Raw genomic sequence first — 55,228 nt, forward strand, 5'->3', positions numbered from 1 at the left:
TGTGATTATTTCATTGCGGTAAGAGTATCCAGATTGGCATGATCGGCCCCCTCTCCTCTTTGGGGAGAGAGTTGGGGTGAGGGGGAATCCCCCACCCGGTGCCTGACAAGAAAATTGCCATGCCGTGGCCTGTTTTCTGCAGCCAGGGAATTTATATCCTGTTCCCTGCGTTAAATACTCAAAGGGAAACTTAATATCACCGTCATGACAAACCAAAGGAAAATAGTAAACAAAAATATCCAAAAATGGTTAGAGAATGTCTCTTTAACTGACTTATTAGAATATTTTCTCACTAAATTACCTGTTACTAAGCCATCTGTAACAATAAGCAATATTAAGAAAGCCATCAACAAATGGTAAGCATAATCGTGTATTGGAAGAAGCGCCGCCAGATCGCTCAGCGCAGTTGTGAAGGGTATAACGGCTAAGGCGAAGGGGATAAAAAGCGCATTAGCTCTTTTTTTAAATGCAGCGTCTTCAATGTTATTAGAAATCGCCTCTTTGAAAACCTCCCATCGGTCCCAGTAGGTAAAGAAAATCACGATGGTCACCATACCGACGTTTAGCCAGGCTCTGAATAATCCAACCGCGTTAACAACTTTGTCAGGGTTCTCTGGATAGCCAAGGTATTCATTTATATGCGGCTTACATCCCAGGTATAAAAATAGCCAGACAAGTAAAATAACTAATAACGCGTAGTTTAATAACTTCCTGCTAAAAGGCGTCGTCTGTTCACTTTCTTTTTTCTGATTATTTTCCAGACATTGCGCGCAAACACCCGTCTGTTGTGCATGTGCTGCTTTTGCGGAAGGAGACTTGTTTTTTGTACCACGTTTTCTTTCCCATCCTTTTACCTTGACCGACACTTAACCTCTCCTTCAAATGATGAAAAAACGCCTTTATATGTAATGGAACACTGGCAGGAAACTGCAATAAACTTTACTATCCCGTCTATTTTCATTCGCACTTGTTACCGGGGAAATAACACCCTTGAATATTCAAAATATAACTGCAACCTGCAAAGAGGCCCTGTTTATCCTTTCATAATATTTATTATTATTCACCTGCCATTTATGGCAGCAGAAGTCGGGCTTGTGTCTGAGGCGCGGGTATAGGAGATAAGCCAGAGAAGGGGCGAATTGCATCCTGACGACATAAAGCCGCTGCAAAGCGGCTTTATTATTTCAGCGGAACATTAACGGCAATGACTCGTTAACCTTCTGCGCGAAAGCGGTCTCTTGCGCTGCACGAGGCGCAATAAAATCAGGGTGACTTATAACATGACTCGTGGCCAGATTGAGGGCGCAGGTCATTTCATACAGCACTCTTTCCTGTTCAGCGCCGTTGCTGTTTTGCAGACTCTGGGCGCAACCCTTTACCCGCAACAAATTTTCCGTCATGCGCAGATTCGCCAGTTTGAACTCATCGGCCTGCTGACCGAGGGATTTCAGCTGTCCCCTGCTTTCTTGTAACGCGGTTTCAAGCTTATCAACCTCATTAGAGAGCCGGGACACCATAATGAAAAGTATGGCGATCCCTATGACGACAGGAACGATTAACCACCATGACAGAAACATGAGCGTAACCCTGAAAGAGACTGAACGTAGTTACAGTTTTATTAGCAAGGTAATGAAAATCCATAGTAGCAATTCATGAGTTTAGTCGTTGCGCGATCGACTCCCTCTCCCTTGAGGGAGAGGGTTGGGGTGAGGGGGAGCATGCGGCTGTGATGGTGGTTCCGTTCACCTTACATTAAGCACTTCTCTGATAATCGCGTAACCCGTGAACGTGCGAAGAGAGTTCGCCGCCGCACGGCGATTCAGTGCGGCCTGATGCCCTCACCCCGGACCGTACACGCACCAGGAGCGCGCGCAACACGCCTTAAACGCCCGTAGCCTTCGGGTAAATCGTCAGATGCTTCTCTGAGCCATAAAACGGGATCACCAGAAACGCCATGCCCGCCGTTCCGCTGGCGAACTGCACCGCCATATCGCCGTTACGGGTAATGAACAGCATCCGGTCATGCCAGCGGCAACCGACGCTCATATCCGGGGTGCAATTTTTATACTTCGTTAACAGCACTCCCTCTTTGGTCAGGAAGAAGTAGCGGCTATCACTCCCGGACGGTTTTGCCGCCGATTCATCCAGCAGCACGTAAGTCACCTCCCGCAGCGTACTGTTTTGCGCATCCAGCGTTTTCACCTGCAACCGTCTGGCAGGATAGTTAAAGTGCAGCTCCACCATCGCCGCATTGTCGGCTCTGGCACGCAAGGTTTCGGCCAGATCGTTTGCGCCATAGTCCTTACCCCCGCCCGGCTTGAGCGGTTTCGTCATAAAGCGGTACACCGTGTGATGCCGAATATCCTGGCGGTTCGGATATTCGGCGTTAAATTGCGCTTTTTGCGGGGCGTTGACGACGCAACCGGTGAGTAACAGCAGACATAAAAGAAGAGAAAGTTGACGCATTGAGGTGCTCCACACAGGGTTTCAAAGAAGGTTGACGGTGCTCGCTAACCAGCCAGGAAGGTGTTCCCGATACCAGCTGAGATAACGTGGATAATCGCTTTTCTGCCGTGCATGCAGGAGTAAAACCACCTCCGTCACGATCCAGGCTTTCGCAATGGCAATCTCTTTGGTCAGGTCACGCCCGTCGGAATAACCGGCAATAAGGCGATAACGTTCGGCCATCGCCTTGAATGCCTGAGGGGTGCCCAGCCCTTTAATCAGGGGGGCCAGATCGATAGCCGGGCTTCCCGTACCAAACCGTTCCCAGTCAAAAAGCACCCACTCACCGTTGTCTCTTCTTCCCCAGTTACCTGCATTACTGTCGCCGGATATCAGACCCGGATGACGAAACAACGCCTCGCTGTGCTGATGAAAACAGCGCATCTGCTGCGCTGCATGATCCGGCAGGGCCAACAGCGCGAGGGATGCCTCAAGCGCGGCGGCTGACCAGCCGTGGGGATGACAGGTCCATGACGGATCCGGCGGATAATCATGCAGGCGGGCCAACATCGACAGCACCTCGTCGCTCGCCACGGCATCCTGATCTACCGGGTGCGGAATGTATTCCAGCCTTAACCTGCGCAGGGGGGCGTCGGCGGACAGCAGTGCGGGAGAAGCAACGCCCGCCAGACCAAGCCGCGGCGCAGCGGCGTGATAAAACGCAAACTCCACCTCGCTGACGGGGGATTTTTCAATAACCTGATGCCCCTGTTCATCGCGGATGAGCGTGACTTTTGCGGTCCCCATTCTGGATAAATTGTTATCGGACATGCATGATTCCTTTTGCACTCGCTGGCTGGTTATTTCTTTGCGCGTTTGAGTGTAGCGCGGGTGAGGCAAGGTGATGAAATATCAGCAGGCATTGCAGAGGGTATTGGCAGAAGATCCGGTGAGAATGGCGGCGCTGTCCGCGGTTCAGGCGCTGGACCTCCCCGATGGCTGGATTGGGGCCGGCTTTGTCCGGGATGCCGTATGGGATCATTTGCATGGCTACGGCCACCAGCCGATCGCCGGGGATGTGGATGTTGTCTGGTTCGACAGGGAACAGTGCGATCCGGCTTACGATCGCGCACTGGAAGATCAGCTCAGGCATCGTGCCCCCACGTTTAACTGGTCGGTAAAGAACCAGGCCAGAATGCATCAACATAACGGCAATCCCCCTTACGACTCTACCGGGAATGCTCTCCGCTACTGGCCTGAGACCGCCACGGCTGTTGCCGTCAGACTGCGAGATAGAGCCTTTATTGACACGCTTGCCCCCTGGGGGCTTGAGGATCTGTTTGAACTTCGCCTAAGACCAACACCGCAATTTGAACATGAGAAACTGGCTGTTTTCAGCCACCGTGTCGCCAGCAAAAAATGGCTGACGCGTTACCCGCTGTTGCAGCTTATCCTGCCCACACCCTCCTTATCGCGCTTCTGATTGCCAGTAAAGCGGCGACCCAAACGTCTCAACATAGTAATCAATCACCGCCCGCACGTTCAGCGGCGGGTGGCGCGTATGGGGGTAGATCGCCGCTATGTTGAGTGGCTCGGTATTGATGGAGGTCTCCCATTCCGGCAGCAGTTTCACCAGCTCACCGCTGTGGAACCTGTCGCCAATCAGCCAGTCCGGGAACAGCACTATCCCCATCCCGCCCAGCGCGGCGATAAGCAGGGTTTCGGCATTATTGGAGGACATCAGCGGAGAGACGGGATAGTGAGTCCACACCTCGCCGGGCCGACGCAGCAGCCAGCGGTTGGGGCCGGACGAGCCGCGATAGATCAGGCATTTGTGCTGCACAATGTCGTCCGGCGTTTCCGGCGCGCCGTATTTACGCAGATAAGCCGGGGAGGCGGCCAGATGATAAAACTGCTGGCCCAATACCCGGGCGTGAAACGTGGAGTCGGTCAGCGCGCCGATGCGAAAGATCACGTCGGCGGCATCCCGATGGGGATCGATGTAATCATCGGTCAGCGTCAGCTCAATGCTGAGGCGGGGATAACGCTCCGTCAGGCCGGGGAGACCGGGGGCGATATGCCGCTGGCCAAAAAAGACCGGGGCGTTAATGCGCACCACGCCGGACGGCTCCCGCTTGCGCTCATCCAGCTCCCGGCGCGCATCGTCAAGATTGCCAAGCATCTGTCGTGCAAAACGGATAAAGAGATGCCCGCTCTCGGTCGGGATAATGGCCCGCGTATTGCGGTAGAAAAGCTGCTGGCCGAGCGCATCCTCAAGCTGGTGAATGATGCGGGAAACCTGCGAAGCTGAAATCCCCTCCCGACGTGCCACCACCGAAAAATTCTGGGTCTCATAGACCGCCGTAAAGATCAGCAGCCAGCGAATCGTGATGTTTGTCGCGTCGTACATTAATGCATTTCCTGCACAGGTGTTTATTGCATTATGGCATTTTTCTCACGGATGTTCAGGCGTACGCTTCCCGGCCTGAACAATGGAGAGATGGCGTGGTATGCAACTGATATTGATTTTATTCGTTATTGCGGGCGGCATGGGGCTGTCCGTGGAGGCGGGATTGCTGGGGCCACTCGGCGGTGAAGTGGGCGATCTGTGGGCAACGTTCAGCGTGTTCGGCGTCGGTGCCGCCCTGACGTTTTTGCTGATGCTGTTTTTCAGCCCGCGCAACAGCCCGTCGTTTTTTGCCCAGCCCTCATGGCAGCTGCTGGGTGGGGTGCTCGGCCCGGTCTACGTGATTATCCTGACCATCGCCACACCCGCAATTGGTATCGCCATGACCATGATTGGCATCCTGGCGGGTCAGGTCTTTAAGAGCCTGATCATCGACCACTATGGTCTGCTGGGAACGCCACACCGCAAAATTGACAGTAAACGTATCATCGCGCTGGGCTTCATCATCGCCGCGCTGGTACTGGTTGCACAGGGGTAAAAGAACAATGACATTAATTATGATTATTCTGGCGGTGATCGGGGGAGCCACCCTGAGCATTCAGGCCGCCATTAACGGCCAGCTGGGCAGCAGCGTTGGGGTCTTTAAAAGTGCCTTTCTGACCTTTTCCGTCGGCGCGCTGATCACCGCCCTGCTGATCTTCTTCTTTGAGCCGAAACAGGCGGTCACCCTGCTGGATGTGCCCAAATGGCAGCTGCTGGGTGCGATGTTCGGGGTGCCCTATATCGTGATCATGGTATTTGCCGTGCAGCGTATCGGTACGGCGGTCGCCACGGTGGCGGTGATTTTCGGGCAACTGACCATGAGCATGCTGATCGACAACTTTGGCTGGCTGGGCAATACGGCGATTCCCTTCTCGATGAGCCGTCTCGGCGCCATCCTCTGCCTGGGGATCGCCCTGTTCTTTATCTACTCCAGCAGCAGAACGCCTGAAACGACAGGTGAACCTGCAAAGGAAACCGTCCGCGACTAACCTTATGCCCGGCCTGCCTCCCTCGCAGGTCGGGTAAGCACTGCGCCATCCGGCAAGCCCATTCGCCAGCGTGCGGCAAATTGGGTATCATCCCCTCCTCTTTTTTCCTCCGGTCTGCCTGATGTCTGCCATTATCGATACCTTTATTGCCCCGCCGTGCCACACCCCGATAGAGACGCTCTGGCAGGACGATTATCTGGTGCTGATCAATAAGCCCAGCGGGCTGCTCAGCCTGTCGGGCAAGAATCCGCAAAACCTCGATTCCGTGCATCACCGGCTGGTACAGACATTTCCCGGCTGCACCCTGGTGCATCGCCTGGATTTCGGCACCTCCGGGCTGATGGTGATTGCCCGTAACAAGGCGATCAATGCCGCCCTCTGCCAGCAGTTCAGCCAGCGCAGCGTCAGCAAGATCTACACCGCCCTGCTCTGCGGCCATCTGGCCGATGACGACGGGGTGATAGACGCTCCCATTGCCAAAGATCCGGCCCTGTTCCCGCTGATGTCGATTTGCGCCACCAGCGGCAAGCCCGCCCGCTCCCGCTATCGGGTCATCGAGCGCTTTTATCATCAGGAAAACGTGCCGGTGACGCGGGTCGTCTTCATCCCGGAGACCGGGCGCACCCACCAGCTGCGTATTCACTGCCAGCAGTTGGGCCACCCCATTCTGGGCTGCGACCTGTACGGCGGGCTTCTGCCCCCCGGCACCGAAAAGACGCCGCGACTGATGCTGCACGCCAGCGAGCTGCATTTTGTCCATCCCATTAGCGGGGAACCGATGGTTGTTCGCAGTGCCAGCCCGTTCTGAAAATCTACCCGGTCGCCAGCGTAAGATAGGCTTTTACCGTTTCACTGGTTGGCTGGCGTCGGCTGATTAACACCAGATTGGCGGTTAAGTCAGGCTCATTCAGCGGGCGATACACCAGGCCCGGAATAGCCACCTGCTGAAGGGGGGCCGGAACCAGGGCCAGCGCCAGCCCGGTTGCTGCTATCGCCAGCGTGCTCAGGGTGCTGCCCGAGCGGTACGCGATATCACACTTCTCCCCCAGCTTTTGCGTGAGAATGATAAACAGATGCTCATGCACGTCGTGTGCTTCATAGAGCACCAGGGGTTGTCCGGCCAGCATATCGACCGTCAGGGCCGCCTGCTGCGCAAGGGGGTGATCGTCAGAAAGCGCGACATGGATCTCCCAGTCACCTATACGCTTGACCACCATGTCCGGTGCCGTAATGTTGCTGTGCGCGGGGGTATAACCGATGTCCAGATGTCCGGCCAGAATGGCCTCGACCTGCTCCTGCGGGCCGGCCTCGTGGATCAGCAGTTCAGCATCAGGATAACGTTGATGGAACAGGCGCAGGTCGGCGATCAGCTTGCCGCTAAAAATGGCGTTCCCGGCAAAGCCCACCCGGACCCGGCCCGTCTCCCCGCGCAGGGCGCGCTCCACGCTTAGCCGGGTATGCTCGGCCTGCTCCAGCGTCCGCCGGGCTTCAGCCTGCAGTAATAGCCCGGCTTCGGTCAGCTCTACCCGGCGACTGGTACGGATAAACAGCGCCCCGCCCAGCTCATCCTCCAGCGCCTTGATCTGCATGCTCAGGGCGGGCTGCACGATGTTAAGCCGCGCCGCAGCCCGGCCAAAGTGGCCCTCTTCGGCGACGGCTAAAAAATACCGCAGATGACGTAACTCCATGCCCAGCCTCATCGATAATTAAAACTGATTGATCGGTCATATTTCTCTATTTCATTTTATCGCTTTCTGGCACCACACTACATCAGGTCAACTCACAGGAGAAAAAGCGATGCACGATAAACTTACCGACCGCCAGCAACTCAACGATCTGATGAATGGCTGGATGCACCGGGATTTAAGCGAATGGGCACAGCTGCGCGATCTGTTCCACCCGGACGGCACCATTGAGATCACCTGGTTTGAAGGGCTGGGAAGCGACTTTGTCGAGGGTTCCATGCGCATGGGCGCATCGGATTTACGCACCAAGCACCTTATCGCTACGCCCGCAGTCACCTTCAATGCCGCCGGGAATAAAGCGATCCTTGAAACCAACGCCATCATCATGGCGGAGAATGTGAAGCTGAATATTGGCTGCGAATGCCACAACCGCTTCTACGATCTGGCCGAAAAACGAGACGGCGTATGGCGGCTGTTCCGTCGTCAGAGCGTTTACGACATGGGGACCTTTACCTTCCCGATGGGCCCGGTAGAGGTTGACCAGCGCATCGTGGCGAAGTATCCACGGGAATATGCTGCGCTGGCGTATCTGCTGGAACAGAGCGGCTTCCCACTGGGACGCGTATTTGCTACCCGCGGTAGCGAGCTGGAGGCCACCATGAAAGCCGCGGCTCAAAGCTGGCTGGCCGCCTGACAGTTCCCTGACCGCATTGTGCTATACCCTCCATCATTCGGGTTGCATGAAGGCGGCGATGCAGTGAATCCCAGGCGCTTACTTCAGTGCGTGACAGGAGTGAGCGAGTCAAGCCAACGCGCAGGCGGCGTGTACCAGGAAGGGTATAAACCTCGATTACCTGTTAGGGTGCTATTTCCTGTCTGAATAACAGAGGTGAAAAATGCCGGAAGAGTTGAAAGATAACGATATCAATGCCCTGTATCAAAAACTGAATGCCATTGCTCAGACCGGGTTAACCTTTTCAAAAGATGTGTTTGATACCGAACGTTATGAAACGCTTCGTCAAATCGCCACGGATCTTATGGCTTCGCGCTTCGATATTGACCGTGAGACGCTTCATCATGTGTCCGAATCCGGGTACGCCACACCTAAAACGGATGTGCGGGCCTTTATTCTTCGTGACGGCAAACTGCTGATGGTTCGGGAAGTCGCAGACGGCTTATGGAGCTTACCCGGTGGCTGGGCAGACGTAGGCGACACCCCTTCCAGCGCCGTCTGCCGCGAGGTTGCCGAAGAGACGGGGTTGCAGGTCAAAGCGACCAAACTGCTTGGCGTCTGGGATCGCAACCTTCATGGTCATCCGCCCCTGCCATGGCATGTTTATAAGCTCATTTTTCTGTGCGAAGAGATCGGCGGCAGCCTGACCGTCAACCACGAAACCACCAGCCTTGGATTTTTCGACATCAACGAACTGCCGGAATTGTCGCTGACGAGGATTGTTGCCGAAGAGCTGGAGGTCAGCATGGCGATCGCCACGTCAGATCGCCCGACCTGGTTTGACTAAGTAAGGCTGATTCTATGGAAAGACGCTATGTCGCGGCGGATGTTTTTACGGATAACCCCTTTATGGGCAACCCTGTCGCCGTCGTTTTAGATGCAGAAGATCTGAGTCCTGAGCAAATACAGTAGATTGCCGTTGAGTTTGGCTACAGTGAAACGACCTCTATCCTTCCGCCAGAGATTGCTGCCCATACTGCGCGAGTGCGCATTTTTACCCCTCGCGTGAGATCCCGTTCGCGGGCCATGCTTAGATACAGTCTCTTCAGGTGGGTCAGGACGTTGATAGGGGGCGGGTAAGTTTCCTTTATTCGGGGTATGACGCCTCGTCAGGCAAATCCGTTGTTCCCGTGGGCGGCAACTGTGTCATTAGGATGGAAGGCGCAATCAGCCTGTAACGTTGCACAGACGGCTCCCCTCTCCTCTTAAGGAAAAGGGGAGCCACCCTCACCCCACCTGCTGCACCTCGGGTGCCAGATACACCCGCACATAGCGCACAAACTTGCCGACAAACACCCCGGCGAACAGCCCGCCGGTGATAATGACGAACGCACTGACCCCAGGGCGCTGCAGCACCTCGGGTGCGATGGCGCTAATCACCCCCAGCACGTACTTCACCGCGAAGGCGAGCATCATAAAAGGCAGGGCGGAGTAGTCTGCTGCACGATAGAGGCTGCGCGGCGCGGCGGCGCGCGCAATCGCCGTGCGTTTGATCAGGATATAGCCCATCGCCGCGCCGCTGAGTAGCCCCACCAGCCACAGGGAGCCGGTCGCCAGCGTCAGCGTGCGGAAAACCAGCAGATCGTAGATATCCCAGATAAGAAAAATAGCCGGGATGATGGCCAGCTTCTCCAGCGTCACCGTGGCGGGCTTACGCGCCTTGATGCCCCGGCTGAGGAGAAACAGCAGGATGAGATAGACCCAGAAAGGCGTATGGATCAGGATACCCGAAATGAAATCAATCATATGGTTCACCGTTGCAGCACCTGGATGACACCGTGTCACCGCTCCGGCTCAGTATTGCCTATGGCACCCGCTTCACCATCATACTTTATCAGGGTATTTAATCTCGCCCTTCGCTTACTCTTTTAGAAGTACCCTTTCCAATGAATCATTGTAATCTATGCATAATATACTCACCCGCTTCGCTAGATTATTTTTTAGTCGCCTTTATATACTGCGAATAATATAAAAACCAATTAAGACTAATCCCACGTATTTTAATTTTTTATGCACTATGCATCCGTTAACACCTTTGTAAACATACGTAAAGAACCCCGCCACGTCTGGACTCGCACGCTTCAGCGAGACACAGAAAAACAGGCAAAGCCGCCCTGCCGGAAGGTCGTTTGATAACATAACCTTGTAGAGAAATAGTATAAAAACAAGCGAGCCGATATTTTCTCCAACTCATCATGCGTACTGGAAATTATTGTAAAAATTCCGGTTTGACGATTTAAAAATAGTGGCTAAATTTAATTCTGAACGACACCGGATACGAATGAAAACGTATCTTACTGACATAAACGATGTAAATGAGGAAACATAATATGGCAGAGCAACGTGGTGGTTCAGGTAATTTCTCACAGGACCGTGAAAAGGCCTCTGAAGCAGGTAAAAAAGGTGGACAGCAAAGCGGCGGTAATTTCAAAAATGACCCGCAGCGCGCATCTGAAGCAGGTAAAAAGGGTGGTCAGCATAGCCATGGTGGCGGACGCAAATCCGACAACTCTTAATTCATCTCATTATTAAAGCCTGTTATTCACTTTAATCGGTAATCTGCGGGTCCGCGGGCTCGCAGAATTTTTATGTCACTGGAGAAAAGCATATGAACATGAAAAGTATAGAAGATGTGTTTATTCACTTGCTATCGGACACTTACAGTGCAGAAAAACAGCTTACCCGTGCTCTGGCGAAATTATCCCGCGAAGCTGCCAGCCCGGATCTGAGCGCTGCGTTTAAAGCGCACCTGGAAGAGACCCACGGCCAGATTGAGCGTATCGATCAGCTCGTGGAGAAAACGCCCAATATTAAACTGAAAAGAATGAAGTGCGTTGCAATGGAAGGCTTGATTGAAGAAGCCAATGAAGTCCTTGAAAGCACAGAAAAAAATGAAGTACGTGATGCGGCGTTAATCGCGGCAGCGCAGAAAGTCGAACACTATGAGATTGCCAGCTATGGCACCCTCGCCACCCTGGCAGAGCAATTAGGCTATACCCAGGCGGTAAAATTATTAGCCGAGACGCTGGAAGAAGAGAAATCCACCGATCTTAAACTGACCGATCTGGCCGTCGGTAATATTAATCAGAAAGCAGAAAAGTAAGCCTGAATTAACCGAACCCGAGGAAGAAAATATGAATCACGTAGAACACTACCATGACTGGCTACGCGATGCTCACGCCATGGAAAAGCAAGCTGAATCTATGCTCGAATCAATGGCGAGCCGCATCGATAATTACCCTGATGTTCGCGCCCGCATAGAACAGCATATTACTGAAACCAAACAGCAGATTACTGTGCTGGAAGAGATCCTTGATCGTAACGATATTTCTCGTTCGATGTTGAAAGACTCCATGAGCAAAATGATGGCGTTCGGCCAGTCTGTCGGCGGCATGGTCACGTCGGACGAAATTGTAAAAGGCTCTATTAGCGGCTACGTTTTCGAGCAGTTTGAAATTGCCTGTTATACCTCCCTGCTGGCCGCGGCGAAAAAAGCCGGGGACATGGCGTCAGTGCCTGCTATCGAGTCTATCCTTGCGCAAGAACAGCGTATGGCCGACTGGCTAATCCAGCATATCCCGGATACCACCGAGCAATTCCTCCTGCGTTCAGATGCTGATGGCGTGGAAGCAAAAAAATAACCCAGGAGTGAGCCTATGTTCCGACACGTAAAACAGTTGCAATACACCGTTCGCGTCGCCGAGCCGAATCCCGGCCTCGCGAACCTGCTGCTCGAACAGTTTGGCGGCCCTCAGGGTGAGCTGGCCGCCGCCTGCCGTTACTTCACGCAGGGGCTGGGGGACGACGATCCCGCGCGCAGAGAGATGTTGATGGATATCGCTACCGAAGAGCTGAGCCACCTTGAAATCATCGGTACGCTGGTCGGTATGCTGAATAAAGGTGCCAAAGGCGAACTGGCCGAGGGCACCGAAAGTGAAGCGGAACTGTATCGCTCCCTGACGGCCAACGGTAACGATAGCCATATCACCTCCCTGCTGTACGGGGGTGGGCCACCGCTGACCAACTCTGCGGGCGTACCCTGGACTGCGTCCTATATTGACACCATCGGTGAGGCCACAGCCGACCTGCGCTCCAATATCGCGGCCGAAGCGCGCGCTAAGATCATCTATGAACGCCTGATCAACGTCACCGACGATGTGGGTGTAAAAGATGCCCTGGCGTTCCTGATGACCCGTGAAGCCGCACACCAGCTGTCATTTGAGAAAGCATTGCAGTCGATTCGCAATAATTTCCCACCGGGGAAACTGCCGCCAATCGAACAATATGCAACCACCTACTACAATATGTCTGCAGGTGATGATCTTCGCGGCAGCTGGAACAGCGACGAAAACTTCGAGTACGTTGCCGATCCGCAACCCGCCGTTGACGGTGGCGATGGTACGGCTCAGGTCAAGCTCACTAAAGAGCAGGCTGCTATGCTGAAAGCAATGGCGGCTCGTACTGAGTCAGATCCGGATGCCAATCCATTAACGGGTGCTGAGCTGGGGGCCGGTAAAGAAAAACCGTAACCCTGCACCGAAGAAAAAATGCTGTACCACAATGCCCCGTTCCTTACGGGGCATTTCGCTGACAGGGGTAGAGTACGATGTTCGAACTCGATGCGTTCCATCTCGCCAGGCTTCAGTTCGCCTTCACAGTGTCGTTTCACATTATCTTCCCGGCCTTAACCATCGGTCTGGCCAGCTATCTGGTAGTGCTCGAGGGCATGTGGCTGAAGACGAAAAATGACGTCTGGCGCTCGCTGTATCACTTCTGGTTAAAAATCTTCGCCGTTAACTTCGGCATGGGCGTGGTCTCGGGCCTGGTAATGGCCTATCAGTTCGGCACCAACTGGAGCGGATTCTCCCAGTTCGCCGGGAGTATCACCGGCCCGCTGCTCACCTATGAAGTTTTAACCGCTTTCTTCCTCGAAGCGGGTTTCCTCGGCGTGATGCTGTTTGGCTGGAACAAAGTCGGGCCAGGCCTGCACTTTTTTGCCACCTGCATGGTGGCGCTGGGCACCCTGATGTCCACCTTCTGGATCCTCGCCTCCAATAGCTGGATGCACACCCCGCAGGGGTTCAGCATCGAGAACGGCCAGGTGATCCCCGAAGACTGGTTCGCCATCATCTTTAACCCCTCCTTCCCCTACCGCCTGATCCATATGTCCATTGCCGCTTTCCTCAGCAGCGCCCTGTTTGTGGGTGCCTCGGGAGCCTGGCACTTGCTGCGCGGTAACGATAGCCCGGCGGTGCGCAAAATGTTCTCGATGGCGCTGTGGATGGCGCTGCTGGTTGCGCCGATTCAGGCCTTCGTCGGGGATATGCACGGTCTGAACACCCTCGAACACCAGCCAGCGAAAATCGCCGCCATAGAGGGCCACTGGGAGAACCCACCGGGTGAAGCCACACCGCTGCTGCTGTTTGGCGTGCCGGATATGGAGGAGGAGCGCACCAAATATGGGCTGGAGATCCCGGCGCTCGGCAGCCTGATCCTGACCCATAGCCTGGATAAGCAGGTCCCGGCGCTGAAAGATTTCCCGAAAGATGAGCGACCCAATTCGCTGATCGTCTTCTGGTCCTTCCGCGTGATGGTCGGCCTCGGGCTGCTGATGATCCTGATGGGCGTTGTCAGTCTGTGGCTGCGCCATCGCCACCGGCTGTATCACTCCCGTCCGTTCCACTGGTTTGCCCTGAGCATGGGGCCAGCCGGGCTGGTGGCCATCCTTGCGGGCTGGATCACCACCGAAGTGGGCCGTCAGCCGTGGGTGGTCTATGGCTATCTACGCACCATTGATGCGGTGTCGCTGCACAGTACCTTGCAGATGAGCATCAGTCTGCTGGCGTTTTTCGTCGTCTACTGCTCGGTGTTCGGCGTGGGGTATGTCTACCTGGTGCGGTTAATTAAGAAAGGACCGCAGCCTACCGACAATCTCTCCCTGAATACCGACGGCAGACCCGCGCGTCCGCTCTCGGCGGCAGAACCGGTACCGGAAGAGGAGAAACCATAATGGGCGTCGATATCTCAGTGATCTGGTTTGCCATCATCGTCTTCGCCACCCTGATGTACATCATCATGGATGGTTTCGATTTGGGTATCGGCATGCTCTTCTACTTTGAGCGTGATCCGCAGGCGCGTGACGTGATGGTCAATAGCGTCGCGCCGGTGTGGGACGGGAATGAAACCTGGCTGGTGTTGGGGGGCGCGGGGCTGTTTGGTGCCTTCCCGCTGGCCTATGCGGTGATTATCGACGCCCTGACGATCCCCCTGACTGCCATGCTGATTGGTCTCATCTTCCGCGGCGTGGCCTTTGAGTTTCGTTTTAAAGCCACGCCGTCGCACCGCGGCTTCTGGGACATCTCCTTCGCCGCCGGTTCGCTGCTGGCGACCTTCAGCCAGGGCATTGTGGTGGGGGCGATGATTAACGGTTTCGACGTGGAGGGCCGTCGTTTTGCCGGTTCCGCGCTGGACTGGCTGACGCCGTTCAACCTGTTCTGCGGGCTGGGGCTGATGGTGGCTTATACCCTGCTGGGCACCACCTGGCTTATCATGAAAAGCGAAGGGGCGTTACAGCGCCATATGCGCGACCTGACCCGCCACGTGCTGCTGGCGCTGCTGGCGGTCGTGGCGGTGGTCAGCATCTGGACGCCGCTGGGCTGGCAGTTTGTGGCCGACCGCTGGTTCTCACTGCCTAACTTCTTCTACTTCCTGCCGGTACCGATACTGGTGGCCGTATGCGGGGTATTGATCTGGCGACTCACCCGAAACCCACACAGTCACGCTCGCCCCTTCCTGCTGACGCTCGGGCTGATTTTCCTCGGCTTCAGCGGGCTGGGCATTAGCCTGTGGCCCAACATTATCCCGCCGGGCATCACCATCTGGGACGCGGCCGCCCCGCCGTCCAGCCAGCTGTTTATGCTGGTGGGTACGCTGCTGATTATTCCGCTGATTCTGGTCTACACCGCCTGGAGCTACTACGTGTTCCGAGGCAAGGTCACGGATACCGAGGGTTATCACTAAAGGGCATGAAAGTGCCCCGCTCACTTGGGGCTGGCAGAGAAGTACAGAACGTAAGGTGAAGGGAACCGCAACCTGAGTCGCATGTTCCCCTCACCCCAACCCTCTCCCCAAAGGGGAGAGGGGGCCGACCGTGCCGCTCTTTTTTGTGCGGATCCCTCTGCTCTTGAGGAAGAGAGAACCCCTCACCCCAACCCTCTCCCCAAAGGGGAGAGGGGGCTGACCGTGCCACTATTGTTGTGCGGATCCCTCTGTCCTTGAGGAAGAGGGAACCCCTCACCCTAACCCTCTCCCCAAAGAGGAGAGGGGCTGACCGAGCCACTATTTTTGTGCAGCTCCCTCTGCCCTTGAGGGAGAGGTAACCCCTCACCCTAACCCTCTCCCCAAAGAGGAGAGGGGCTGACCGAGCCACTATTTTTGTGCAGCTCCCTCTGCCCTTGAGGGAGAGGGAACCCCTCACCCCAACCCTCTCCCCAAAGAGGAAAGGGGGCTGACCGTGCCGCTCTTTTTTGTGAGGATCCTTCTGCCCTTGAGGGGTACTTCGCCGGGATCGCCGGGTGGCGCTCAGGCTTACCCGGCCTGTAACACTACTTCCGCCGTCCTATCAACTTACCGATCAGCACCAGCCCGGTCACCACCGCGGTACCCACCAGCACTTTACCCGGCACGCCGGAGGTGATGGCTGCGGCCCGGGATTTGGCCTCCGGTGAAAAATGACCGTGTATCCGATGCTCGCCGCCGACCGGGTTGGCGAGATTATCCTGTCTGTCTGGCGGGTTGAGCGCCTCCTCCATCTGCCCTTCCCAGGCATTTTTCACCATCATCCGGTCGAGAAGACCGGGGAACAGAAACTGCCCGACAATCGCCCCGATGGTGCTGCGCCCCACCCACAGCTCGCGCACCGGCTTTTGCGCCACGCCGTAAATCGCCTCGGCGGCGACCTCCGGCTGAAAGACCGGCGCAACCGGGCGCATACTGTAAGCAAACTTGTTCCGCGCCCAGTCAAACTGCGGGGTGTTCAGCCCCGGCATCTGCACCATCGCCAGGTGTACGCCGCTGCGCTCGTGCATCAGCTCGGTACGCAGCGCATCGGTGAAGCCGCGGATCGCCGCCTTGGCGCCGCAGTAGGCCGACTGGAGTGGAATGGAGCGGTAGGCCAGCGCGGAGCCGACCTGGATAATCACCCCGCTGTCACGGGGGATCATCTGCTCCATTGCGGCCCGCGTGCCGTTAACGCAGCCCAGATAGGTCACCTCCGTTACCCGGCGAAACTCATCGTCGGTGATGCTGTAAAACGGCGCCAGGGTGGTACACATGGCGTTGTTTATCCACACGTCGATAGCGCCCAGCTGGTCGGCCAGGGTTTGAGCCGCCTGGCTCAGCGCCGTGGCGTCCACCACATCCACACTCACCGCATGGCAGTTGACGCCATAGTTCGCCACCTCCGCCCGCGTGGCCTCAAGACTATGATCATCGCGGGCGATAAGTCCCACGTCGTATCCCGCCGCCGCAAAACGCAGCGCGGTTGCTTTCCCTACCCCAGCCGTTGCGCCGGTAATTACCACCACACTCATAGCCTCTCCTTAATGCAACTGCTTTTTCCAGTGCGGCACCTGCCGCAACAGTTCAGAAAGCGCATAGCGAACCGCTTTCTCGATCACGTCTTCACACTCGCCGGTAAAGTGCTGTACGGCGGTGGTCACTTCGCCGCGAAAGCACCAGCCAAACCAGACGGTGCCCGCCGGGGTACCATCTTCCCCGCCATCCGGCCCCGCGTAACCGCTGATAGCGATGCTGACATCGGCATCGGCCAGCTTGAGTGCCCCTTCGGCCATCTCGCCCACCGTCTGGCTACTTACGGCGGTGTACTTTTCAAGCGTGGCATTGCTGACGCCCAACACCTTGTGTTTAGCTTCATTGTTAAAGGTCACCACGCCGGTGCCAAAGAAGGAGGCAGTATCCTTTTCTGCACAGAGTGCAGAGGCCACATTGCCACCGGTACAGGACTCTGCCGTGGTAAGCAGCCAGCCTAAGTCGGTCAACACCGTTGACACCTGGCGGGTGAGTTCCTTGGTGGTTTTGGCCTGGTTCCAGATATTTTCTTTCATGATTCACTCTCTTCGGGAATAATCGATATATGCCCATTACGTTCAAGGATTGCGTATTTAATTTTCTCCAGCTGATATATGCCGTGATTTTGTCGGGCCGATACCAGAATATCGTCGCAGGAGACATCCACTTTCTTTAATTTCTCTTGTTGTAATTCACCGTGCACCACCAGAATAACCGGCGAGCCATCGAACATGGATTCCGCACCGGAAATGTATTTTTTTGCCAGCCCGAAAAGCATATCAATCACCACCAGCGTAATAATGGTTAGCATGGCACCGGTCACCGAAAAATCATCCCCTAGCAGCGCCTGCTGCGTGGCCTCACTAATTATCAATAACAGGATTAAATCAAAGCTGGTCATTTGCAGCAGCGCCCGCCTTCCGGCGATTTTAAACACCACCAGCAAAATCAGATAAATCGCCACCGCCCTGAGTATCATTTCCATGCTGGTCCCCTACGGGTAGATAAATTGCCAGAAAGAGAGACCCGGCTGATTATTTACGGTGACGGTGGTGACGGTCTTACCAGGTTTATCCGGGGTGTTATAGATCCAGACGTTAAAATCTTTGCGTGACTTTGCCTCCTGATAAACCAGCACCAGCTCCCCACCCTCGCTGTGCATTTCATCAGGCTGCGGCCAGATATTATCGGTTTGCGTTCGCGCCATATATTCTCCACCGACACGCAACGTCAGCGGCGCAGTGCCTTGACCGGGCAACGTAATTTTTAGCTCAAGGGGCGTTTGCAGTCGGCCAAAGCGCTGATATTTCACCTGCACACTCTTGGCGGCGTTGGTTTTTATCGCGTCGCTAAAATAACCGCCTGAAAAAACGCCTGCCAGCGCAGCGGCAATAATCAACAATAACAGCACAAAACCGAAGCGGCGGGCATCGTATTCAAACTGCAGAGCGGTATGGTTTTGTTTCACACCGGGCAAAGGAGGGGAACTTTCTTTTACTTTTGCCATATATCACCTCACCGTCTCGTTAATTAATATTATGCAGCCAGATGATTTTTATAGATAAATTTGATTAGGAGTGTTCTTGTTTGCAAAATAAAAAATAGCAACCAGGCTTAATCTGTCAAGCAAGTTAAACTAAGGAGGCAGTATGAAATTAACCGTCGCACCCTTATTGTGTTGTCTTTTAATCTCAACGGCGTATGCCGAAGATAATGGTGGACTTAAAAAAGATACTGCTCCTCCAGCGCCACACTCCCTGGATGATGGCTATCGCGGGGCGGAAGACGCCAGAATCATGACCGTGGAGCAGGCCAAAGAGATGCACGATGGCGCCACGATCTCCTTACGGGGTAATCTCATTGATGGCGGCGAAGGGGATAAATTTAAATTCCGCGATAAAACCGGCACCATTGATACAGTAATTCCCAAGGCCGTATTTGATGGCCGCACCGTCCAGCCCGATAATATGATCAGCATTAACGGTAGTCTGGATAAGAAATCAACGCCTCCGGTTGTGCGCGTTGACCGCATTCAGAAATAAGCGTTAATTTCACTTAAGTTTCACGTGGATATTTCCCGCAATCCACGTGAAACCCCCGATATATTCTTTCCCGGCGCAAACCTACCAGAATTAAGGAGCCTGAAACTCGGATAATTCTGTGCTTTAGGATTAATCCCCCTTTCCTTCCCCTCGCAATACTTAAACAATTTTACACAAATTCACATTGTCTTCTTTTTGCTTACACAGCACGGATCCGCCGATGAAAGCCCGACACAATATCGCCATAATAATAGCGTCAGCCTCTGGCCTGTCTTTAATGATCCCTGCCCAGGCAGCGGAGCCAGATAATCAATTTATTATTCAGCAGCAGCGTCAGAGAGCCCTGGAACAGCAATTAACCCCGCCTGTTCCCGATGTACGCCTTTCTGAGCCGTCATCCGGCTTTGGCAAGATTGCGTTTCCGACGGAATCCCCCTGCTTCCCGATCAACCGCGTCGAACTGAGCGGCCAGCAAGCCCTGCCCCACTGGGTGCCGCTGCAGCGGATTGCGGACCAGGCGCAGGGGCGCTGTCTGGGCGGCAAAGGGATCAATCTGCTGATGAGCACGATGCAAAACCGCCTCGTTGACCACGGCTGGATCACCACCCGCGTGCTGGCCCCGTCGCAGGATCTGAAAAGCGGAACGCTGAAACTCACCATTGTGCCGGGCACCATCCGCCACGTGCGGCTCACTAAAGAGAGCGATGACTATATCCAGCTGTACAGCGCCTTCCCGGCCCACGAAGGGAATCTGCTGGATCTGCGCGATATTGAACAGGGGCTGGAAAACTTACAACGTCTGCCGACGGTAGAGGCCAATATGGAGCTGCTGCCGGGAGAGAACCCGGGCGAGAGCGACGTGGTGATCACCCGTAAGCAGAGCAAAATGTGGCGTATCGGCCTGTCGCTGGACGATGCCGGGACCGAAACCACCGGGCGCTATCAGGGCGGCGTCACGCTGTCGCTGGATAACCCCTTCTCCCTGAGCGACCTGCTGTATGTCTCTGCCAGTCACGACCTGAACGACAAGGGCGGCAAAGGCAGCAAAAACTACACGGCGCACTACTCGGTGCCCTTTGGCTACTGGATGCTGGGCGTCACCGGCAGCGACTACGACTACCACCAGACCGTCGCCGGGCTGAACAGTGATTATCGCTACAGCGGTAAAAGCAAAAACCTCGATATCCAGCTCAGCCGCGTGCTGCACCGCAGCGGCTCGCAAAAAACCACCTTTAGCTACGACGTGCTGGCGCGGGAGACCCGCAACTTTATCGATGACACGGAAGTGGGCGTCCAGCGTCGTCAGACCGCGGGCTGGCGCATCGGGCTGGATCATCGCCACTACATCGGCCAGGCCACGCTGGATGCGGGCATCAGCTATCAGCGCGGCACCCGCTGGTTCGGCGCACAGCCTGCGCCGGAAGAGTTCTGGGGCGATGCGACTGCGCTCAGCAAAATTACCCTGATAAGCGGCCAGCTCGATCTGCCGTTTGCCATCGGCACGCAAAACTTCCGCTACAACGTGCAGTACCTGCGCCAGATCAGCAACACGCCGCTGACCCCGCAGGATCAGTTCGCCATCGGCAACCGCTGGACGGTGCGCGGCTTTGACGGCGAGCGCACCCTGAGCGCCAGCCACGGCTGGTACGTGCGTAACGATCTGGCCTGGCGCACGCCGCTGCCGAACCAGGAGTTCTATCTGGGTGCCGATTACGGCGAAGTGGGCGGTTACAGTTCCGATCTGCAGGTGGGTAAACACCTGGCGGGCGGCGTAGCGGGCCTGCGCGGCAACGCCTTCAACACCGGCTATGACCTGTTCGCCGGAACGCCATTCTCGAAGCCGGACGGCTTTGAAACCAGCGATCTCACGCTCGGCTTTAACCTCAACTGGAGCTGGTGATGCGCGTCGGACATCTGGATATCAAAGCGCCGCTGATCCTCGGCGGCCGGGAGAGCGAGGCCGAAGTGCTGGGGGCCACCGTCTGGCTGTGGATGCACTCCCCGATGCACCGGGACGCCCCGCTGCATGCCCTGCCCACCCTGCTGCTGCCGATCATCAAACGCCAACAGTACGTGCTGGTGAGCGAAAACGACCGGCCAGTCTTTTTCCTCAGCTGGGCCAGCATGAACGAGGAGGCGGAAGCCCGCTACCTCACCCGCCCCGCCATCGAGATGAAAGAAGAAGACTGGGATAGCGGAGAGCGGATCTGGTTCAGCGACTGGATCGCCCCCTTCGGCCATACCCCCGCGATGTACAACCTGATGCGCCGCGATATCTTCCCCGACCACGTCTGCCGCGCGCTGTATCACCGCGGCGCAGAACGTGGCAAGCGCGTGATGCTGTTCCACGGCAGCCACGTCAGCCGTCAACACGCCAGAGAGTGGCAACAGAATCACCCGCTCACCGTGAGCCTGCCGGAAGCGTTTAAAGGAACGAACCATGAATAAGAACCTGTACCGAATTGTCTTCAACAAAGCGCGCGGCATGCTGATGGTGGTGGCGGATATCGCCCGCTCCGGCCGCGCCGGTTCGTCACGTTCTTCCGGCATCGGTCATACCCACAGCCAGCTTATCGGCAAGGTGAGCGCCATCAGCCTGAGCCTGTGGCTGGCGATGGGGGCCGTGCAGACGGCGCAGGCCGCTATCGTGGCGGACGCCGGTGCGCCAAAAAACCAGCAGCCGACGGTAGTGAACAGCGCCAACGGCACGCCACAGGTCAATATCCAGACCCCGTCCAGCGCCGGGGTGTCACGTAACAACTACACCCAGTTCGACGTGGACAGCAAAGGGGCGATCCTCAACAACTCGCACAAAAACGTGCAGACCAATCTGGGCGGCATGGTGGCGGGCAACCCGTGGCTGGCGAAAGGCGAAGCCAAAGTGATCCTCAACGAGGTTAGCTCCCGCGACCCGAGCAAGCTGAACGGCATGATCGAAGTCGCCGGTAAAAAAGCCCAGGTGGTGATCGCCAACCCGTCGGGCATCACCTGTAGCGGCTGCGGCTTTATTAACGCCAACCGCGCCACCCTCACCACTGGCCAGCCGCAGATAAAAGACGGCGCGCTGACCGGCTTCAACGTCGAGCGCGGCGAGGTGGTGGTGGACGGCGCGGGGATGGATACCTCCGGCGCGGATTACACCGACATCATTGCCCGCTCGGTGAAGGTTAACGCCGGGCTGTGGGCCAAGGATCTGAAGGTCACCACCGGGCGCAACAAGGTGGATGCGGCCCACGAGGTCATCGAAAAAGGCAGCGACGATCCTGCTACCCGTCCACAGCTGGCGGTGGATGTGGCCAGCCTCGGCGGCATGTATGCCGGTAAGATCCGCATGGTCGGCACCGAGAGCGGTGTCGGGGTGCGTAACGCCGGGGCCATCGGTGCCCAGGCGGGCACCGTGACCCTCTCCGCCGACGGACGCATTGAGAACAGCGGCACCCTTCGTGCCAGCGATAGCGCCAGCCTGCAAACCGCCAGCGACATGAACAACAGCGGAGTCATCACTGCCGCCAGCAATGTCCGGGTCAATGCGGCAAGCTTCACCGGGAGCCAGCAGAGCGTGCTGGCCGCCGGGGTGAAAAGCGACGGCAAGCTCGCCGACGCGGGCGATCTGGAACTCAGCACCAGCGGCCAGCTGAGCGCCCACGGGCAAACCCTGGCGGGCGGGGATCTCAGCGTCCGTGGCCAGGGCGTGGACGTCAGCGGCAGCCAGACCCAGGGCAAACGCCTCCTGCTGGACGGCGGCGCGGGGGATGTGAACACCGCCAGCGCGAAGGTCAACGCCAACGAAATGACCGTCCGCACCGGGAAATTACTTAACAACGCCGGGGGCACGCTGAGCGCGGAGACGATTAACCTCAGCGCCCACGACCTCAGTAACCAGAAAGGCAACATCGTCCAGCGTGGCAGCAACGCGCTGACTGTCGATCTGCCGGGTAACATCAATAACCAGCAGGGGCAGATTGGCGCGACGAACGGCGTGCAGCTCAAGGCTGACACCCTCGATAACACCGCCGGGCAGATTATGGCGGTGGCAGGCGATACCCGGCTGCAGGCCGGGGCAATCGACAACACCGCAGGGAAGATCGTGGCGGTGGCGGGCAATACCCGGCTGGAGGCCGGGGCCGTGAACAACCAGCAGGGGCTGATCTCTGCCGCGACGGGCGAGGGTGAAATCCAAAGCCAGCAGGCGGTGAACAACGCCAAAGGCCGCATCGAGGCGGCAAAAACCCAGCGCATCAGCGCCGGAAGCCTTAACAACCAGCAGGGGGTGATTGTCGCCGATGGCGCAACCCTGGCCCTGAACGGCGGCGCGTTTGACAACCGTTCCGGCTCCCTGCTCTCTCAGGGTTCCCTGAGCCTTGAGAGCGGCACGCTGAACAACCAGAGCGGCTTCCTGGCGAGCAACGGCGGCTTCAGCCTGAACGCAGGTGCGCTGAACAACCAGAGCGGGTTGCTGGCAAGCGAAGGCGACTTTAGCCTGAACGCGGGTGCTATCGACAACACCGACGGCCAGATTGGCGCGAACCGGTCGTTGAACGCCGGTTTCGACAGTCTCAGCAATAACGGCGGCGCGCTGAAATCGGTCGGGGCCATGACCCTGAGCGGCGGCCTGCTGGATAACAGCCAGGGCACCACCTTCTCTGGTACCAGCCTCACCTTTGACGGCGATACGCTGAACAATACCGCCGGGCAGTTGGCGGCGACGCAGAGCCTCTCCCTGACCACCACGCAGCTCATCAATAATAAAGGCGTGGTGCAGGGCGACGGCGTGAACGTCACCTCAAGTGCCATCGATAATAGCGCAGGTACCCTTAACAGCCTGGGGGCGCTGAACCTCTCGGCAGACCGCCTCAATAACCAGGCGGGTACCCTGGCCGCCAGCGACGCGGCGGATATTGCAGCCACCCGTCTTGATAACCGCAGCGGCGGGCGGGTGATTGGCGAAGCCGATACCACCCTGCACAGCCAGAACCTGCAAAACGGCGGCGGGCAGATCCAGTCGGTGGGCGATCTGCTCCTCGACAGCGCTCGTGGGACTGTAGAGAACGTCTCGGGGCTGATCCGCAGCGGCAAAAGCGTGACCCTCAATGCCCTGAACGTTATTAACCGCGACACGCTCGGTGAAAACCAGGGACTGGAGGGCCAGAGTCTGGCGCTCAATACCGGTGCCCTGGATAACCAGCGTGGCAGCATCCTGGCGAATAACACACTGAGCATCGATAACAGCGGTGTGCTGAACAACAGCGCCGGGGCGCTGGCCTCCGGTGACACCCTGGATCTTAGCGGTAGCGGCCTGAATCTGGTCAACGCGGGCGGCACCCTGAAAGCGGGTAAAACCCTGAACGTAGACGCGGCGTCGCTGGATGCCAGCGGCCAGCTGCTGTCGCTGGGGGATATGGATCTCCACAGCGCTAACGGCGTGAACAACACCGGCACCACCATCGCCAACGGCAACCTGACCTTCACTACCGACGGGGATCTCACCAACAGCGGCCAGCTGATGGCGGGCAGAGCCCTCAATGTGCAGAGCGCCAATCTGACCAACCTCGCCAGCGGCGAAATCAATGCCGGGAGCACCACCCTGACGGCCACCGGCACGGTACGCAATAGCGGCCTGATCGACGGGATCACCACCCGCATTAACGCTGACACCCTGACCAACATCGGCACCGGGCGGATCTACGGCGACGCGGTGGGTGTAAATGTGGATACCTTTAACAACCTCGCCGAAAACGGCACTGCGTCGACGCTGGCCGGGCGCGAGCGTGTGAACCTCGGCGTGCAGACCCTGAACAACGCCGACCACGGTCTGATCTACAGCGCAGGTAGCATGGCCATCGGCGGCGCGCTGGACGACAATGGTGCCGTCACCGGCCGCGCGGGCACCATTAACAACCACAGCTCGACCATCGAGTCCGCCGGGGATATGGCGATTGCCGCCGGGCAGATCAACAACATCAACGACCACTTCTCCACCGAGGTGGTGCGGGTGTCGCAGGACGATCTGACCGACTACCAGCACACGGGTTCAACCAACCGCTGGAGTTCGACTGAGCAAGGCGTGTGGGTGGATGACAACTCCTCCGATGGCCTGAAAAACCTCAACACGCCAGAGCGTTCCGGCCACGGCAATGACAATTTCAACCAGTACGACTACACCCGCACGATCGACGAAACGCGCATCAAAGAGAGCGACCCGGCGAAGATCCTCGCCGGCGGCAACCTGCTGATGACCGGCGACAAGCTGTTCAACGACAAGAGTCAGGTGATCGCAGGCGGCACCCTGGCGATTGACCAGATGGGCAGCGTGCAGAACGACGACGTGCCCGGCAAGCGTTACACCACCGATGAGGGCACCGTCACCCACTACTACCGTATTCGCCACAAAGGCGACGACGAGCAGGGACGCGATCGCACGGCCTACACCCCGCCAACCACCATCCAGGATATCGCCCTGAAACCGGGCCAACTGGTCAGCAACGGCAGCGTCGAGGGGAGCAATCTCAGTATCACTCCGCTGGTGTTGCAGGGAACGGACGTGGCGATTGGGCAGGCTGCTGGCGTGAAACCTGTGCCGCAGCAGACCGTCTCCCCGGGCGAGCCGGTGACCCCGCCTGCCGGGCAGCAGTTTGAAGTGACCCCGGCCGACGGCGCGATCCGCATTATCGGCCCAAATACCACCCTGCCGGACAACAGCCTGTTCAAGGTGAACCCGTCGGCGGAGGTGCCGTATCTGGTGGAGACCGATCCGCGCTTTACCAACGAGCGCCAGTGGCTCGGCAGCGACTATATGCAGAACGCCTTTACCGCCGATGGCGACAATACCCTTAAGCGGCTGGGCGACGGCTACTACGAGCAGCGCCTGATCCGCGAGCAGGTGATTGGCATTACCGGCCAGCGCTATCTCGACGGCTATAACAACGACGAAGAGCAGTATAAAGCGCTGATGGATCGCGGCATTACCTTCGGCAAGCAGTATGACCTGAAGCTCGGCGTGGCGCTGACGCCGGAGCAGATGGCGCTCCTGACCGGGGATATCGTCTGGCTGGTTAACACCCAGGTGAAGATGCCGAACGGCTCAATGGAAAACGTACTGGTCCCGCAGGTCTACGCCAAAGTGAAACCGGGGGATATCGACGGCTCCGGGGCGCTGATTGCCGGGAACAACGTCTCCATTAAACTCAACGGCGACCTGTTTAACCGCGGGACGATTGCCGGGCGCAATGTGTTGCAGCTTGATGCCGACAACATCACCAACCAGACCGGCACCATCCAGGGGGCAGACGTCAACCTGAACGCTCGCACCGATATCAACAATATTGGCGGCGCCATCGTGGGCGACAGCAGCGTGCTGGCCCGCGCCGGACGTGACATCACCCTCACCAGTACCACCACCAGCGCCTCCAGCGTGAACGGTGAGAACAGCTTTGCCCGCACCACCATCAACAGCGTCTCGGGCATTTACGTCCAGGGCGACGACGGCAAGCTGGCGTTGCAGTCCGGGCGGGATATCACCCTGACCGGGGCGCAGGTGATCGCCAGCGGCGAGAACGGCAAAGCGCAGCTGGTGGCCGGGCGGGATATGACCCTGAACACGGTGGAAACCGCCAGCCGCGATAATCTGGTGTGGGATGGCGATAACAGCCTGAAACAGGGGCAGACCAACAGCATCGGCAGCGAAGTGACGGGTAAAGGTGACGTCACTCTGGCCGCCGGGAACGATCTCAACGCCCGCGCCGCCGCCCTCTCCGCTGGCGAGGCGCTGAACGTCAGCGCCGGGAATAACCTGACCCTGACGGCGGGCGAGAATACGCAGGATCTGGACGAACGGCATAAAGTGGTGGGCGGTAACGGCTTCCTGTCGAAAACCACCACGACCACCCGCGACCAGATTGACCGCCAGACGGTGCAGAGCAGCGAGCTGAACGGCGACACCGTTAACCTGACCGCCGGCAACGATCTCACCGTGCGCGGCAGCAACGTGGCCGGTACGGGCGATGTTGCCCTGCTGGCAGGCAACAACCTGAGCGTCGAGACCCAGGCCGAACGTAATAACGAACTGCACCAGAAGCAGGAGAAAAAATCGGGGCTGTTAAGCTCGGGCGGGATCGGCTTTAGCGTCGGCACCCAGAGCATCAAAACCACCGATACCGGCGCGGACGCCACCCAGGCGGGCAGCACGGTGGGTAGCGTCAACGGCGACCTGAGCCTGCGGGCGGGCGATCGCCTGACGGTGAGCGGCTCCGATCTGGTGGCCGGTCAGGACATGACGCTGACCGGTAAAAACGTCGATATCACGGCGGTGAACAACCGCAGCCAGCAGACCCACGAGGTGGAGCAGAAAACCTCCGGGCTGACGCTGGCGCTCTCCGGCACCGTTGGCAGCGCGCTGAACAGCGCCGTCGAGGCCTCCCAGCAGGCGAAATCCTCCGGCAGCAGCCGCCTGCAGGCATTGCAGGGCGTTAAGGCGGCGCTCTCCGGCGTACAGGCCGCGCAGGCCGGACGGTTGGATCAGGCCATGGGCGCGGATGCCTCTAACACCAACACGGTGGGTATTAGCCTCTCTTACGGCAGCCAGTCGTCGAAATCGACCCAGTACAGCGAGCAGAACACCGCTCAAGGCAGCACCCTTAACGCCGGGCGCGATCTCAGCGTGATCGCCACCGGCAGCGGCGCGCGCGGCACGGACGGAGATCTGACCGTGGAAGGCAGCCAGCTGAAGGCGGGCAACGATATCACCCTTGCCGCCAACCGCGATCTGTACCTGCGCTCGGCGCAAAACACCCAACTGCTGGACGGCAAAAACGAGAGCAAGGGCGGCAGCGTCGGGGTTGGCATCGGCGTGGGCTCCGGCGGCTTTGGCCTTAACATCTCCGCCAGCGTCAACCGCGGCAAAGGCAACGAGAGCGGCAACGGCACCACCCACAGCGAGACCACCGTGGACGCGGGCCGCCAGGTGAATCTCCTGACCGGACGTGACGCCACCCTGACCGGGGCGCAGGTGAGCGGCGAAACCGTGAAAGCGGACATTGGCCGCAACCTGACGCTCACTTCCGAGCAGGACAGCGATCGCTACGACTCGAAACAGCAGAACGCCAGCGCGGGCGGGAGCTTCAGCATCGGCTCCATGACCGGCTCGGCCAGCGTCAACGTCAGCCGCGACAAGATGCACAGCAACTACGACTCGGTGGTTGAAAAGACCGGGATCTTCGCCGGTAAAGGCGGCTACGACGTGACCGTGGGCGAGCATACCCAGCTCAACGGGGCGGTGATTGGCTCGACGGCAACCGCTGATAAAAACCGTCTCGATACCGGCACCATCGGCTTTAGCGATATTGAAAACCGCGCCGATTTCGAAGTGGAACACCAGAGCGTGGGCATGAGCACCGGGGGCAGCATCGGCAGCCAGTTTGCCGGGAATATGGCTAACGGCCTGCTGGTGGGCGCGAACCGCGACGGGCATGACAGCAGCACCACGCACGCGGCGGTATCTGACGGTACGCTGATCGTCCGCGACCAGGATCGTCAGGTTCAGGATGTGAATCAGCTCAGCCGCGACGTGGCGCACGCCAACCAGACGCTCTCCCCTATCTTCGACAAAGAGAAAGAGCAGGAGCGACTCCAGCAGGCGCAGCTGATCGGCGAGATTGGTAATCAGGTGGCGGATATTGCCCGCACCGAGGGCAGCATCCGCGCCACTAACGCCGCGAAAGAGAAGCTGAACCACGTCAATGCACAGGACCTGCAGGAGGCGAAAGCCGCGTGGGAAAAAGCCAACCCGGGCAAAACCGCGACCCTGAGCGACATCAACGGCCAGATCTACCAGACGGCCTACAACGACGCGCTCAGCGCCTCGGGCTTTGGCACCGGCGGTCAGTATCAGCAGGCGATTCAGGCGGCGACGGCGGCGGTTCAGGGGCTGGCCGGGAGCGATCTCAGTGCGGCCCTTGCTGGCGGTGCTGCGCCGTACGTGGCGGAGGTGATTGGTCACTACAGCGGCCTGAACGACGCGGGCAAAGTCGCGGCCCACGCGGTGGTCAACGCCGCGCTGGCCGCCGCCCAGGGGCAAAACGCGCTGGCGGGTGCCGCCGGTGCCGCCACGGGCGAGCTGGTGGGGATGATCGCCACCGAGATGTACGGGAAATCTGCCGATGAGCTGGATGAAACCCAGAAGCAGACGGTCTCTGCGCTGGCAACGCTGGCGGCGGGCTTGTCCGGCGGACTGGTGGGCGACAGCTCTGCCTCTGCTGTGGCGGGAGCGCAGGCGGGTAAGACGACGGTTGAGAATAACTATCTAAGTACGGCAGAAGCACGTCAGCTAGATAAAGAGCTACTGGAGTGTAAAGCCTCCGGCGGTGACTGCATGAAGGTGGTTGAGAAGTATCTGGCAATCAGTAATAAGAAGAGCAAAGAGCTTGCGGATGCCTGTACCGGCGGAGGGGTGACCTGTGTTACCTGGCAGGAGCTGATCCAGGCCTCTACCAACGTGGCCAACGATCCGCAGCCGGGGCAGTTCCGCCTGGATGAAAAACTCAAAGATCCGACGGCAGCGGCACTGGTGAATTATCTGAATGGCGCGGACCTGAAATTCCTGCAGGACAATATCACCAAAGGGGATCGCGTATTGTCTGTGGTGATGGATCCAACCTCATGGCCGGTGATCATCATGGGCGGACGAGCGATTCTGACCAACGCCGTAAATAACACCAAAGAGCAGCTTATCGCTGTGGGCGTGGGTGTCGGTTTAGGGGCAGGTATTCAGTACAAAACGACGGGTGAAGTCAAACTTGCCGATCTTATTGGATCTGGGGTTATCGGGGCGATCACCGCGGGTAAAGGTTATAACCCAACCGTGACATGGAACGCAGCAGGTGGTTACTATCAAGCTCAAATCAATGGCGACGATCCTATGCTCGCAGCTTTACTGAGTAAGGCGGGTGCTTCTGCAGGTTTCGCTACAGGGAACATGATCAAAGTGCCGTTTGATAAAATATTCAACCCGGTATCAAAACAGTACGAGTGGGTTCCAACAGGCGTCTGGACAATAACCAAACCTGTACCACAACACCCTTTACCTTCAATATTGGGTAACGCAGGGGACTCTGCGATGTCGGGTATGGTTTCAGATAAGCTGAAAGAGAGCGGTAGTAAGAATGAAAAACAGCACTAAATCGTTTATTAACCTTGTTTACCTGTGCTGCGCGATAGGTCTGGCTGTGTTCATTCTGACGCTCCTTGGCCGTTTAGTCGGTGCGGGATTAGCATGGAATGTGAAGGAGGATTTCCCCTTCTCTTTCAAAGATGTGTTGATATGTCTTGAGTTAACCTGGCTGGGGCTGCCTGCAGGTTTGATCATCTGGTTTTTTTATCACCGGTAAAAGACCTTGACAGGTTGCAATGTGAATCATCTCCCGCCTCTGCTGGCGGGAGATGAAACGAAACAATTATCTTCGGTGAAGACAGGAGCCTGTAAATGACAACCAAATCAGTTGATCAACTACAGACAGGATTAGATCTCTACCTGTTAAACGGCTATGTCGAATCAAATTCATTTAACGATCCGAATGATGATACGCTGGAATATCTGGGTATGCTGCTCATGGAAGATCAACCCGCGGCGCTAAAATATTGTCAGAGATTTTTGCAGCTGTCCCAGGTCAATGATGAACTAAAATCAGCCGCACTTGATTACTTATTACTGTCCAGTGAATGGCGTTTCGCGTATCAGTATCTTTATAGCCAGGCGGAAAGACTTTCTATCCCGGAACTTGAAAAGACTTTTTTTTATTTTTATTGTGATAAAAACGAAGCCACACCTTATCCCGTTCCCGAAGGGCTATTCACGAAATTGTTAGCACGATTTGAGGTTGTTAAGGATGAGCCCGATGCTTATTTTTATCATCTTCATGAAGCCTATAATGACTTTGTTAAAACGCTTTCCGATACGCCGAACTGACTTTATTGTGGGGAAACAATCTGTGACTCAATCACATCATTTAATTAAAGTTATTGCCGATATGGCCATTTTCCTTGAATTTACTGACGAAAATTCGCTCAATCCAGATGCCGCTGTGGAAATGATGGAACATATAGCCGCCGAGCTTCAGCTATTAAAGGACGATGAGAAAATTCGCGTTATCGATTCCTTTGCAGAAATTGCGAAAGCGTACCGGGGGGATGAGTCCGACTTTGTCAAAGCCCTTCCCGATACGCTGGGTTTACGTTAACCTCATTTAATGAATCGTTCTTACAGACCTGCATTGGCGGCAACAAATCTGCAGTATCTATGTTATGGACTTAAAACCTCTGAAAATATGGATATTAAGACGGTAAAATGACTATCGAGAAAACGACTCTAATCGTAGATAAAATGCAACGCATGGCTACCCTATTAGAATTAGGCGGATATGCCGAATGGTCAGCCAGTATTTTTAAACTGGCTAAAAAATATGAGCTTGATTCTGATGATACCAAACACATTTTTCTCAATCTCTATGGTGGAATGGGGTCTCAAAACGATCTCGTAATGTATAGAAACGGCAAGGTTTTGATGAGTGAAAACGATGAACTCGATCAGCTCCGGCGCGACCTGTTTAACCTTCTTTCCTGACCCCCTGCTCTCGCAGGTGGTTTTTTAGATTTTTGTTCACGACAGGAGGAAAGATGCGCGAATCCCAGGACATTTATAATGATATTGGTGCGGTATTGCTTTCGATCGCGCCTGAGGATGCGGTAGAAATCATTCTGAACGCAAAGTTAGAACCTGAAAGTGACTGCGGTGAGTTTACTTATGACTATGTTGATAAACAGGGAAACCAGCATTGGGTTACTGAAACAGCGGATGCCAGTGCAAAACTTTTAGATCTTGTGGTCGAACTGAGGAATTTTTTCGTTGATAACGTTCAATCACTCGAAAAGCCGTTCTGGCAGGGCTGTGAGGTAACGGTAAACGTTGAAACACTCAGGATTAACATTGACTTTAAATATGAGAACTAAACATGTCTATATTTTGGGAAAAGCTCTTATCCGTTTGCAGCAGTGATATCTCCTCAGAAAAGGGGCAAAAAGTACCCGCAGCTTTTCATGATTATCCTCTGGTTGAGGATTTAATTAATTTATTAAATAAACGAAACGGATTTTATGGTTTCGAGTCAGCTCTACATGTTTTCTCTGTTGAGACAGACGGGGAAGAGATCGGCCTCATCGACTGGAATGATAATAGCTTATGGATTGATTGTTACGATGATCTTGCTCGTAACGCCATTTTCTTTGCTGAAGATGTTTTTGGCGGCCAATTTTGTATAAAAAAAGATGGCATATACACGTTCGATCCAGAAACAGGCTCTTTTGATTACCTTGCGCCTGATATCAATGAATGGTGTAAAAACATACTTGAAGACTATCAGGTCTTAACAGGCTATCCACTAGCAAACGCATGGCAGAAGAAGTATGGTTCAATACCTGCGGGCTATCGCCTGGCCCCCAAAATTCCGTTTGTTATGGGTGGCAAATATGAGCCAGATAATCTTTACTTAGAAAAATCGACAGTAGCAATGAAAGCAAGAGCCCATATTGCATTGCAAATAAGAGATGTTCCCGATGGTAGCAACATCCAGTTAACGTTGAAATAGTGTGCAGTGAGGTTCACTAATATGCTCGCCAATATTAATGAAATACAAAAACAAGTTGATGAAATTATTTTACGAGCAGGTTTTCCAAAACATTCAGTGAATCTGTGTTCTGCTCCCTATGGCGACGGCACTCCTTATATTTCATTCGAAAAAGATTCATATAATTATATTTACTCAGAAAGAGGGTATGAGTTTTCCCGAAAAGTCACTCACTCTTTGAATACGCTGCTTTATTGGATAATGTCCGAATTCGCCTATCAGATTGCCTACCAGTATGAGTTAGAACACAGGGTTAAAGGGAGGGATGGACGGCGCATCGCTTTTCCAAAATTTATTGAAATAATGGCGAATATGAACCCAGCCTGGGAGTCGGAGGCGCGAGTTGACATTCAAAAAATTCTGGCTGAAGCGCCCTACGATGATAGCCTCTATACATAATTGAGGGCAACATAGTAGCAATGCTGGCGCAGGGTAAAATTACAAAGTAAGTGGCCGAAGAGCAGGTGAAGGCCGAAAATGAACGCTATAAGCGCGAACACTGTGCCGGAATGAGCGCCGAAGCCTGCTCGGTTAAAATGTACACTGAGCGTCGGGAAGCGCTGAAGGATGTGGCGTTATTTGGTGTGGAATTTGTACCCATCGTCGGAGATATTAAAGGGTTTACGGAAGCGCAATCTGCAGTAGATTATCTGGCCGCTGTAATAGCGATTATTCCGGGGGTAGGTGACGGAGCAGGGAAAGTACTTAAAGCAGCAGAGAAGGCACTGGCAAAAGGCGAACTTGATACTGCGTCTACGCTAATCAATAAGGCCAGTGATGAAATTGTTGCTGTATCTGGTAGTAAGGGAAACTGGAGTAAACAGCTGAATAATCCTCTGCCAAATAAAACGTATAAATTGATGGTGATAAAACTTTTGTGACCGATAATCATGGACGGGTAGCATCTGTTGAAGCCGATCTGTCATTATTGACGAGAGATCGTAATACCTACCAATAGTGCAAGGCTGGTAAATGTGGGGTTACAGGGGATGAAGGTGGTCACCTCATAGCCAGTATTTTTAGAGGTTTGGGTGAGAAGCTTAATATTGTTCCAATGAGTGGCAATCTGAATAAGGGTGTCTGGAAACAAATGGAAAATACGTGGGCTGCTGCACTGAAAGAGGGTAAGCAGGTCAATGTAAGATAGAACCTGTGTATTCTGGAACGGGAGGTCGCCTGGAAATCTTTAACGTTTTATACTCTATCAATGGCGGGCGCCCAGTAGAATAAAACTTTATTAATACTCCGGGAGGAAAATAATGAGAAATGATCAAGAGATTTATAAAGATATCGGTACTGTTTTATACAGCATTGCTCCCGACGAAGCTAAAAAGATCATTATGCGTGCAGAGTTATCACCTGAAAACGATCATTGTAAGTATGAATATGATTATCTTGATGCTGCTGATGAAATTCAATGGTTAACGGCAGGTGGAAGGGCGAATACAGATATCCTTCGTTATCTGGTAGAGCTTCGCAACTACTATATCGAAAATAATCTGACCAATGGCCGCCCTGCATGGCATGGATGTGAAGTGACGCTGGATATTGAAAAAATGAAACTCAATATAGACTTCAGATACGACGATTAGTCATCAACGCTCCCGGCCCTTACGCCGGGAGCATGCAATCAGACGGGACCTATTTAACCTTCTTTCCTGAACAAAAATCCCGCATTCGCAAGTGGGAATCTCAAGAATGAAAAACAGCACTAAATCTTTTATTAACCTTGTTTACCTGTGCTGCGCGACAGGTCTGGCTGTGTTCATTCTGACGCTCCTTGGCCGTTTGAATGGCAGACTTTAGCGTGTAAGGCAGGCGCACAGGCTAAATGGACTGCAATTGACCTTGGACAGGATGGCAGCTTTGCAGCAGGGATGATCGCAGGCGTGCCCGCAGGACTGTATGATGCCGTTGACGGTATCGTGAAGGTCGGGGCAAATCCGCAGCAAACTTACGAAGCGCTGAAATCACTGTTTAACAGTGGCGATGTGTTAGGTAACGTTTCAGATGCGATAAAGCAGTCCTATATAGATCGTATTGACCATTTGGAAGCGGAGTATCAGAAAGCTGGCGCCAGTGGTTCGTTTAATGCGGGGGTCGAAGGTGGCAAGCTGGTTACCGATATAGCTGGACTGCTTGCTGGTGTTGCAGGCGTGGCGAAAAACGGCGTCGTTCTCACGGAGAAGATTGTCGTGAAAACCACGACTATGGTGGAAACAGCATTAAAATCTTCGGTTGTTAATAAAATTCTTAAAGCAGACAGAATTGGTAGTGGTTTAAAACCTGACCCAACTCATCGGGGGGCGAGTTATCTGAGCCGGGAGCAATTGATGGAAGGGAAAGTTTTCACTCTCAAAGGGGGGGATGGTGTAGAAAGAAAACTTCTTCAGGCTGAAGGTTCCTTTAATGATAAGAAAGGAATATACGAGTATATCTATGATAAGCAAGGGAAAGTTACACACCAAAGATTTATTGAAGGTGGTAATATAACCGGTCTTCCTAATCAATGGCCACCGAAGGATAAGTGACATGACGTTATATCCGGTACCCTATGATTTTATTGTTAAAAATACTCATCTTTCATGGTGTGATGTGAAGTGGGGTTATGAAAATAATCTCATTGCATCAGACGTGCCCATAAAGATGGCGGAACAAATAGTCTTAACGGGAAGTTATACTGATTCTGAACTTGAATTATCATTCCTTATGCCTGAGAGTTCAAATGAGGTGTCTCTCTTTTTAGAGAAGTTGTGCACAGGGTTTGAGCAAGACAATGACTCGACGATCAGGCAAAAATGGTTATTTATTGTTCTAAGCTGGCTTTGGAACAATCGTGCTAGTTTTGCAGATCCATTATCTGAAGTTGAAATTATTTATGCAGATTTTGACTACCCCGCTGAAATAGAGGGTTTTGTTAAATATATGCCTCCTTCTGATGGATATGATCCATCCACGCATTCTCAGACGGAAAATATGAATCATTTAATGGAGAACTGGGTGAATTATTTAGAAGAAAAGTTTGTGGAGTATAAAAAGTAAAAATCCTGAAATCTGTGTCGGCACGCCAGAATGTCCCGTTTCAGGTAAAGAACAGCCCGATCATTTGCATCGGGCTATGAGATTTTTCAAACATTTAGCCAAATCAAAAACAGCACTAAATCGTTTATTAACCTTATCAAAGCTGTCCTTTCAGTGTAGCCGTAGTTCGGCCCTCCCCCTCAAATACTTTCTAAATCTCTCGCACATCCTGAGTGGCCGAAGAGCAGGTGAAGGCCGAAAATGAACGCTATAAGCACGAAAACTGTGGCGGGATGAGCGCCGAAGCCTGCGCGGTTAAAATGTACACTGAGCGTCGGGAAGCGCTGAAAGAGATGGCCTCGCTCGGAGCGGATTTTGTTCCGGTAGTGGGTACTATAAAAAGTGTAGCGGAGGCACAGTCAGCACTGGATTATCTCAATGCAGCCGCTTCCTTAATTCCAGGAGGACGTGTTGCTGCAGGCGTGCTCAAAGTAGCAGAGAAGGCACTGGCTAAAGGTGATGTTGTTGAAGCGTCTAAGCCAACGATGAGATAGCCGCTGCTTCACGTCCCAGCCGCAGGCAATCAGAAATAGATGTAGGTAAAGATCTCGGTGACGGATGGCGTGAACAAGTCAGCTTCAAAGACGGCAAAGAGGTTCCTTATGGTACGAAAGGCGGAGTTCGTCCTGACTGGTGCCAAGGATATGTTTGTAGTGTTGAAGTAAAAAACTATAATATTACGACTAACAAAAATGGATTGATTAACAATGTTGCAAAACAGGCTGTTTAGCGACAGAAGAATTTACCTGAAGGAATGCAAAAGCAATTAGTGATTGATATGCGTGGGCAGAGTGTGACAGTCGTAGATAGAATGAAAATTGTAAAAGGCGTTGTAGAAAAATCAAATGGTGCAATTGCTCCTTCCTCAATCAGGTTTAAAACACAATGAAAAATGTAGGAATACTTGCAGCGATGACTCTTGCAGAAGTTGGGCCAGCGTCTGATGTGAAAGGTTTTTTTAATGTGGTGCTTTCTTTATTAGAAAACGGCACCAACGGTAGCAAATATCCCTGGGTAATGGAAAAGTTATATCGTGGGTCTTTAGCTTATGATGATCTTTACAAAGTTAAAAACGAGCTGGACTCCATTAAAAATGAATTTTCAGTAATATTACCTGATAATATTGAGTGGTCGTCATTTGGGATAGATAAAAATCACTCCCGATTAAATTTTGAAGGAAGGAGTTTGTTTTCAGTCTTTGAGCGATTCTTTAAAGCTTTTGATGAAGCATTAGAATGTACAGAGGTTTACTATCAAAGCTTTAATGAGTATATACCTGTAAGAGTGGGGTTCACCGACGCGCCGCATTATATTGATGATGTTAATAGAACATCAGAGCAATACAATGCATTAGGAACAAATGATGAACCTTTTTGGTTACAATAAAATCAGGAAATATTGTTAACCTTATGAGGTAATTATGGCTGGATGGTTGTATTTCGGAGGACAAGATGGTGTCTCATTGGGATCTTCCGCGATTGATTTTATCGCTTCTTATTTACGGCCTTATATTGCCGGAGTAAGCACAGAGGTTATGGAAAAAGTTTATGAAACCTATGACCTCTTCGATGATACATTAGATTTTTCCGCTTTATCATCAAAAGATTATATGCATTGTTACAGCCAGTTATTAACATCTTTTGAAACTGATCTTGCGGCGGTTCCGATTATTAACGGGAAATCGCGGCAGTGGGCAATTGGCATCTGGCATGATGAAATAAAGCCCAAAATGCAGGCATCACCACTGTATAATCCTGATTTGTTGAATAAATAGAAAAACCCCGGCCTTTGTGCCGGGAGCATGCTGACAGACGTATAGCGGAATGGGGTCACTAAGCGATCTCGTATTGTATAGAAACGGAAAGGTTTTGATGGGTGAAAACGATGAATTCGATCAGCTCAGACGGGACCTGTTTAACCTTCTTTCCTGAACAAAAATCCCGCATTCGCAAGTGGGAATTTCGAAAATGAGAAACAGCACTAAATCGTTTATTAACCTTGTTTACCTGTGCTGCGCGACAGGTCTGGCCGTGTTCATCCTGACGCTCCTTGGCCGTTTAGTCGGTGCAGGATTAGCATGGAATGTGAAAGAGGCTTTTCCCTTCTCTTTCAAGGATGTGTGGATATGTCTTGAGTTAACCTGGCTGGGGTTACCTGCAGGTTTGAGCATCTGGTTTTTTTATTACCGATAAACAGCCCAGGGAACACCCTATTATGATAATTAACAATTGCCTGGCACTCGGTTAGCGGAATTTTTGCTATAAATTTGTGCTTTAACGAACAAGATATTATTGTTGAGAAATACACGCCAGATGGGAGTTATAAAATGACAGTGGAATGGGCTAGTTTTATAGATGTCCTTGGTAAAAGGGAGGATTCTGTTGAAGTTATTAACCTGTGTCAGGCTATTGGTGAATCCCCGGTTATATCAACTGAAGCTGATGAATATAACGATCCTGATGGGAAAACGAAGTATTATAAATTTTTCCACTCTGGTATTGAGATGGGGTTTCGGAAAGCCTGCTTAAGTCATGTTCATTTTTATTTTGGCAATGAAGATGGATATTCACCTTTTACAGGCAATTTTATCCCAGGAATTAAAGGCGGGATGGACAGGACATTCATTACAAAATTGCTCGGAAAACCCACGTTGTCTGGCGAAGGCAAAGTCGACATGCTCCTTGGCTGGATCAATGGATGGTCAAAATACGAATATGGGAACCACTCACTACATCTTCAGTACACGGAGCATAATCACCTGTGTCACGCAACGCTGATGAAAAAATTATAACAGCATAATTTGCAACGATTTTTATCAAATTTTAGCCTGAATGGTGTATGATGATTACGGGCATAAAATTGCCTCATTTGAACTAATTTATCTGTCAGGAAAAATGATGCGTCAATCCCAGGCTATTTATAATGATATTGGCTCGGTCTTAATAGCCGCAGCGCCCGATAGTGCCGCAAAAATCATTGCGCGCGCTGAGCTGTCGCCTGAAGGCGACCACTGCAAATGTGAATTTGATTATGTTGACATCACCTCAGGAGAGACAAACTGGTTCACTGCTGGCGCACATGCCAATGCTGAATTGCTGGATCTCTTAGTTGAGCTGAGGACATTTATTGTGGAAAATGTCTCATCACAACGGCCATCATTCTGGCACGCCTGTGAAATAACAGTCGATGTTGAAAAGCTCAAAATCACTATTGATTTTAAATACGGCGATTAGCAGACACTACTCACCTACTACATGAAATCCCCTGATAAATATATGAGCGAGTTAGGGGATCTGCACAATAGAATCGGTCAATTACTGGTTAATGCCGGTCCTGCTGATGCAAAGTAAATCCTTGCTCGCCAGTTACCCTTTACGTCTCCTGTTGGTTAATCTGCGGGATTATTACACTCAGAATAATATGACCAACGGTTATGATGAGTAAACGTGCTCCCCTACCAATACAGGGGGGGCTAATTCCAGGACTATTCCGGCCTTTAAGATTATTCCCTATTTTATCCCCCAGTAAAAAAACCAACAATTTTACCGCCTTAATTTGCAGTGGAATATCTCCAGCCTGAAGGATGGGATATATGGCATTACACATAAAAAACGACAACAAGGATTACGGAAAATGAAAAAAATAGCTCTGGCGGTATGGGTTGCGGCAACGCTGGCAAGCGGCGCTGCTCTGGCGGATAATCAGACCGTATCTGTGGGTTATGCGCAGAGTAACGTTGAAGACTTTAAAAATATCCGCGGCGTGAACGTTCAGTATCGCTATGAGTGGGATTCCCCGGTTAGCCTGGTGGGCTCATTCACCTATATGAGCGGCGATCAGGACGAGCATTATTATCTTTTCTCTGACTCCGTTAAAAACCATATCGAAGTGAAATATTACTCCCTGATGGCTGGCCCGGCGTATCGCCTGAACGAATTCGTTTCCCTGTATGCACTGGGCGGTGTGGCGCGCGTGAAAGCAGACGGCCACACCACCTGGGTGAACGGTGGCGACTACTATACCCAGCGCGACGGCATCAATGAGAAATCCACCTCTTTTGCCTACGGCGCGGGCGTGCAGTTTAACGCAACGCCTGACCTGTCGATCCACGTCGGTTACGAAGGCACCACTGCCGATTTGGGCGACGATTACGACATCAACGGCTGGAATGTGGGCGTAGGTTATCGCTTCTGACCCTCAGACTGTCCCCTCTCCCTGAAAGGGAGAGGGGACAGTCTGTGCATGTTTCATGATATGTGCGATAAATTGGGTAAGTTTCGGTAACGGCCGTAAGTCCTGACGCCACAACAAATGCACCGGCCTCGGCTGGGGGGTGAAATTCTCCAGCACCCGAATCAGCCGACCATTCGCCAGCTCGTCCGCCACCAGCACCTCCGGTTGTAACAGTAATCCCGCCCCGGCAATCGCCGCCATTCGCAGCCCGTACCCGTCGTTACAGCGCAAGATCGCATCACGCTTCCAGCGCACCTCCCCTTCCATGCCCGGTAGCCGCCACTCGTTGCGCGCGGTCCACACCGTGTGCGACAGACAAAGATGATCCACCAGATCGTCCGGCGTTTGCGGCGTGCCGTGACGGGCTAAATAGTCCGGTGCGGCGCAGATCACCATTCGGTACGGGCAAAGGTATTTCGCCACCAGATCCTCGGTGTGGATGTCGCCGATACGGATCGCCAGGTCCACCCCCTCCTCCACCAGATCGACCATCCGATTGGTCAGATCCAGCTCGACGCGCACCTCCGGGAAGCGCTGCAAAAAGGTGGCGGTCAGCGGGGCGATCACGCACCCGCCGAACGAGGTGGGCGCCGTCACCCGCAGCGTGCCCGCCGGGGCGGTACGCAGACGCTCTACCGAGCGTTCAGCGATGGCGACCTGCTCGATGACCCGCTTTGCCTCTTCAAACCAGACCCGCCCGGCATCGGTCAGGCTCTGGCGGCGGGTGTTGCGCTCCAGCAGCCGGGTGCCAAGCTGCGCCTCCAGCCAGGCGATGTACTTCCCGACCATCACCGCCGACATCTCCAGCCGCGCCGCAGCACCGGTAAAGCTGCCGCTCTCCACCACCGCGATAAAAGTCTCCATGCCGCGAAGCTTATCCATATTGCAAACCTCTGGTTAGTAATGATCTAACTTTAGCCCAGTTTATCCCTCTTTTAATTTGCTAAACAATGAAGGCTCACAACATAAGGAGTCGGCTATGAAAATCGTCATTATTGGTGCCAGCGGTACGGTTGGTCGCGCAGTCACAGAAGAGTTAAGTCGTCGTCACGACGTCATTCGCGTAGGCCGCACGAAAGGCGATCATCAGGTGGATATCACCTCGCAGGCCAGCGTGCAGGCGCTGTTTGAGAAGATCGGCCCGGTGGATGCGATTGTCTCCGCCAGCGGCGGGCTGCACTTTGGCCCGCTCACGACCATGACCGACAGCGAGTTTAACCAGGGATTGCAGGACAAATTACTGGGTCAGGTGCGCCTGGCGCTAACCGGCCAGCATTACCTGAACGAAGGCGGCTCGATTACTCTGATTAGCGGCATCGTGGCCCACGAACCGATTGCCCAGGGCGTGAACGCCACCACGGTGAATGCGGCGCTGGAAGGCTTTGTTCGCGCTGCCGCCTGTGAACTGCCGCGCGGGATCCGCATCAACCTGATTAGCCCGACGGTACTGACCGAATCCGCCGAGGCCTACGACGGCTTCTTACCGGGGTTTGAAAGCGTGTCTGCCGCGAGCGTGGCCCAGGCCTATCGCCGCAGCGTGGAAGGGGTGCAGAGCGGACGGGTGTATAAGGTGGGATATTAATGGCGATCGGGGCGAGTCGGCCTCGCCCCGGTTAATGTCACAGCCTGCGGCGAATTTTTTCCACCATCGCCGCGGTGGAGATCCCATAGCGGTCGTGCAGGGTCGGCAGCGCCCCGGCATCGAGGAAAGCATCCGGCAGTGCGACGGTATCGAAATCGACGTTCACGCGATGGCGCATCAAGAGCGAGGCCACCGCCTCGCACAGCCCGCCGACGCTGCTGTGGTTTTCCGCCACTACTACCAGCCTGCCCGGCTTCGCCGCCTGCGCCAGAATGGTCTCTTCGTCCAGCGGCTTGATGGTAGGCGAGTGAAGCACGGCCACGCTGATGTTATCTTTGCGCAGCTGTTTTGCCGCCTCCAGCGCCCGCATGGTCATTAACCCGGAGGCGATAATCAGCACGTCGCTCCCCTCTTCCAGCAGCGCGGCTTTACCGATGCGGAACTGGTAGTTGTACTGATCCAGCACCACCGGCACCTTGCCACGCAGCAGGCGCATATAGACCGGGCCATTGTGCGCCGCAATAGCGGGGACCGCCTGCTCGGTATCTATGGCGTCGCAGGGGTCGATAATGGTCATGCCCGGAATGCCGCGCATGATGGCGATATCCTCCGTTGCCTGATGGCTCGGGCCGTAACCCGTGGTCAGCCCCGGTAGCGCTGCGCAGATTTTCACATTGAGATGCTCTTCAGCGATCACCTGATGAATAAAGTCATAGGCGCGGCGGGTAGCAAATACTGCATAGGTAGTGGCGAAGGGGATAAAGCCCTCTTTTGCCATCCCGCCTGCGGCGCCCATTAACAGCTGTTCTGCCATCCCCATCTGGTAGAAGCGCTCCGGGTAAGCCTGGGCAAAAATATGCAGATCGGTGTACTTCGACAGATCTGCCGTCATGCCGACGATCTCCGGGCGTTGCTCCGCCAGCTTCACCAGCGCGTGGCCAAACGGCGCGGCGCGGGTCTCCTGACCTTCGTCGGCAATAGAGGCGATCATGGCCGAGGTGGTTAAACGCGGTTTTTTCTCGCTTGTCTGGCTCATCATTGCACTCCTTCCGGTTTGTTCGCGTCCAGTACCGCGAGCGCTTTTTGCCACTCGTCAGCGTCCACGCGTATGAAATGGTTCTTGTCGCGCTGCTCAAGGAAGGCCACGCCCTTGCCCATCAGGGTGTCGCACAGGATGACGCGCGGCTGGCTCTCCGGGTAGCGCTTCGCGTTATCAAAGGCCGCGACCAGAGATGGCACGTCATTACCGTTGACCCGCTGCACGTACCAGCCGAACGAGGTCCACTTATCTTCCAGCGGCTCAAAGCCGAGGATTTTGTGCGAGTTGCCGTCGGCCTGCTGACGGTTGATATCCACCAGCACGATCAGGTTCGACAGGCCGTAATGGGCGGCAGACATCGCCGCCTCCCAGGTAGACCCCTCGTCCAGCTCGCCGTCGGACATGGAGTTGATCACCCAGGCTGCACTGTTTTTATGCTTCAGCCCCAGGGCCATGCCCACGCCGATGCTCAAGCCCTGTCCCAGCGAGCCGCCGGAGATCTCCATGCCCGGCGTGTAGGTCGCCATACCGGACATCGGCAGACGGCTGTCGTCCGAGCCGTAGGTCTCCAGTTCCTCTTCAGGAATAATGCCCGCCTCGATCAGCGCCGCATAACAGGCGATGGCGTAGTGTCCGTGGGAGAGCAGAAAGCGGTCGCGTCCTTCCCATTCAGGTTCGTCGGGTTTGATGGACATGCCGTGGGCAAAGGCGGTGGCCAGCACATCTGCATAGCCCAGCGCCTGGCCGATATAACCCTGCCCCTGCACTTCCCCCATCCGCAGCGCATAGCGGCGAATGCGCCAGGCGGCAGCGGCGACCTGTTGTACTGTCGTATCAGTCATGTTGATGTCTCCTTAGTGGATCAGCATGCCGCCGTTCACGTCGAGCGTGATGCCGGTGGAGTAGGAAGAGAGATCGCTGCCCAGGAACAGCGCGGCCCGGGCAATATCCTGCGCATCGCCAAGACGGTTCAGCGGGATGCCCGCCAGAATGGCGGTTTTCATCTCATCTGAAAGTTTGCCCGCGGTGATATCGGTCTGAATCAGTCCCGGGGTGATGCAGTTCACGCGCACGTTATCCGGCCCCAGCTCGCGCGCCATGGCTTTTGCCAGCCCCAGCACGCCCGCTTTTGCCGCGCTGTAGTGCGGCCCGCCGAAAATGCCGCCGCCTCGCTGGGCCGACACCGAGGAGATACAGACGATGCTGCCGGACTGCTGAGCGCGCATGGTGGGGATCACCGCCTGGGACATCAACAAGGTGCCACGCAGGCTCACGTCCAGTACCGCGTCATAGTTTTCGCGTTTAATATCCATCAGCTTGATGGGCTGGGTGATCCCGGCGTTATTTACCAGAATATCGATACGCCCGTATTTACCCAGCACCTGCTCGATAGCGGCGTTAACCTGCTGCTCGTTGCTGACGTTGGCCGCCAGGCCCAGATGGGCTTCTCCCAGGCTCGCCGCAGCCGCCTGGCTGGCGTCGGCATTTAAATCAATAATGACAACCTTTGCCCCCTGTTCGGCATATAATTTTGCGGTGGCAAAACCCAAACCGCGTACGGAGGCCGCGCCGGTAATAACGGCGACTTTATCTTTCAGTAGCATATATTTACTCCATGATCGTGAGGGGTATTAAATTTATTATTTCGGCTCTTCCAGCAGGAATATCACGAATAAACCGATGGCCGCGCAAATGCCGAAATAAATAAAGACGGAATTAAAACTTCCTGTTTTATCCAGCAGATAACCTGCCAGCATCGGTGAGACAAATCCGCCGAGATTGCCGCCGCTATTAATGATCGACGCGGCAATGGGATAGGTTTTACTGTCCGCCACGGCCATTCCGTAGGCCGTAAAGGCGGGCCAGCCGATATTCAGACAGAGACCGACAAAAAAGAGGCCGATGCAGACCGCCACGGTGCTTTGCGGAATATTGAGCATAATGATCATCATCACCACGGTGCTGATGGCGGTAAACATCATGGTCGGCTTGCGTCTGCGCCCCAGCAGCTTGTCCGAGACGTAGCCGCCGAAGATGGCCCCGATGAACCCACCGATGCACGGCATGCTGGCGACCAGCCCCATACTCATAAAGGTAAAGCCCTTCTCTTTCACCAGATAGAGCGGGATCCAGGTGAGCAGGCCGTAAAGTACGCTCACCATCATGAAGTAGGCCAGGCAGTCGCCCAGAATGTTCTTCGAGGTGAACAGCCCTTTTACCGTGCTTACCGGGGTGAGGTCGCGAACGCGGATCAGGCGGTCAAGCCAGCTAAAGCGCGGTGCGATGACAATATTTTCCCGGCGGGAGGTGGCCGTCTCTTGCCCCTGAGTGATGGTTTCCAGCTCGGCCCGGGAGACAAAGGCGCTTTCACCGGGTTTGGTGCGTACCAGCAGATACCAGACTACCGCGATAACCAGCCCCGGAATGGCGAAGGAGAAAAAGACCCAGCGCCAGCCCCAGGTCATGGCGATCCAGACCGCCAGCGGCGGAACAAAAATGGGCGCAAACATGGTTGCGGCGATATAGACGCCGGTGGCGGTGGCTTTCTCCTTCGGCGGGAACCAGTTGTTGATGGTCGAGGCCAGCCCCACCGGGCATGGCCCTTCCGTCAGCCCGAGGCCGAGACGAATAAACTTCAGCCCCAGTACCGATGTCGCCGTACCCATCAGCCAGGTGAAGGCAGAAAAGCCAAAAATGGAGAGCGCCACCATACCGCGGATGCCTTTTTTGGCGATAAAAAAGCCCGCCGGGATTTGGCTGAGTGCATAGCCCAGAAAAAACATACTGGCGATGGCACCGGCTTCGAAATTATTGATATGGAATTCGTCGATGATAAAGGGAAGTACGGCTCCGATATTTGTTCTGTCTGCATAATTAATGGCATACACAATAAATATCAACGCCAGTACCACGAAGCGATAATTGGTTTTTTTGGTCGCTATGTAGGGGGTAGCTTGTTCTATACGAGACATGTTTTACCTCATTATTCGAACAACGTGAGTCGTTTTAATTTCGTGTTCAACGTCAATATATCGGCTTACATTTGAAACACCATGCAATAAAACTCATTTATTGCTGAGATAAATTTGATTCGCGATATACGTCATAAAAATAACGCGAAAATTGGCCGGGATATAATGCGCAGAAAAATGTGGCGGGGATCATGTTTAATCCATTCAGCCCGAATAACATTGCTGGCACCAGGCCAGAATGCTATGTTTTTTTACCGCAACAGATTCAAGGAGAACGGGTTATGCCCGCGCAGGATCGCCAGACGCTACCCTTACCCTCGCTGCGAAATATTCAGTCATTCCTGGCGGTCGCCAATGCCCTGAGCATTCACCAGGCGGCCGAGCAACTTAACGTCACACCATCGGCGGTGAGCCATCAGATTGCGGCGCTGGAAGCCTGGCTGGGCAAAAAGCTGTTCATCCGCAGCGGCAAAGGCGTACTGCTTACGCAGACCGGGGAAAAGTACCTCCGTGACGTGTCGGCGGCCATGAGCGCGATTGGCCGCGCCACCGAGCAGGTGATGAAGGAAGCGGATAACCCGGTGCTGCGCATTCACTCCTCCCCCACTTTTGGCCTGACATGGCTGCTGCGCCGTCTGGGCAAGTTTCGCGCGCACTATCCTGATATCACCGTTAACCTGACCTGCTCGTATGAAAACCTGCAGTTCGCCCGGGATAACATCGACATCGATATTCGTCACGGCATCCCGGACTGGGACGCCTATCGGGTGATGACCATTAAAAACGATGCGCTGGTGGTGCTGGCCTCGCCGGACTATCTGCGCGAGCACCCGGTCGCGTCACCGCAGGATCTCCTGCAACAGGCGCTGATTTCCTCCACCAGCACCCTGGTTAACTGGGAAAAATGGTTCGCGTGGCACAACATCGACAGGCCCTGGCTCAACTTCAGCCTGAGCTTCGACCGTTCCTATATGAGCTTTGAAGCCGCCCGCATGGGGCTGGGGTTTATTCTGGAAAGTAAAATGATGGCCACCGACCACCTGAACGACGGCTCGCTGGTAGAGGTGTTTCCCGCCGAGCCGGGTATCGCCATTAACGCGCATCATCTGGTGATGCCGCATATGAATGAGCGCAGCTGGAAGATCCAGCAGTTTGTCGAGTGGATTGACCGGGAGCTGCGATTATCGGGGTATCACCTGTAGCGCCAATACGATTTGTTGTCCTCTCCCACTGGGAGATCGCATGTTCCCCCTCACCCCCACCCTCTCCCCAAAGGGGAGAGGGGGCTGACCGTGCCAGTTTTTGTGTGGGGATCCCCCAGCCTACAGGGAGGTCGTATGTTTCCCCTCACCCCAACCCTCTCCCCAAAGGGGAGAGGGGGCCGACCGTGCCAGTTTTTTGTGGGGATCCCTCGGCCTACAGGGAGGTGGCATGTTTCCCCTCACCCCAACCCTCTCCCCAAAGGGGAGAGGGAGCTGAACGTGCCAGTTTTTGTGTGAGGATCGCTTAGCCCACAGGGAGGTGGCATGTTCGCCCCTCACCCCAACGCTCTCCCCAAAGGGGAGAGGGGGCCGACCGTGCCCATTTTTGGGTGGGGATCCTCAGCCTACTGTGCCCCAGACGAGGTTGCCGTTATGGAAGGTGGCGGTACGCGGGGAAATGCGCGCCACCGCTTCGGCGGAACAGGAGGCATCCACCAGCACAAAGCTGGCGGCATCCTGGGCTTTCGGCCATACCCGCTCGCCGTTGTCGTTCAGCGGCAGCACGTCGCCGGTCGCTATCCCTAATGCGCGAGAAAGCGTCTGCTCGTTCGGGCGAATATAGAGCTGGGCATAGAGGTTGGCTTTTTCCAGCATGTCGCCGAGGCCATACGGCGACCAGTGGTCGATCACGCTGTCGGTGCCGGTCATGACAAATACGCCTTTATCGCGCAGCTGCTTAAGCGGCATATGCAGGGTGCCAATTGGCACCGTGGAGGCGATAGTCACCTGCTGCGCCGCCATGCGGGTGGCGATCTCATCCACCTGCTGCTCGTTCATCGTTGCCAGCGCAAAGGCGTGACTGATGGTCAGCTTGCCCTTCAGCTCAGGTGTTTTCTCCACGGTCTGCACCATGTAGTTCACCGCCGCCACGCCCGCCGGGCTGGTTTCGTGCAGGTGGATATCCACCCCTTTGTCGTAATCCAGCGCAATCTGGAACATGAGGTCGAGGGATTTCTCCATCGCGCCGTCGACGCTGGTGGGATCCAGCCCGCCGACGTAGTGCGCCCCGGCCTGCATCGCTTCGCGCATCAGCTTTTCAGCGTTCGAAAGCAACAGGCCGTGCTGCGGGAAGGCGACAATTTCACAATCGAAGCCAGGCTTACGCCGGGCCAGTACCGCCTGTAAATTTTCCAGGTTTTTCAGCCCGGAAACCGGTTCGATATTGCAGTGGCTGCGGGCGATGGTGGAGCCTTTCGACTGGATCAGATCGATTAACTTTTCTGCCCGCTCCTGAGTGTAGGGTTGCAGTTCCGGGAGCAGCTTCTGCTCAAGGCGGATCATATCCTGAATAGTGGTGCCCGCCGGACGGTTAAGCGAGCGCCACGGGCCGCCGTAGAAGGTTTTATCCAGATGGATGTGCATGTCGCGCATCGCCGGTAGCAGCAGCTTGCCGCCAGCATCGTAGTGCGGCAGCGTGGCGTCGGCGTGGCTGTTATTGTCCAGCAGCGCGGCGATTTTGCCGTCCTTGATCTCCAGCGTTTTCAGCTCGGTGCGGGTGCTGACGGCCACGTTGCCGTCAAAGTTAAACCCGGCCTCCAGCAGCACGTTGTCCAGATAGTAGTGTGTCGCGGTGATGTTCATCGGTTTGCCCGTCTCGCAGATCGGTTTCGCTGTGTCAGCAGCATACGCGACGGATCCGGTCGCGCCAAACAGGGCGCAGGCGGTGGCAGCGGTAGCGATTTTGCCGCTCTGGCTGAGAAACTCCCGGCGGCTTTTATTCTCTGTCATTGTCTCTTCCTTTTACTTACCTATTCACAACCAGCGGGCTGAAGCCTGCCGGAGTTAAGTCATAACACTCACAGCGGACTGAAGCCCGCCGGGGTTAAACCACAACACGTGCCGCGAGCTGAAGCGCGCCGGAGTTATGTTTCAACACACACAGCAGGCTTAAGCCCCATGGAGTTAAGCCACAACACACGCAGCGGGCTGAAGCCCCATGGAGTTAAGCCACAACACACGCAGCGGGCTGAAGCCCGCCGGGGTTAAGCCACAATATGGGTACCCGTTTCCCCGCGCAGCGCCGCGGGCAGGCAGTCCGGCGAGGTAATGATTACCCGCGTGCCGCCGTGGTACAGGAATGCCAGGCTGGCAACGATTTTCGGCAGCATGCTGCCTGCCGGGAAGTGGCCCTCTTCCATGTAGCGCGTCATCTGCGCCACGTTCACCGTCTCCAGCGCCTGCTGGTTGGGTTTGCCGAAGTTAATGCACACTTTCTCCACGCCGGTGGTGATCACAAGCACATCGGCGCGGATCTCCCGGGCCAGCAGCGCGGTGGAGAGATCTTTGTCGATCACCGCATCCACGCTCTGGTAGTCGCCCTGCTCGGTACGCACTACGGGAATGCCGCCGCCGCCCGCGCCAATCACCACAAAGCCTTTTTGCGTCAGGGTCTTGATGGCATCGGCTTCGACGATACGCACCGGCTGCGGCGAGGCCACCACGCGGCGGTATCCGCGGCCCGAATCCTCAACGAAATGCCAGTCGGGATGAGCCTGCTGAAGCGCGTCCCGCTGGGCTTCGCTGAAAAACGCGCCAATCGGTTTAGTCGGATGGGTAAAGCCGGGGTCGTTTTTGTCGACCTCAACCTGGGTGACCACCGTCACCGCCTTTTGCTCGCCGCGAGCGGCAAGGCGGTTGTTCAGCGCCTGCTGGATCAGGTAGCCGATCCCGCCCTGGGTATCGGCCACGCAGTTTGCCAGCGGGGTGAGCGGCAGTCCTTCCCGCTCGTGGGCAATTTCGGCCCGGCGCAGATCCAGCCCCACCTGGGGACCGTTGCCGTGGGTAAGCACGATGTCATAGTCGGAGGCCAACATTTCCAGCACCGACTCCGCGACCGCTTTCACCGCCTGCGCCTGGTGTTCAATCGACTGGCTGGCGTTATCTTTGATAATGCTGTTGCCGCCGATGGCGACGACCATGAGTTGTTTCATACGTTTTCCTTCGTAACGGTGCGGTCTGGGCCCCTCACCCCTGCCCTCTCCCCCTAGGGGAGAGGGTGTAATCGTTCCCTCTCCCCTAGGGGGAGAGGGTTAGGGTGAGGGGTCGCTCTTAAGCTTCGGAAACCGGTGCCGCCGCGCTCGCCGCTTCCCGGCTATCCAGCACATGCTTCACCACAAACATGCCGCTCATCATCAGATAGGCCAGCACGAAGGTCAGCGAACTGCCTTCGGCGAAGCCGACCACCGGGGCGTGGATCACTCCGAACAGGGCCAGCAGCGCACCGACGGCGGCAGCGACGGCACCGCGCAGTGGTTTATTGATGATGGCGAAGATGGCGATACAGCCCCACAGCATGCTGGCGAGGGGGGCGCCATTGCCGAGGTGCATCAGCCCTTCGTAGTAAATCCCTTTGCTGTGCAGCACGTCGGTGCCGATTTTCGCCGCGTTGGTGCCCGCCGCCCCCATCACGCTGTTCATCATGGTCAGCGCCCAGTTGGCGATCCACGGGAACAGACAGATAAAGATGACGGGCACCTCCACTTTGGGCGTTTCCCTCACCACCTGGTTAGCGGTGACCACCCCGATAAAGACCAGAATCGGCACGATGGCGGTCATCGGGATGATGGCGAGCATAAAAGCTCCCAGCCCGAACAGCGGCACGATGAACATGGTCACGCCGGAGGCCAGCGTATAACCGATGCTCGCCCCCATCGCTTTCCAGCCCGCGTGGCCGACGTAGACCGTTACCGGGAACGGGTTACCCATCAGGCAGCCCAGCATGGAGGCCAGACCGTTGGCCAGCATCACCTTGCGGGTCGGGTACTCATCCCCCGCCGCGTGGGCGCTCTCAATGTTTTCCAGGTCAAAGATGTAGTTCGCCAGCCCCAGTGGAACCGCCGACGCCAGATACGGCAGCGCGTGCGGCAGCCCCTGCATAAAGCTGTCGATATGCACTTCCGGCGGGTTAAAGCCGAAGGAGGACATCGAGGCTTTGATCGCTTCCGGGCTTTGCAGGCCGGAGATCCACGCCAGTGCCGTACCGGCGATCAGCAGCAGCAGACCGGTGGGGATGCGGGCGAAAATCGGCTTTTTGCCAAACCAGTTAATGAAGATCAGCAGCAGCACGATGAATGACACGGTCGGCGCTTCGAACGCCTGCAGCATCGGGTTCATCGCCAGGAGCAGCAACCCTAAACCAGACAGGCACGACAGCAGCACGGTACGGGGGATCATCTTGCGGATGGTTTCACCCAGGAAGGAACCGCCCGCGAGGATCATCGCCTCCACGAAGCACCACACCAGGCCGATCTGGATGGCGAAATCGGCATCGCCGGTCTGCTGATAGACCGGCATCAGCACCAGAAAGGTGACGGTGAAAATCGACGGGGCGCTCGGCCCCGACGGCAGTGCGGTCACGTCGTTACGCCCGGTCTGGCGCGCCATCTGCAGACCAAACCACGCATAACAGACGCTCGCCACCAGTACCGCCAGCCCGAAGGCTGGCGCAATACGGCCATAAACAATCTCTTTCGGGATGCCGACGACAAAAATGAGCAGCCCCATCATGGTCAGCAGGTTCGTCAGGTTGTTGGTCATCAACCCGAAGTACGCCGCCCAGTCACCTCTTTTCCACTCCAGTTTCATGCTTTTCATGGATGCTTACCTTATAGGATGTAGCGATCGCGGAAGGTCAACAGCGCCTTTTCAAAACAGCCAAACGGCGGGTGAACGATGCCCGCCCCAATCATGCCGATCCCGGCGTCTTTATGGGCGATGGCGGTGTTGATCACCGGCAGAATGCCGCTGGCGGCCACGCGGGTGATGTCGATCGCCGTCGGAATGCCCATAAACGAGAGCAGCGGGATGGTGACATTCGGGTTTTCGCCGAGGGTGATCTCACGCATCTGGCGTGAGAAGTCGATGGCTTCTTCGACCGTGCCGCCTACCAGGGCAACAATCGCCGGGGCCGTCGCCATCGCAAAGCCGCCGATGCCGTAGGTTTCGGTGATCGCGCTGTCGCCGATATCCAGCCCGGAGTCTTCCGGTTTGTAGCCCGCGAACATCGGGCCAATCACCTGCTGCGCCGGGCCGGTGAACCACTGCCCCGGCAGGCCGGAGATGCGCAGGCCGAACTCGTAGCCGTTGCGCGCCATGGTGGTGACCACGGTGCTGTACTCGATGCCGTGGGCGGCATCCAGCGCGGCTTTGCACATCGCCATCCACGTCGGGCCGGAGAAGTAGTCGCTGCTGGCGACAAACTCAAACACCTCGCGCTGCTGTTCCACCGGATAACCGGCCTGAATCAGCCCCGGCGTCAGCGCCTGAATCAGCAGCGTGGTGCCGGCGTTGTTGCGGTTGTGGCACTCGTCGCCCATGTGCAGGGCCTGGGCCAGCATTAAACGCAGGTCGATTTCGCCGATGATCTTCATGGCATCACGCAGCATCGGGCCGAGCACGTCGCGCATCCAGTTGAGGCGGTCGATCACGCTCTGGTCGTTGGCACCCATGCGCAGGATCTTCGCCATCTGCTCGCTGAGGTTGGTGAAGGCGCGGTTGCCGTAGGTTTTGTTCTCGACGATGTGCATAAACATCGACGCGGAGGTGACGCCCGCCATCGAGCCCACGCAGTCGTGTTCGTGGCATGGCGAGAAGGTGATCTCCCCCGACGCCGCCACGCGCTCCGCGTCTTCGATATCTTTCGCCAGCCCTTCAAACACCAGCGCCCCGGTAACTGCCCCTTTCATCGCCCCGCACATGTTCTCCCACGCCACCGGCGGACCGGCGTGCAGGATGGTGGTGCGGGTCATGCCGGGCACCACGTTGATCGCCTGGTCATACCCCACCAGCACCGGGTGGGACTGAATAATGCGTTCAAGGGCGATTTTGTTGGCGGCGGCAATCTTGTCGGCCAGGGTTTTCTCCGCCAGTTGATCCAGGGCATCGACCACCTGCATATTGCCCTGCCCCGGCGGGGTCCAGTCGAGTTGGGTGACCGGAACGTGCTGCTTTTTCAAATCGTCGCTGAACATGGCGATGCCGACGTTAATGACGTTCAGCGGCTGGTTAAATAAGGTGGTCATCAGGCTTTCTCCCCTTTGCAGACAAATTCACGTGCCAGTAATCCGGTGTTGGTACTGCTGCTGGCCCAGATCACCCCCGCATCGGTCAGTAGCTGGCACTGTTGGGTCAACGACGGGGTATCCTGGTCGGTGCCGAGCACGTAGCCCAGGATCTCAAGCGGCCGGTTGTCGGCTCGGGCGATCGCCTGCGCCTCTTTGATCGCCTCGATCATCACCCCCACCGGATCGTCATGCGCGCCGAAGCCGAGCACGAAGTCCATCACGATCACCCCCACTTCGGGATCGCGCGCCTCCTGCAGCAGGCGGCTGATACGGTTGGTCGGGTCGATCATCGGGTGCGGCTTGCCGTTGGTGAAATCATCATCACCAAAGTCGAGGAAGGTGTGCGCCTGGCTGACGTTAATATCCGCCAGACGTTTGGCCGGATCCGGCTGAATGTTGCTGTACACGTCATCATATTTTTCCAGCGCGGCGAACATCGCTTCGTCGCACAGGGTGCCGCCGCAGAACAGACCGCGAATGTACTTCTGCTGCGGGGTCAGGCGGGCGCGTACCTCCTCAATCAGCGGCCAGTTGAGCGGGTGCAGATCGAGCGATTCTTGTTTAATGCCGGTGAGCAGAACGGCTTTCAGCGCCGCGTCTTTGGTGCCGCGGGCGAACTGCAGGCCGTTTTCATCGGTAGGCGGTTCATTGCGGCCGAGGAAACAGGTGATGACGGGCTTACAACAGGCGCGGGCGCGGGCCAGCACTTTTTCGGCTACCGCAGGCGCAGGGGGTTTTGAGATCAGAACGATGACCTGTGTGGCGTCGTCGGCTTCCAGCATCGCGATGGCGTCAAGCATCATCAGGCCGCCGATTTTTTCACTCAGATCGCGACCGCCGGTGCCGATCAGCTGGGAGATACCGCCGCCGAATTCGTGGATGCGCACGCTCAGCTCCTGGCTGCCGGTGCCGGACGCGCCGACGATGCCAATGGTTCCGCGACGCACCGCGTTGGCAAAGCACAGCCCTGCCCCGTTAATGATGGCGGTGCCGCAATCCGGGCCCATCATCAACAGCCCTTTTTCGTGGGCCAGCTGCTTGAGTGCCAGCTCGTCGTCGAGTGAGACGTTGTCCGAGAACAGCATGACGTTAAGGTTGTTCTCCAGCGCCTGGCGCGCCTCGCGGGCGGCAAAGGTGCCGTTGACGGAGATCACCGCCAGGTTGGCGTCCGGGCGATGTGTTTTGGCGCTGGCGAGGGTGGCATAGCGCGATTCGTGGCTACCCGCTTGCTCTTTACGGGCGAACAGGGCTTCGATGGCGGCCAGGGTGTCGTCGTTGGCGGCCTCGCCTTTAATAACGATCATCAGATCGCCGTTTTTAGCGTCCTCTAATTCCGGCGTCAGCAGGCCGAGATTTTTTAAGACGCCTTTATTCATTTCGGTGGCCATGGCGACAAAGGCCTGCTCGACACCGGGCAATTTATTCGCTTTGGTAGAAACCGACATCAGCGAAACAGAATCGAAATACGTATTCTTTTTTATCACGATTTTGGTGGGCATTACGTCCTCCTGAATGCGGGCAAAAGGGGGCCACATCAGGCCCGAAGGCATGATGGAAAAGGCTATTTTTATTTCAGGCCAGCCTGAAACGGCTGGCCGGGGGTATTACGCGCCGGCGGCGATCAGCAGTTCGGCAATCTCGCTGAAGCCTTTTTCCCGCGCCAGTTCGAGGGGGGATTTGCCGTATTTGTCGGTCATGTGCGGGTTAGCGCCGTGGTCGAGCAGCAGCTTGACGATCGCCTGCTGGCGGGGGCCGCCGTCATTCAGCACGATGGCTTCAAGCAGCGGGGTCCAGCCAACGAAGTTGGTATGGTTAACGTTGATGTCGGTGTGGGCCAGCAGCTCCTGGACCACTTCCAGATGCCCTTTCTCGCTGGCCGGGGTGATCCCCACACCGCCGAAGCGCGTAAGACGATCGAGATCCGGATTGGCTGGCAGTACCAGGCGCAGCAGAGTGAGATCGTTGGTCAGGCAACTGATCAGGAACGGGTTGAAACAGGTCTGATCCTGCTGGTCGATATTCGCCCCGGCGGCAATCAGTAATTCCACGCAGGGATAATGTTTATTCAGGCTGGCAATAATAATGGCGGTTCGTTTCTGACGGTTGGTGGCATTAATATCCACCCCTTTTTCCAGACAGGCTTTTAATGCTTCGGCATTCCCCTGTTCGGCAGCGAGCAGAAATTCGGTAACGAGTTCATTGCTGGACATATCCACACTCCTGATTTTCCTTTCTGATGGAGTGAGCATAGCAACGGCCTGGTCAGAAAAGAATCCGCTTAAAAATGATTCATCGACAGCGAATTCATTGTTGAGTTAAATTTAACAGTCCGGTCAAAATGTGCGTCTGTGCAACCTTTTCCTTATGTTTTACCGCTTTTTAAGCCCTTAAG

The 55,228-nt window shown here is 55.4% G+C and carries 58 protein-coding genes and 3 pseudogenes; 39 read left to right on the forward strand and 22 right to left on the reverse strand.

The features are described from left to right. Positions 1-170: 170 nt before the first annotated feature. The 4 genes from ACF8PE_RS21655 to ACF8PE_RS21670 form a co-directional block, all read right to left on the reverse strand. Entirely contained in the window at positions 171-866 is a 696-nt protein-coding gene (locus ACF8PE_RS21655) for a hypothetical protein (RefSeq protein ID WP_392495267.1), read from the reverse strand. A gap of 318 nt (positions 867-1,184) precedes the next feature. After that, positions 1,185-1,577 carry a hypothetical protein gene (locus ACF8PE_RS21660; RefSeq protein WP_392495268.1) on the reverse strand — a complete coding sequence of 131 codons (393 nt, stop codon included), beginning with the start codon at positions 1,575-1,577 and terminating at the stop codon, positions 1,185-1,187. Positions 1,578-1,881: 304 nt separating this feature from the next. Next, complete coding sequence (locus ACF8PE_RS21665; protein WP_392495269.1) at positions 1,882-2,466, reverse strand: hypothetical protein; 585 nt, start codon at positions 2,464-2,466, stop codon at positions 1,882-1,884. Between the two features lie 21 nt (positions 2,467-2,487). Beyond that, positions 2,488-3,276 carry a phosphotransferase family protein gene (locus ACF8PE_RS21670; RefSeq protein WP_392495270.1) on the reverse strand — a complete coding sequence of 263 codons (789 nt, stop codon included), beginning with the start codon at positions 3,274-3,276 and terminating at the stop codon, positions 2,488-2,490. Between the two features lie 73 nt (positions 3,277-3,349). On the opposite strand from ACF8PE_RS21670, the gene ACF8PE_RS21675 reads away from it, so the two are divergent. Further along, positions 3,350-3,928 (forward strand): nucleotidyltransferase family protein, encoded by a 579-nt coding sequence (locus ACF8PE_RS21675; RefSeq protein WP_392495271.1) that lies wholly within the window; start codon positions 3,350-3,352, stop codon positions 3,926-3,928. On the opposite strand, the gene ACF8PE_RS21680 is transcribed toward ACF8PE_RS21675, so the two are convergent. After that, complete coding sequence (locus ACF8PE_RS21680) at positions 3,914-4,855, reverse strand: LysR substrate-binding domain-containing protein (RefSeq protein WP_392495272.1); 942 nt, start codon at positions 4,853-4,855, stop codon at positions 3,914-3,916. The two genes, ACF8PE_RS21675 and ACF8PE_RS21680, sit on opposite strands and share 15 nt — an antisense overlap. Before the next feature lie 100 nt (positions 4,856-4,955). On the opposite strand from ACF8PE_RS21680, the gene ACF8PE_RS21685 reads away from it, so the two are divergent. From ACF8PE_RS21685 to ACF8PE_RS21695, 3 genes are all read left to right on the forward strand, one after another. Continuing rightward, a complete protein-coding gene (locus ACF8PE_RS21685) occupies positions 4,956-5,390 on the forward strand; it encodes a DMT family transporter (protein ID WP_032613369.1) in 435 nt (144 codons plus the stop codon). 7 nt (positions 5,391-5,397) lie between these two features. Next, positions 5,398-5,883 (forward strand): DMT family transporter, encoded by a 486-nt coding sequence (locus ACF8PE_RS21690; RefSeq protein WP_230430941.1) that lies wholly within the window; start codon positions 5,398-5,400, stop codon positions 5,881-5,883. Between the two features lie 121 nt (positions 5,884-6,004). Continuing rightward, entirely contained in the window at positions 6,005-6,691 is a 687-nt protein-coding gene (locus tag ACF8PE_RS21695) for an RluA family pseudouridine synthase (protein ID WP_230430942.1), read from the forward strand. Positions 6,692-6,695: 4 nt separating this feature from the next. Here the strand turns inward: ACF8PE_RS21695 and ACF8PE_RS21700 are convergent, their stop codons facing one another. Further along, positions 6,696-7,571: a LysR substrate-binding domain-containing protein gene (locus tag ACF8PE_RS21700; protein ID WP_392495273.1), complete on the reverse strand. Its 876-nt coding sequence runs from the start codon at positions 7,569-7,571 to the stop codon at positions 6,696-6,698. A gap of 109 nt (positions 7,572-7,680) precedes the next feature. Between ACF8PE_RS21700 and ACF8PE_RS21705 the strand changes: the two genes are divergently transcribed. From ACF8PE_RS21705 to ACF8PE_RS21715, 3 genes and pseudogenes are all read left to right on the forward strand, one after another. Next, on the forward strand, positions 7,681-8,262 hold the full coding sequence (locus ACF8PE_RS21705; protein ID WP_077227776.1) for a nuclear transport factor 2 family protein: 582 nt from the start codon (positions 7,681-7,683) through the stop codon (positions 8,260-8,262). 202 nt (positions 8,263-8,464) lie between these two features. Next, entirely contained in the window at positions 8,465-9,088 is a 624-nt protein-coding gene (locus tag ACF8PE_RS21710) for an NUDIX hydrolase (protein WP_392495274.1), read from the forward strand. A 14-nt stretch (positions 9,089-9,102) separates the two neighbouring features. Beyond that, positions 9,103-9,329: pseudogene (locus ACF8PE_RS21715) on the forward strand (PhzF family phenazine biosynthesis isomerase); the annotation flags it as partial. A 199-nt stretch (positions 9,330-9,528) separates the two neighbouring features. On the opposite strand, the gene ACF8PE_RS21720 reads toward ACF8PE_RS21715, so the two are convergent. Beyond that, complete coding sequence (locus tag ACF8PE_RS21720) at positions 9,529-10,047, reverse strand: hypothetical protein (protein ID WP_144882610.1); 519 nt, start codon at positions 10,045-10,047, stop codon at positions 9,529-9,531. 584 nt (positions 10,048-10,631) lie between these two features. Between ACF8PE_RS21720 and ACF8PE_RS21725 the strand changes: the two genes are divergently transcribed. From ACF8PE_RS21725 to cydB, 6 genes are all read left to right on the forward strand, one after another. Next, positions 10,632-10,817 carry a general stress protein gene (locus ACF8PE_RS21725; RefSeq protein WP_032613375.1) on the forward strand — a complete coding sequence of 62 codons (186 nt, stop codon included), beginning with the start codon at positions 10,632-10,634 and terminating at the stop codon, positions 10,815-10,817. Between the two features lie 92 nt (positions 10,818-10,909). Next, positions 10,910-11,404 carry a ferritin-like domain-containing protein gene (locus tag ACF8PE_RS21730; protein ID WP_103792496.1) on the forward strand — a complete coding sequence of 165 codons (495 nt, stop codon included), beginning with the start codon at positions 10,910-10,912 and terminating at the stop codon, positions 11,402-11,404. A 31-nt stretch (positions 11,405-11,435) separates the two neighbouring features. Further along, a complete protein-coding gene (locus ACF8PE_RS21735; protein ID WP_103792497.1) occupies positions 11,436-11,942 on the forward strand; it encodes a ferritin-like domain-containing protein in 507 nt (168 codons plus the stop codon). Positions 11,943-11,957: 15 nt separating this feature from the next. Next, positions 11,958-12,830 carry a manganese catalase family protein gene (locus tag ACF8PE_RS21740; protein WP_392495275.1) on the forward strand — a complete coding sequence of 291 codons (873 nt, stop codon included), beginning with the start codon at positions 11,958-11,960 and terminating at the stop codon, positions 12,828-12,830. Between the two features lie 77 nt (positions 12,831-12,907). Continuing rightward, a complete protein-coding gene (locus ACF8PE_RS21745; RefSeq protein ID WP_103792498.1) occupies positions 12,908-14,311 on the forward strand; it encodes a cytochrome ubiquinol oxidase subunit I in 1,404 nt (467 codons plus the stop codon). Continuing rightward, entirely contained in the window at positions 14,311-15,321 is a 1,011-nt protein-coding gene (gene cydB, locus ACF8PE_RS21750; protein ID WP_032613386.1) for a cytochrome d ubiquinol oxidase subunit II, read from the forward strand. The genes ACF8PE_RS21745 and cydB overlap by 1 nt, the downstream gene beginning before the upstream one ends. 584 nt (positions 15,322-15,905) lie before the next feature. Here cydB and ACF8PE_RS21755 read toward each other — a convergent pair. Genes ACF8PE_RS21755 through ACF8PE_RS21770 form a run of 4 tightly spaced genes read right to left on the reverse strand, consistent with a single transcriptional unit; the run spans position 15,906 to position 18,397 of the window. Continuing rightward, complete coding sequence (locus ACF8PE_RS21755; RefSeq protein ID WP_032613395.1) at positions 15,906-16,892, reverse strand: SDR family oxidoreductase; 987 nt, start codon at positions 16,890-16,892, stop codon at positions 15,906-15,908. 9 nt (positions 16,893-16,901) lie between these two features. Continuing rightward, on the reverse strand, positions 16,902-17,426 hold the full coding sequence (locus tag ACF8PE_RS21760; RefSeq protein WP_032613397.1) for a 2-oxo-tetronate isomerase: 525 nt from the start codon (positions 17,424-17,426) through the stop codon (positions 16,902-16,904). After that, positions 17,423-17,875 (reverse strand): DUF421 domain-containing protein, encoded by a 453-nt coding sequence (locus ACF8PE_RS21765; protein WP_032613400.1) that lies wholly within the window; start codon positions 17,873-17,875, stop codon positions 17,423-17,425. The genes ACF8PE_RS21760 and ACF8PE_RS21765 overlap by 4 nt, the downstream gene beginning before the upstream one ends. Positions 17,876-17,884: 9 nt before the next feature. Further along, on the reverse strand, positions 17,885-18,397 hold the full coding sequence (locus tag ACF8PE_RS21770) for a hypothetical protein (protein ID WP_392495276.1): 513 nt from the start codon (positions 18,395-18,397) through the stop codon (positions 17,885-17,887). Positions 18,398-18,539: 142 nt separating this feature from the next. Here ACF8PE_RS21770 and ACF8PE_RS21775 point away from each other — a divergent pair, with 142 nt between their 5' ends. The 24 genes and pseudogenes from ACF8PE_RS21775 (at position 18,540) to ACF8PE_RS21890 (ending at position 39,880) form a co-directional block, all read left to right on the forward strand. After that, positions 18,540-18,932 carry a YdeI family stress tolerance OB fold protein gene (locus ACF8PE_RS21775; RefSeq protein ID WP_032613403.1) on the forward strand — a complete coding sequence of 131 codons (393 nt, stop codon included), beginning with the start codon at positions 18,540-18,542 and terminating at the stop codon, positions 18,930-18,932. A gap of 277 nt (positions 18,933-19,209) precedes the next feature. Continuing rightward, positions 19,210-20,832 (forward strand): ShlB/FhaC/HecB family hemolysin secretion/activation protein, encoded by a 1,623-nt coding sequence (locus ACF8PE_RS21780; RefSeq protein ID WP_165718634.1) that lies wholly within the window; start codon positions 19,210-19,212, stop codon positions 20,830-20,832. Continuing rightward, entirely contained in the window at positions 20,832-21,380 is a 549-nt protein-coding gene (locus ACF8PE_RS21785) for a toxin-activating lysine-acyltransferase (protein ID WP_103792502.1), read from the forward strand. The genes ACF8PE_RS21780 and ACF8PE_RS21785 overlap by 1 nt, the downstream gene beginning before the upstream one ends. Then, on the forward strand, positions 21,373-30,105 hold the full coding sequence (locus tag ACF8PE_RS21790) for a hemagglutinin repeat-containing protein (RefSeq protein ID WP_392495277.1): 8,733 nt from the start codon (positions 21,373-21,375) through the stop codon (positions 30,103-30,105). The genes ACF8PE_RS21785 and ACF8PE_RS21790 overlap by 8 nt, the downstream gene beginning before the upstream one ends. Further along, a complete protein-coding gene (locus tag ACF8PE_RS21795; protein WP_032613411.1) occupies positions 30,089-30,313 on the forward strand; it encodes a hypothetical protein in 225 nt (74 codons plus the stop codon). Before ACF8PE_RS21790 ends, ACF8PE_RS21795 begins: the two co-directional genes overlap by 17 nt. A gap of 95 nt (positions 30,314-30,408) precedes the next feature. Further along, positions 30,409-30,891, forward strand: coding sequence for a hypothetical protein (locus ACF8PE_RS21800; protein ID WP_117386752.1), 483 nt, complete (start codon positions 30,409-30,411; stop codon positions 30,889-30,891). Positions 30,892-30,913: 22 nt separating this feature from the next. Next, a complete protein-coding gene (locus ACF8PE_RS21805; protein ID WP_223610385.1) occupies positions 30,914-31,162 on the forward strand; it encodes a hypothetical protein in 249 nt (82 codons plus the stop codon). A gap of 107 nt (positions 31,163-31,269) precedes the next feature. After that, positions 31,270-31,545 (forward strand): DUF6966 domain-containing protein, encoded by a 276-nt coding sequence (locus ACF8PE_RS21810; protein ID WP_392495278.1) that lies wholly within the window; start codon positions 31,270-31,272, stop codon positions 31,543-31,545. A gap of 53 nt (positions 31,546-31,598) precedes the next feature. Continuing rightward, a complete protein-coding gene (locus tag ACF8PE_RS21815; protein WP_392495279.1) occupies positions 31,599-31,931 on the forward strand; it encodes a hypothetical protein in 333 nt (110 codons plus the stop codon). A gap of 2 nt (positions 31,932-31,933) precedes the next feature. Further along, positions 31,934-32,566 carry an SMI1/KNR4 family protein gene (locus tag ACF8PE_RS21820; RefSeq protein WP_392495280.1) on the forward strand — a complete coding sequence of 211 codons (633 nt, stop codon included), beginning with the start codon at positions 31,934-31,936 and terminating at the stop codon, positions 32,564-32,566. 21 nt (positions 32,567-32,587) lie between these two features. Next, entirely contained in the window at positions 32,588-33,004 is a 417-nt protein-coding gene (locus ACF8PE_RS21825) for an Imm63 family immunity protein (RefSeq protein ID WP_196221584.1), read from the forward strand. A gap of 50 nt (positions 33,005-33,054) precedes the next feature. Then, entirely contained in the window at positions 33,055-33,486 is a 432-nt protein-coding gene (locus tag ACF8PE_RS21830) for a hypothetical protein (protein ID WP_155167178.1), read from the forward strand. 146 nt (positions 33,487-33,632) lie between these two features. Next, positions 33,633-33,752: a DNA/RNA non-specific endonuclease gene (locus tag ACF8PE_RS21835; RefSeq protein WP_392495281.1), complete on the forward strand. Its 120-nt coding sequence runs from the start codon at positions 33,633-33,635 to the stop codon at positions 33,750-33,752. 112 nt (positions 33,753-33,864) lie between these two features. After that, the gene (locus ACF8PE_RS21840) at positions 33,865-34,197 is read left to right on the forward strand and encodes a hypothetical protein (RefSeq protein WP_032613425.1); all 333 of its coding nucleotides are present in this window, start codon (positions 33,865-33,867) and stop codon (positions 34,195-34,197) included. 204 nt (positions 34,198-34,401) lie between these two features. Then, positions 34,402-35,136: pseudogene (locus ACF8PE_RS21845) on the forward strand (filamentous hemagglutinin); the annotation flags it as partial. A gap of 1 nt (position 35,137) precedes the next feature. Next, positions 35,138-35,647: a DUF2247 family protein gene (locus tag ACF8PE_RS21850; RefSeq protein ID WP_077227765.1), complete on the forward strand. Its 510-nt coding sequence runs from the start codon at positions 35,138-35,140 to the stop codon at positions 35,645-35,647. Positions 35,648-35,859: 212 nt separating this feature from the next. Continuing rightward, positions 35,860-36,180: a hypothetical protein gene (locus tag ACF8PE_RS21855; protein WP_392495282.1), complete on the forward strand. Its 321-nt coding sequence runs from the start codon at positions 35,860-35,862 to the stop codon at positions 36,178-36,180. Between the two features lie 260 nt (positions 36,181-36,440). Then, on the forward strand, positions 36,441-36,575 hold the full coding sequence (locus tag ACF8PE_RS21860) for a hypothetical protein (protein WP_262983458.1): 135 nt from the start codon (positions 36,441-36,443) through the stop codon (positions 36,573-36,575). Then, positions 36,572-37,072 carry an Imm70 family immunity protein gene (locus tag ACF8PE_RS21865; protein WP_392495283.1) on the forward strand — a complete coding sequence of 167 codons (501 nt, stop codon included), beginning with the start codon at positions 36,572-36,574 and terminating at the stop codon, positions 37,070-37,072. Before ACF8PE_RS21860 ends, ACF8PE_RS21865 begins: the two co-directional genes overlap by 4 nt. Positions 37,073-37,106: 34 nt before the next feature. Continuing rightward, positions 37,107-37,460, forward strand: coding sequence for a hypothetical protein (locus ACF8PE_RS21870; RefSeq protein WP_146054039.1), 354 nt, complete (start codon positions 37,107-37,109; stop codon positions 37,458-37,460). 40 nt (positions 37,461-37,500) lie between these two features. Next, a pseudogene (locus tag ACF8PE_RS21875) lies at positions 37,501-37,617 on the forward strand (DUF6966 domain-containing protein); the annotation flags it as partial. Between the two features lie 395 nt (positions 37,618-38,012). Then, entirely contained in the window at positions 38,013-38,477 is a 465-nt protein-coding gene (locus ACF8PE_RS21880) for a hypothetical protein (RefSeq protein ID WP_144882617.1), read from the forward strand. A 106-nt stretch (positions 38,478-38,583) separates the two neighbouring features. Then, a complete protein-coding gene (locus ACF8PE_RS21885; protein ID WP_103792511.1) occupies positions 38,584-38,919 on the forward strand; it encodes a hypothetical protein in 336 nt (111 codons plus the stop codon). Between the two features lie 400 nt (positions 38,920-39,319). After that, positions 39,320-39,880 carry an Ail/Lom family outer membrane beta-barrel protein gene (locus ACF8PE_RS21890; protein ID WP_392495284.1) on the forward strand — a complete coding sequence of 187 codons (561 nt, stop codon included), beginning with the start codon at positions 39,320-39,322 and terminating at the stop codon, positions 39,878-39,880. Positions 39,881-39,883: 3 nt separating this feature from the next. On the opposite strand, the gene ACF8PE_RS21895 is transcribed toward ACF8PE_RS21890, so the two are convergent. After that, complete coding sequence (locus ACF8PE_RS21895) at positions 39,884-40,801, reverse strand: LysR family transcriptional regulator (RefSeq protein ID WP_059307343.1); 918 nt, start codon at positions 40,799-40,801, stop codon at positions 39,884-39,886. Between the two features lie 97 nt (positions 40,802-40,898). Between ACF8PE_RS21895 and ACF8PE_RS21900 the strand changes: the two genes are divergently transcribed. Continuing rightward, a complete protein-coding gene (locus ACF8PE_RS21900) occupies positions 40,899-41,501 on the forward strand; it encodes a short chain dehydrogenase (RefSeq protein ID WP_392495285.1) in 603 nt (200 codons plus the stop codon). A 37-nt stretch (positions 41,502-41,538) separates the two neighbouring features. Here ACF8PE_RS21900 and ACF8PE_RS21905 read toward each other — a convergent pair whose 3' ends face one another. Genes ACF8PE_RS21905 through ACF8PE_RS21920 form a run of 4 tightly spaced genes read right to left on the reverse strand, consistent with a single transcriptional unit; the run spans position 41,539 to position 45,512 of the window. Continuing rightward, positions 41,539-42,537: a transketolase family protein gene (locus ACF8PE_RS21905; RefSeq protein WP_103792513.1), complete on the reverse strand. Its 999-nt coding sequence runs from the start codon at positions 42,535-42,537 to the stop codon at positions 41,539-41,541. Next, positions 42,537-43,382 (reverse strand): transketolase, encoded by an 846-nt coding sequence (locus tag ACF8PE_RS21910; protein ID WP_392495286.1) that lies wholly within the window; start codon positions 43,380-43,382, stop codon positions 42,537-42,539. The genes ACF8PE_RS21905 and ACF8PE_RS21910 overlap by 1 nt, the downstream gene beginning before the upstream one ends. Positions 43,383-43,394: 12 nt before the next feature. Beyond that, positions 43,395-44,144, reverse strand: a complete 750-nt coding sequence (locus ACF8PE_RS21915; protein WP_032613441.1) for an SDR family NAD(P)-dependent oxidoreductase — start codon at positions 44,142-44,144, stop codon at positions 43,395-43,397. 36 nt (positions 44,145-44,180) lie between these two features. Beyond that, positions 44,181-45,512, reverse strand: a complete 1,332-nt coding sequence (locus ACF8PE_RS21920) for an MFS transporter (RefSeq protein ID WP_144839285.1) — start codon at positions 45,510-45,512, stop codon at positions 44,181-44,183. Positions 45,513-45,793: 281 nt separating this feature from the next. Between ACF8PE_RS21920 and ACF8PE_RS21925 the strand changes: the two genes are divergently transcribed. After that, a complete protein-coding gene (locus ACF8PE_RS21925; protein WP_059307340.1) occupies positions 45,794-46,714 on the forward strand; it encodes a LysR substrate-binding domain-containing protein in 921 nt (306 codons plus the stop codon). A 399-nt stretch (positions 46,715-47,113) separates the two neighbouring features. On the opposite strand, the gene ACF8PE_RS21930 is transcribed toward ACF8PE_RS21925, so the two are convergent. From ACF8PE_RS21930 to ACF8PE_RS21955, 6 genes are all read right to left on the reverse strand, one after another. Beyond that, positions 47,114-48,502: an amidohydrolase family protein gene (locus ACF8PE_RS21930; RefSeq protein WP_059307339.1), complete on the reverse strand. Its 1,389-nt coding sequence runs from the start codon at positions 48,500-48,502 to the stop codon at positions 47,114-47,116. A 254-nt stretch (positions 48,503-48,756) separates the two neighbouring features. After that, positions 48,757-49,704 (reverse strand): carbamate kinase family protein, encoded by a 948-nt coding sequence (locus ACF8PE_RS21935; protein WP_144839289.1) that lies wholly within the window; start codon positions 49,702-49,704, stop codon positions 48,757-48,759. A 118-nt stretch (positions 49,705-49,822) separates the two neighbouring features. After that, on the reverse strand, positions 49,823-51,367 hold the full coding sequence (locus ACF8PE_RS21940) for a hypothetical protein (RefSeq protein WP_059307337.1): 1,545 nt from the start codon (positions 51,365-51,367) through the stop codon (positions 49,823-49,825). Between the two features lie 11 nt (positions 51,368-51,378). After that, positions 51,379-52,794 (reverse strand): DUF1116 domain-containing protein, encoded by a 1,416-nt coding sequence (locus ACF8PE_RS21945; RefSeq protein ID WP_285126197.1) that lies wholly within the window; start codon positions 52,792-52,794, stop codon positions 51,379-51,381. Next, on the reverse strand, positions 52,794-54,335 hold the full coding sequence (fdrA, locus tag ACF8PE_RS21950) for an acyl-CoA synthetase FdrA (protein WP_392495287.1): 1,542 nt from the start codon (positions 54,333-54,335) through the stop codon (positions 52,794-52,796). Before fdrA ends, ACF8PE_RS21945 begins: the two co-directional genes overlap by 1 nt. 105 nt (positions 54,336-54,440) lie before the next feature. Beyond that, entirely contained in the window at positions 54,441-55,046 is a 606-nt protein-coding gene (locus ACF8PE_RS21955) for an ankyrin repeat domain-containing protein (RefSeq protein ID WP_032613474.1), read from the reverse strand. Positions 55,047-55,228: the final 182 nt, after the last annotated feature.

The organism is Leclercia sp. GLN_9, from assembly GCF_043105735.1.
GTDB classification, from domain to species: domain Bacteria; phylum Pseudomonadota; class Gammaproteobacteria; order Enterobacterales; family Enterobacteriaceae; genus Enterobacter; species Enterobacter adecarboxylatus.

Bases quoted from the DNA above. Each gene is read 5' to 3' on its own strand.
- ACF8PE_RS21660 (WP_392495268.1), bottom strand. From the start codon at position 1,577: ATGTTTCTGTCATGGTGGTTAATCGTTCCTGTCGTCATAGGGATCGCC.
- ACF8PE_RS21665 (WP_392495269.1), bottom strand. From the start codon at position 2,466: ATGCGTCAACTTTCTCTTCTTTTATGTCTGCTGTTACTCACCGGTTGC.
- ACF8PE_RS21670 (WP_392495270.1), bottom strand. From the start codon at position 3,276: ATGTCCGATAACAATTTATCCAGAATGGGGACCGCAAAAGTCACGCTC.
- ACF8PE_RS21675 (WP_392495271.1), top strand. From the start codon at position 3,350: ATGAAATATCAGCAGGCATTGCAGAGGGTATTGGCAGAAGATCCGGTG.
- ACF8PE_RS21680 (WP_392495272.1), bottom strand. From the start codon at position 4,855: ATGTACGACGCGACAAACATCACGATTCGCTGGCTGCTGATCTTTACG.
- ACF8PE_RS21685 (WP_032613369.1), top strand. From the start codon at position 4,956: ATGCAACTGATATTGATTTTATTCGTTATTGCGGGCGGCATGGGGCTG.
- ACF8PE_RS21690 (WP_230430941.1), top strand. From the start codon at position 5,398: ATGACATTAATTATGATTATTCTGGCGGTGATCGGGGGAGCCACCCTG.
- ACF8PE_RS21695 (WP_230430942.1), top strand. From the start codon at position 6,005: ATGTCTGCCATTATCGATACCTTTATTGCCCCGCCGTGCCACACCCCG.
- ACF8PE_RS21700 (WP_392495273.1), bottom strand. From the start codon at position 7,571: ATGGAGTTACGTCATCTGCGGTATTTTTTAGCCGTCGCCGAAGAGGGC.
- ACF8PE_RS21705 (WP_077227776.1), top strand. From the start codon at position 7,681: ATGCACGATAAACTTACCGACCGCCAGCAACTCAACGATCTGATGAAT.
- ACF8PE_RS21710 (WP_392495274.1), top strand. From the start codon at position 8,465: ATGCCGGAAGAGTTGAAAGATAACGATATCAATGCCCTGTATCAAAAA.
- ACF8PE_RS21720 (WP_144882610.1), bottom strand. From the start codon at position 10,047: ATGATTGATTTCATTTCGGGTATCCTGATCCATACGCCTTTCTGGGTC.
- ACF8PE_RS21725 (WP_032613375.1), top strand. From the start codon at position 10,632: ATGGCAGAGCAACGTGGTGGTTCAGGTAATTTCTCACAGGACCGTGAA.
- ACF8PE_RS21730 (WP_103792496.1), top strand. From the start codon at position 10,910: ATGAACATGAAAAGTATAGAAGATGTGTTTATTCACTTGCTATCGGAC.
- ACF8PE_RS21735 (WP_103792497.1), top strand. From the start codon at position 11,436: ATGAATCACGTAGAACACTACCATGACTGGCTACGCGATGCTCACGCC.
- ACF8PE_RS21740 (WP_392495275.1), top strand. From the start codon at position 11,958: ATGTTCCGACACGTAAAACAGTTGCAATACACCGTTCGCGTCGCCGAG.
- ACF8PE_RS21745 (WP_103792498.1), top strand. From the start codon at position 12,908: ATGTTCGAACTCGATGCGTTCCATCTCGCCAGGCTTCAGTTCGCCTTC.
- cydB (WP_032613386.1), top strand. From the start codon at position 14,311: ATGGGCGTCGATATCTCAGTGATCTGGTTTGCCATCATCGTCTTCGCC.
- ACF8PE_RS21755 (WP_032613395.1), bottom strand. From the start codon at position 16,892: ATGAGTGTGGTGGTAATTACCGGCGCAACGGCTGGGGTAGGGAAAGCA.
- ACF8PE_RS21760 (WP_032613397.1), bottom strand. From the start codon at position 17,426: ATGAAAGAAAATATCTGGAACCAGGCCAAAACCACCAAGGAACTCACC.
- ACF8PE_RS21765 (WP_032613400.1), bottom strand. From the start codon at position 17,875: ATGGAAATGATACTCAGGGCGGTGGCGATTTATCTGATTTTGCTGGTG.
- ACF8PE_RS21770 (WP_392495276.1), bottom strand. From the start codon at position 18,397: ATGGCAAAAGTAAAAGAAAGTTCCCCTCCTTTGCCCGGTGTGAAACAA.
- ACF8PE_RS21775 (WP_032613403.1), top strand. From the start codon at position 18,540: ATGAAATTAACCGTCGCACCCTTATTGTGTTGTCTTTTAATCTCAACG.
- ACF8PE_RS21780 (WP_165718634.1), top strand. From the start codon at position 19,210: ATGATCCCTGCCCAGGCAGCGGAGCCAGATAATCAATTTATTATTCAG.
- ACF8PE_RS21785 (WP_103792502.1), top strand. From the start codon at position 20,832: ATGCGCGTCGGACATCTGGATATCAAAGCGCCGCTGATCCTCGGCGGC.
- ACF8PE_RS21790 (WP_392495277.1), top strand. From the start codon at position 21,373: ATGAATAAGAACCTGTACCGAATTGTCTTCAACAAAGCGCGCGGCATG.
- ACF8PE_RS21795 (WP_032613411.1), top strand. From the start codon at position 30,089: ATGAAAAACAGCACTAAATCGTTTATTAACCTTGTTTACCTGTGCTGC.
- ACF8PE_RS21800 (WP_117386752.1), top strand. From the start codon at position 30,409: ATGACAACCAAATCAGTTGATCAACTACAGACAGGATTAGATCTCTAC.
- ACF8PE_RS21810 (WP_392495278.1), top strand. From the start codon at position 31,270: ATGACTATCGAGAAAACGACTCTAATCGTAGATAAAATGCAACGCATG.
- ACF8PE_RS21815 (WP_392495279.1), top strand. From the start codon at position 31,599: ATGCGCGAATCCCAGGACATTTATAATGATATTGGTGCGGTATTGCTT.
- ACF8PE_RS21820 (WP_392495280.1), top strand. From the start codon at position 31,934: ATGTCTATATTTTGGGAAAAGCTCTTATCCGTTTGCAGCAGTGATATC.
- ACF8PE_RS21825 (WP_196221584.1), top strand. From the start codon at position 32,588: ATGCTCGCCAATATTAATGAAATACAAAAACAAGTTGATGAAATTATT.
- ACF8PE_RS21840 (WP_032613425.1), top strand. From the start codon at position 33,865: ATGAGAAATGATCAAGAGATTTATAAAGATATCGGTACTGTTTTATAC.
- ACF8PE_RS21850 (WP_077227765.1), top strand. From the start codon at position 35,138: ATGACGTTATATCCGGTACCCTATGATTTTATTGTTAAAAATACTCAT.
- ACF8PE_RS21860 (WP_262983458.1), top strand. From the start codon at position 36,441: ATGCAAAAGCAATTAGTGATTGATATGCGTGGGCAGAGTGTGACAGTC.
- ACF8PE_RS21865 (WP_392495283.1), top strand. From the start codon at position 36,572: ATGAAAAATGTAGGAATACTTGCAGCGATGACTCTTGCAGAAGTTGGG.
- ACF8PE_RS21870 (WP_146054039.1), top strand. From the start codon at position 37,107: ATGGCTGGATGGTTGTATTTCGGAGGACAAGATGGTGTCTCATTGGGA.
- ACF8PE_RS21880 (WP_144882617.1), top strand. From the start codon at position 38,013: ATGACAGTGGAATGGGCTAGTTTTATAGATGTCCTTGGTAAAAGGGAG.
- ACF8PE_RS21885 (WP_103792511.1), top strand. From the start codon at position 38,584: ATGCGTCAATCCCAGGCTATTTATAATGATATTGGCTCGGTCTTAATA.
- ACF8PE_RS21890 (WP_392495284.1), top strand. From the start codon at position 39,320: ATGAAAAAAATAGCTCTGGCGGTATGGGTTGCGGCAACGCTGGCAAGC.
- ACF8PE_RS21895 (WP_059307343.1), bottom strand. From the start codon at position 40,801: ATGGATAAGCTTCGCGGCATGGAGACTTTTATCGCGGTGGTGGAGAGC.
- ACF8PE_RS21900 (WP_392495285.1), top strand. From the start codon at position 40,899: ATGAAAATCGTCATTATTGGTGCCAGCGGTACGGTTGGTCGCGCAGTC.
- ACF8PE_RS21905 (WP_103792513.1), bottom strand. From the start codon at position 42,537: ATGAGCCAGACAAGCGAGAAAAAACCGCGTTTAACCACCTCGGCCATG.
- ACF8PE_RS21910 (WP_392495286.1), bottom strand. From the start codon at position 43,382: ATGACTGATACGACAGTACAACAGGTCGCCGCTGCCGCCTGGCGCATT.
- ACF8PE_RS21915 (WP_032613441.1), bottom strand. From the start codon at position 44,144: ATGCTACTGAAAGATAAAGTCGCCGTTATTACCGGCGCGGCCTCCGTA.
- ACF8PE_RS21920 (WP_144839285.1), bottom strand. From the start codon at position 45,512: ATGTCTCGTATAGAACAAGCTACCCCCTACATAGCGACCAAAAAAACC.
- ACF8PE_RS21925 (WP_059307340.1), top strand. From the start codon at position 45,794: ATGCCCGCGCAGGATCGCCAGACGCTACCCTTACCCTCGCTGCGAAAT.
- ACF8PE_RS21930 (WP_059307339.1), bottom strand. From the start codon at position 48,502: ATGACAGAGAATAAAAGCCGCCGGGAGTTTCTCAGCCAGAGCGGCAAA.
- ACF8PE_RS21935 (WP_144839289.1), bottom strand. From the start codon at position 49,704: ATGAAACAACTCATGGTCGTCGCCATCGGCGGCAACAGCATTATCAAA.
- ACF8PE_RS21940 (WP_059307337.1), bottom strand. From the start codon at position 51,367: ATGAAAAGCATGAAACTGGAGTGGAAAAGAGGTGACTGGGCGGCGTAC.
- ACF8PE_RS21945 (WP_285126197.1), bottom strand. From the start codon at position 52,794: ATGACCACCTTATTTAACCAGCCGCTGAACGTCATTAACGTCGGCATC.
- fdrA (WP_392495287.1), bottom strand. From the start codon at position 54,335: ATGCCCACCAAAATCGTGATAAAAAAGAATACGTATTTCGATTCTGTT.
- ACF8PE_RS21955 (WP_032613474.1), bottom strand. From the start codon at position 55,046: ATGTCCAGCAATGAACTCGTTACCGAATTTCTGCTCGCTGCCGAACAG.